Here is a 57,671-nt window from a genome sequence, read left to right as displayed (position 1 = left end):
ACTCACTGGATACTCCCATCCCGGACCATCGCCGACGCGCGGCCCCTCGGCCTCCAGCCTCGGTGCGGCCTACCCGGTACGCCCAGGGGCCGTCGGTCCGGGCCAGGGGGCCACTCGGCCCTGTCGGGCCCCAAGGGCGCTCACGACACTGATCACCTGCCGCGCTGCTCCGGCCGCTGCCGTGCACCCTGTACGACGACTTGAGCACTCCGCGGCGCCTGCCGAAAACCAGTGCACGGCGGGCCGCTGCGACGCCTGCCGAAGACCGTCTACGGCGGGCCGAGGCCATGGCCCGGTGCGAAGAATCCGGATGCGTGACGACGGGGAGATCCACATGGACGTCAACGAGGTGCTGCTGCCCGGCGTGGGGCTGCGCTACGAGTTCGTCAACCACGAGGGTGACCGGATCGGGGTCGTCGCCCAGCGCTCGGGTGATTTCGAGCTGGTGGTGTACCCCGGCGACGATCCGGACGAGGCCCGCCCGGTCCTCCGGCTCACCAACCAGGAGGCCGACACTCTCGCCGAGATCCTCGGGGCCCCGCGCATCGCCGAGCGGTTCGCCGATCTGACCCGTGAGGTGCCCGGTCTGAGCGCGGGTCAGGTCGAGGTGCGTCCCGGCAGCCCGTTCGCCGACCGGGCCCTGGGGGACACCCGGGCCCGGACCCGCACCGGTGCCTCGATCGTGGCCGTCGTCCGCGGCGAGGACGTGATCGCCTCCCCCGGACCGGGCCAGACCCTGCGGGCCGGGGACATCCTGGTGGTGATCGGCACCCGCGAGGGCATCGCCGGAGTCCAGCGCATCGTCCAGGGCTGAGCGGTGCACACTCCCATCGCCCTGCTGCTGGAACTGGGCATCATCCTGGCGGTGCTGAGCCTGCTCGGCACCCTCGCACGGCGTTTCGCCCTCTCGCCCGTACCGCTGTACCTGCTGGCCGGACTGGCCCTGGGCGACGGCGGGCTCGCTCCGGTTCCGGCCGCCCGGGACTTCGTCGACACCGGCGCCGCCATCGGTGTGATCCTGCTGCTCCTGGTTCTCGGTCTGGATTTCACCGTCCGGGAGTTCACCGTCAGCCTTCGCCGGCACCGTTCCTCCGCCGTCATCGACCTCGTCCTCAACGCCGCCCCGGGCGCCGTGGCCGGCTGGCTGCTCGGCCTGGACGCCAGCGGGATCCTGGCGCTCGCGGGCGCCACCTACGTCTCCTCCTCCGGGATCGTCGCCCGCCTGCTCGGCGACCTGCGCCGGCTGGGCAACCGGGAGACTCCCGCGGTGCTGTCCGTGCTGGTGGTGGAGGACTTCGTGATGGCCGCCTACCTGCCGCTGCTCGCCGTCTTCGCCTCCGGAGGCACCTGGTGGCAGGCGCTGCTCGCTGTCGCAGCCGCCATGACGGCCGTCACCGCGGCCATAACCGTGTCCTGGCGCTGGGGCCAGCATGTCGGCCGTATCGTGTCCCACCCCGACGCCGAGCAGGTACTGCTCCGCGTTCTCGGTATCACCCTGATCGTGGCCGCGCTGGCCGAGATCATCCACGTCTCCGCCGCCGTCGGCGCTTTCCTGATCGGACTCGCGCTGACCGGGACCGCCGCCGACCGGGCCCGGGCCGTGCTCAGCCCGCTGCGCGACCTGTTCGCCGCGGTGTTCTTCCTCGCCCTGGGCCTGACCGTCGATCCGGGCGACCTGCTGCCGATGCTGCCCGCCGCCACGGCGCTGGCAGTGGTCACGGCCGCGACCAAGGTGGCCGCCGGCTGGTATGCCGCCCGACGCGAGGGCGCGGGCCGCCGCGGCCGGCTGCGGGCCGGAACCGCGCTCATCGCCCGCGGCGAGTTCTCCGTCGTCATCATCGGGCTGGCCGCCCCTGCGCAGGGCCGCCTGGCGGCTCTGGTCACCACCTACGTGATGCTCCTCGCCGTCTGCGGCCCCGTCCTCACGCGCTTCGCACCCACCCGGCAGGCGGCCCCCCGCCCGCCCGCACCGCGGGACAGGGCAGGGGGCCGCCCACCGCACGAGGTCAGTGCCGCGGGTCCGCTCCCCGCACCACCGCGACCGGACAGTGGGCGTGATGCAGCAGGGCCTGACTGACCGAGCCGAGCAACAGCCCGGTGAAGCCGCCCCGGCCGCGGGCGCCGGTCACCACCAGCTGGGCGGACCTGCTCGCCTCGATCAGCTCCTCCCGCGTCCCGCCGTGCACCACCCGGTGCTCCACCACCACACCCGGGTACCGCTCCTGGCGTCCGGCGAGCGCCTCGGACAGCAGGCGCTCCTCCTCCCCGGCGAGGGCGCCCGGCGGGTTGGCGTAGGGCATCGACGGGTCCTGCGGCGCGGGCATCGGTGCGTTCCAGGTGGTCCAGGCGTGCAGCGCCACCAGCGGCGCCTTCCGCAACTCGGCCTCGGCGAAGGCGAAGTCCGCCGCTGGCCCACCCGCCGCCGAGCCGTCGACGCCCAGCACGATCGGGCCTTCCGCACTCGGCTGCTCCCGCACGACCAGCACCGGACACCGGCCGTGTGCCGCCAGATGGACGGCCGTCGACCCGACCAGCAGCCCGACGAACCCGCCCATGCCGCGCGACCCGACCACCACCAGCTCAGCCGCACGCGACTGCGCCTCCAGGACCGTCAGTGGCTCTCCGGTCACGACGGCCTGGCTGACCTCGACCTCCGGTGCCGCGGCGCGCGCCCGCTCGACCGCCTCGGCCACCAGGCGGTCGGCCAGGTTCCGGAGCCCGCCCTCGGGCGGGCCCGAAGGTGACGGGCCCAGGGGCACGTGCAGCGCGGGCCAGATGAACGCGTGCACCACCCGCAGCCCCGCCCCGCGCAACCTCGCCTCCCGTGCCGCGGCCTCGACCGCGGCGAGACTCGACGCAGACCCGTCCACACCTACTACCACCACACCGCTCATCCTGCCTCCCACATCCAGTGCCTACGCCATTGCTCTCACCCATCACACTCCCCCGGCCGCGCCCCCGTGCGCATGGGCCTGTTGGCGCCACGGTCAGGGCCGATCGGCGCTCCTTCGCGGCGGCGACGTACCCGTCCTCGCTCCGGCGGACGATCGTTGCGGCCCACGCCGTGGCGGCGTCGTCACCGACCGGGTCCAGGCGGCAGGAGGAAAGTCCGCCTCGTGGCTCAGGGCCGGTCGGCCCTGCCCCGTCGAGCCGGTGCGCGGGAGGCTGGAGAGGCGTCGAGGACCGGCCACCCGGGACAGTCCAACGGGACGGCAGCGGCCGGACCGGTCGCCCTCACCCGAGAGTTCCGGCCCCCGATGCCGGCCGCCGGCACCTCGCCCTGTGGGGACACGGGACGGCCCGCTGCGGCCGTACGCGGGGAAGGCGATCGTCCTCCACAGGCACCGGCAGAGACCGGTGCCCTCCACGGACACCAGCGGAGAAGGGAACTGCCGTGAAGACATCCAAGGTCGGCGAGGTGATGACCCCCGACGTCATCCAGGCGTGCCAGGAGACGCCGTTGAAGGACGTGGCACAACTGCTGGCCCGGCACAGGATCAGCGGCCTGCCGGTGGTGGACGCCGATGACAAGGTCCTCGGGATGATCTCCGCGACCGACCTGGTCCGCCGGCAGGCGTCGCAGGCCCGGCCAGCCCAGGGCATCCGCTCCTGGCTGCCGGCACTGCGCCGCAAGGCCCGAGTCGCCGCTGCCAAGGCCCGTGCCATGACCGCCGGGCAGCTGATGTCGACCCCCGCGATCACCGTGCACCCGGAGCAACGCGTCGCGGACGCCGCGCGGGTGATGGAGCGTCACCGGATCGAGCGGCTGCCCGTGGTGGACGAGGAGGACCGCCTGATCGGCATCGCCACCCGCCGTGACCTGCTGCGGGTCTTCCTGCGCACGGACGAGGAGATCCGGCAGGAGATCATCGGCGAGGTCCTGACCCATGCCATGCGCCTGCCGCCCCACACCGTCGTCGTCTCGGTCCACGACGGGACGGCCACGCTGGAGGGACGTCTCGAACGCCGTAGCGACATCCCGGTGGCCGTCCAGCTTTCCTGGCGGGTGGACGGCGTGGTGGGCGTGATGAACGGTCTCACGTTCCGCGTCGACGACACCCACCCGCCCGAGAAGCATCCCTCGCAATGGATCGCCCACCGCCGGCTTCCCGAGCGGTGACGACGCTCCTTGGGGTGCTTCAGTGGCGCAGTACGCCGTACAGGCGCAGCCAGAAGGGCGGCAGCATCTCGGTGCCACGGGCGGTGGTGACGTCGCCCAGGTCGATGATGTCGCCGGCCGGTTGCCGGTGATCACTTTGCCGGCCAGGAGCACGGCAGCGGCGGACTCCAGGGCGTCCAGGCTGCTGAGGCCCGCGGTGGTGTCATCCATACCCCCGCCACCGCCACGACGTCGACAACGCTCTGCAGGCGCTGTCGAACACCCGCCCCGGTCCGCGGTCCCGCACACCTCGCTGTCAGAACCGATCGGCCCTGACGATCCGGCCCGGTCGGGCCCCGGCCGGGACCTTCGACTCCTGGGTGACGGCTCCCGTCCGAGGAACGGTGGTGGTGGGAGCGGCACCGATCCCCCGTGGTGCCGCTCCCACCCGGAACGTGCCGGTCTTCCGGCCCACGACCTCGACGACGGAGGCACGACCCCCATGACCCGACAGGACGCCCCAACCCGCCCCGCCGCACCGGGCGGCGAGCCGTCCGAGACCGCCATCGCCGTCGACCGGCTGGTCACGAACGGGCTCAAGGCGCTCGCCGACTACCAGGACCTGACGCAGGAGCAGGTCGACCTCATCGTGAAGAAGGCGTCGGTCGCCGCCCTGGACCAGCACACCGCGCTCGCGCGGCTCGCGGTCGAGGAGACCGGCCGCGGTGTCTTCGAGGACAAGGCGGCCAAGAACATGTTCGCGTGCGAGCACGTCACGCACAGCATGGGCAAGATGAAGACCGTCGGTGTCATCGCCCGCGACGACGTCGAGGACATGGTCGAGATCGCGGAACCGGTGGGTGTGGTCTGTGCGATCACTCCGGTCACCAACCCGACCTCCACCACGATCTTCAAGGCGCTCATGGCGCTGAAGACCCGCAATCCGGTCGTGTTCGCGTTCCACCCCTCGGCCCAGCGCTGCAGCGCCGAGGCGGCCCGGATCGTGCGCGACGCGGCCGTCGCCGCGGGCGCGCCGGAGCAGTGCGTCCAGTGGATCGAGACCCCGTCCGTCGAAGCGACCGGCACGCTCATGCGCCACCCGGGGGTCTCGCTGATCCTCGCCACCGGCGGCAACGCCATGGTCAAGGCCGCGTACTCGGCCGGCAAGCCCGCCCTCGGCGTGGGCGCCGGCAACGTTCCCGCGTACGTCCACAAGAGCGCCAAGCTGCGCCGCGCCGTCAACGACCTGGTGTTGTCCAAGTCGTTCGACAACGGCATGATCTGCGCCTCCGAACAGGCCGTCATCCTGGACGACGAGATCTACGACGAGGCTCTGACGGAGTTCCGTGCGCTGCACGCCCACCTGGCGACCGCCGAGGAGAAGGCGAAGCTGGAGGCGTTCCTCTTCCCCACCGGCAAGGCCGCCCCGGGTGGTGGCTGCGAGCCCAAGGTCAACGCGGCGGCCGTGGGACGGAGCCCGGCATGGATCGCCGAACAGGCCGGTTTCAGCGTGCCCGCCGGCACCTCCGTCATCCTGGTCGAGGCCGAACGCGTGGGCCCGGACGAGCCGCTGACCCGCGAGAAGCTCTGTCCCGTCCTCGCCGTCCTGCGGGCAGGCTCCGAGCAGCAGGGTTTCGACCTGGCCGCCGGCATGGTCGCCTTCCACGGCCAGGGCCACAGCGCCGTCATCCACACCGAGGACCGCGCACTCGCCGAGGCGTACGGCAGGCGCATCGAGACCGTACGGATCATCGTCAACGCACCCTCCTCACAGGGCGCCATCGGCGGCATCTACAACAGCCTGCTGCCGTCCCTCACCCTGGGCTGCGGCTCCTGGGGCAGCACGTCGGTGTCCAACAACGTCTCCGCCGCCCAGCTCCTGAACGTCAAGCGGGTCGGCACGCGCCGCAACAACCTGCAGTGGTTCAAGGTACCGCCGAAGATCTACTTCGAGCCGCAGGCCATCCGCTACCTGACCTCCATGCCGGACGTCCACCGCGTCACGATCGTCACCGACGCCACCATGACCCGCCTCGGCTTCGTCGACCGCGTCGACCGCGTCCTCAAGCGCCGTGCCGAGCCCGTGACGCTGCAGATCATCGACAACGTCGAACCTGAACCCAGCATCGACTCCGTGCAGCACGGCGCCTGCCTCATGCGGGACTTCCGCCCGGACACGATCATCGCGCTCGGCGGCGGTTCGCCCATGGACGCGGCGAAGGTGATGTGGCTGCTGTACGAGCACCCGGACATCGACTTCGCCGACATGCGGCACAAGTTCTCCGACATCCGCAAGCGTGCCTTCCGCTTCCCCACACTGGGCGCACGCGCCCGCCTGGTCTGCGTGCCCACCACCTCCGGCACCGGCGCCGAGGTCACCCCGTTCGCCGTCATCTCCGACCCGGCCACCGGCAAGAAGTACCCCCTCGCCGACTACGCGCTCACCCCGAGCGTGGCCATCGTCGACCCCCTCCTGACCACCGCCCTGCCCCCGGCCCTCGCCGCCGACAGCGGCTTCGACGCCCTCACCCACGCCATCGAGGCGTACGTGTCCGTCTACGCCAGCGACTTCACCGACGGCCTCGCACTGCACGCGATCCGCCTGATCTTCGACAACCTCGAAGCGGCGGTCAACGACCGCAAGGAGTCGGCGGCGGCCCGGGAGAAGATGCACAACGCCGGCACCATCGCGGGCATGGCCTTCGGCAACGCCTTCCTCGGCATCGTCCACGCCATGTCCCACACCCTCGGCGCCACCTTCCGCATCGCCCACGGCCGCACCAACGCGGTCCTGCTCCCCCATGTCATCCGCTACAACGGCACCGTCCCCACGAAGCTGACCGGCTGGCCCAAGTACGAGAACTACCGCGCCCCCGAACGCTTCCAGGACATCGCCCGCGCCCTCGGCCTGCCCGCGGCCACCCCACAGGCGGGTGTGGAGGCCCTCGCCCGGGCTGTCGAGCGGCTGCGTGACGCCGTGGGCATCGAGCCGTCGTTCCAGGCGCTCGGCGTCGACGAGCGGAGCTTCCTGCTCGCGCTGCCCCAGCAGGCCCTGAACGCCTTCGAGGACCAGTGCGCGCCCGCCAACCCGCGGATGCCCATGCTCGACGACATGGCGGAGATCATGCGAGCGGGCTACTTCGGCTCGGGCGACGGATCCGGCGAGTAGCACCCATCGCCGGTCGTGCGCCCGGGCGCACGACCATGTCGGAGGCGCGTCGTGACCGCCTCGGCCTCGACGGCCCACGCGGCTGCCTTCACCACGCCCCGATGCCTGCAGAAGGGGTGGCTCGTCAGGGCCCTGGTACCGACCACCGACTGGCGGGTCAGGGCGCGATGTCGAGTACGTCCCGTGTGGGACGACGGGTTGTCGCGGGGCCCGACGGGCCATGTCCGAGGCGCAGGACCATCTGCACATGCCCGGTGCCTGTCCCCGGATCGCGCAGTGGCCGACGTAGGCCGCGCCATTCCGGGGCCTGGGCGCCGATGGAGCCGGACAGGCCGTTCAGGGGGGCCAGCAGAAGGACGCGCTCATCACCTGGCCGGCGCGCAACCAGTCCTCCGGACGGTGCCGTGCTCAGCAGGGCCGGGTGAGGACGGTGCTCGAACCCGGCTGCGGCACGGCCCGGCATCGGACGTCGGCGTCCCGAGGGTCCGGCAGCAGCCGGGGCCGCGGATGCCACCCACCGTGCACGGCAGCTACCCGCAGGGTTCATCGGCGCGGCGCCGCAGCCGAGGGGCAAGGCACGGCCATGGGGGGGGCGGTGCGCGGTACGGCGCGTCGGGGATCCGAGCGCACCGGGAGGGTTCGGCTGCCCGGAAGGCAGCGGAACCGCCACGGCTGCGCGTTGTGCAGGGACAGCGCGGCCGTCGCTTCGTGGACCAGGGCTGTCACCGTCTCCCGGGTGAGCGATGGCGTCGACACCGAGTGCTGCCCTCCGGGCTCCCCGTGGCTCCCTGAGCGCGTTCTTCGTCGCCGGCCCCGGCACCTCCAGGGTGCCACCGCCGCTCGGCCTTCGACCGGCTTCCCGGTATCTCGCCCGGCCGTGACATGCCTGCGTTCACAGGGCCCGCAGGCCGTGCTCCCGGAACTGCTCCCGCACCCGCTCCGTCAGGTCCGCGTCCGGCGTCGGTGTGTCGCGCAGGGGGAAGGGGATGCCCAGCGCGTCGTACTTGTGGGCGCCGAGCTTGTGGAACGGCAGGACGTCGACCCGGTCGACGTTGCCCAGCCCGGCGAGGAAGGCGCCGAGGCCGTCGATGGCCGCCGGGTCGTCGGTCCAGCCGGGGACGAGAACGTAGCGGATCCACACAGGCACGCCGAGCCGGTCCAGGCGGGTGGCGAAGGTGAGGGTGGGGGCGAGGTCGCCGCCGGTCAGCTTCCGGTAGGTGCGGATGTCGAAGGACTTGATGTCCAGCAAAACCAGGTCGGTGTCGGCGAGCAGTTCGTCGCTCGCGCGAGCGCCGAGGAAGCCGGAGGTGTCCAGGGCGGTGTGCAGGCCGAGTTCCTTGCAGCGGCGGAAGATCGCGGCCGTGAAGGCCGGCTGGAGCAGGGCCTCGCCACCGGTGAGGGTCACTCCCCCGCCTGCGGTGGTGATGAAGGGCCGGTACTTCTCGATCTCGGTCATCACCTCGTCGACGGTGGCCGGCTTGCCGTCGCGCATGTGCCAGGTGTCCGGGTTGGCGCAGTACAGGCAGCGCAGCGGGCAGCCGGAGAGGAAGAGCACGAACCGGGTCCCGGGACCGTCCACTCCCGTGGACAGGTCCCAGGAGTGGATCCGGCCCGTCACCGGCTCGACGGTGGTGTTCACAACGATCCGTGGAAGGTGCGGCTGATCACGTCGAGCTGCTGCTCGCGCGTCAGACGGACGAAGTTGACGGCGTATCCGGAGACCCGGATCGTCAGCTCCGGGTACTTCTCGGGGTGTTCCATGGCGTCCTCCAGTGTCGCGCGGTCCAGGACGTTGACGTTCATGTGGAAGCCGCCGGAGGCCATATAGGCGTCGAGGATGCCGGTCAGGTGCGCGGCACGCTCGGCCGGGTCGTGGCCGAGGCCCTCGGGTGTGATCGTCGTCGTGAGTGAGATGCCGTCGCGGGCCTGCTCGTAGGGCAGCTTGGCCACCGAGAGGGCCGAGGCGGCCACCCCGTGCCGGTCACGGCCGTTCATCGGGTTCGCTCCCGGCGCGAAGGGCGCTCCGGCACGCCGGCCGTCGGGGGTGTTGCCGGTGTGCTTGCCGTAGACCACGTTGGAGGTGATGGTCAGCACGGACTGGGTGTGCTCGGCGTCCCGGTACGTGGGGTGCCTGCGCACTTTCGCCATGAACGACTTCACCAGGTCGGTTGCGATGGCGTCGGCCCGGTCGTCGTTGTTGCCGTACGCCGGGTACTCGCCCTCGACCTCGTAGTCGACAGCCAGGCCGGTCGCGTCCCGGATGACCTTCACGCGCGCGTGCTTGACGGCCGAGAGACTGTCCGCCGCCACCGAGAGACCGGCGATGCCGCAGGCCATGAACCGGTGCACCGGATGGTCGTGCAGCGCCATCTCGATGCGCTCGTAGGCGTACTTGTCGTGCATGTAGTGGATGACGTTGAGCGCGTTGACGTACGTGGCCGCCAGCCAGTCGAGCATGTGGTCGTACGCCGCCCGCAGCTGCTCGTAGTCCAGGTAGTCACGAGTCAGCGCGGGCGCCTCCGGGGCGATCTGCTCGCCGGTCATCTCGTCCCGGCCGCCGTTGATCGCGTACAGCAGGGCCTTGGCCAGGTTGACGCGGGCGCCGAAGAACTGCATCTGCCTGCCGACGGCCATCGCGGAGACACAGCAGGCGATCGCCGTGTCGTCGCCGGTGTGCGGGCGCATCAGGTCGTCGGACTCGTACTGGATGGCGCTGGTGTCGATGGAGACCTGGGCGCAGAACCGCTTGAAGCCCTCGGGCAGCCCGGGCGACCACAGGACGGTGAGGTTGGGCTCAGGTGCCGGGCCCAGGTTGTAGAGGGTCTGCAGGAAGCGGAAGGACGTGCGGGTGACCAGCGGGCGGCCGTCCGTACCGATGCCGCCGATGGACTCCGTCACCCAGGTCGGGTCGCCGGAGAAGAGCGCGTCGTATTCGGGGGTGCGCAGGAACCGTACGATCCGTAGCTTGATCACGAAGTCGTCGATCAGCTCCTGGGCGCGACTCTCGTCGATCGTCTCCTCGTCCAGATCCCGCTGGAGGTAGACGTCGAGGAAGGTGGAGGTGCGGCCGAGCGACATGGCGGCGCCGTTCTGCTCCTTCACCGCGGCCAGGAAGCCCAGGTAGAGCCACTGCACGGCCTCGTGCGCGGTGGCGGCGGGGCGGGAGACGTCGCAGCCGTACGAGGCGGCCATCTGCACGAGTTCGCCCAGCGCCCGGATCTGTTCGGCCAGTTCCTGACGGTCGCGGATGACGTCCGGGCTGGAGGGCTGGGCGTCCAGCCGGGCCCGCTCGGCGCGCTTGGCCTGGATCAGCCGGTCGGTGCCGTAGAGCGCGACGCGCCGGTAGTCACCGATGATCCGACCGCGGCCGTACGCGTCCGGCAGACCGGTGATGATCCCGGCCTTGCGAGCGGCCCGCATCTCGGGGGTGTAGGCGTCGAAGACACCATCGTTGTGCGTCTTGCGATAGGTGCCGAAGACGCGGGTGACGAACGGGTCGGGCTCGTAGCCGTACGCCTTCAGGCCGTTCTCGACCATCCGCAGGCCTCCGTTGGGCATGATCGCGCGCTTGAGCGGGGCGTCGGTCTGCAGGCCGACGATCAGCTCGCGGTCGCGGTCGATGTAGCCCGGCCCGTGCGAGGTGATGGTGGACGGCAGGCCCGTGTCGACGTCGAGGATGCCCCGGCGCCGCTCCTCGGGGAACAGGGCGGCGATCTTGCCCCAGACGGCGAGCGTGCGCTCGGTCGGGCCGGCCAGGAACACGGAGTCGCCGTCGTAGGGTGTGTAGTTGGCCTGGATGAAGTCGCGTACGTCGACTCGGTCCCGCCAGTACGTGCCGGCGAAGCCGCGCCATGGCTCGGTCGCCGTCCGGGGTCCAGCTGTCACCGTTGCCGTCATCGCCGGTCTCTCCCTCATCCTGCCCGTGGAAGTTCTTCACTCTTGGTGCTCGTCTTCGATGCTCGTCGCTCGTGACACCCCCGGGGAGGGTCGCTCGGCGCACCTGGGGCGCTCCACCCGTCCCTCTCGTGCCGGGCCGTAGGTCCCTGCCGGACCGGGGCCCCGCTTGTCGTCGCCTCGCCCGGTACAAGGCCCGCCGTGCGTCGCCTCGCGGGAGCACAGGCAACCGGGGCACCCCCGCCGGCAGGAGGAGGCGCCCCGGTCCGAGGAGTGTCCGGCCCTCACAGGAGCCAGCGGTTGCGGCTGACGAAGGGCAGCCGTGCCCATGCCTTGCCCAGGCCCCAGGTGGCGCCGGCGCCCGCGGCAGCGAGGGCGATGAGGACGACGGCGTAGATGAGGTGGTAGTCGGCGAACGGGTTGGTCGACATGCTCGCCGACCCGTCGGACAGGTGCCGGGCGGGCGGCCACTCCGCGATCCACATCAGCGCCATCATCAGCGTGCCGGCGACCGCCGCGAGCCGCAGGCCGATGCCGGCGACCAGGGCGAGACCGATGCCCAGCAGGCCGAGCATGAACAGCCAGTCGGCCCAGGCGGCCCCGGCCCAGTCGTGGAAGGTGGACTCCATCGGCCCGACGGCCACACCACTGAGGAAGCCCTTGGTGGGTGAACCGCCGTCGATCCAGCCGTTGCCGGACCGGGTGGCGTAGCCGAAGCCGAAGGTCTTGTCCAGGAACGCCCACAGGAAGACGAACCCGGTCAGCAGGCGCAGACCGGCGAAGGCGTACGCCTGGGTGGCCGTCGCCGCCGCGGTCGTCACCTCACCGGACGCAGGCGCCGTCCCGCCCCGGTGCAGGGACGGGAAGCGGAATCCCAGGTGCCGGTGGGAGTGGTTGTGCACTGCCATGATGCTCATCCCTTTCGAGGACTGTGACGCGCAGGATGGGGTCGACTTCTCGTTGTGCCTTCAATGTCCCGCGTCACTCACGCCCCGTCGGAGGGGCTGCGAGGCCCCGGGTAGCGGGCCGAACGTCCCGCTGCCCGGGGCCTGTCGGTATCGGGTTCAGCCGTCCCAGGACCAGTCGGCGACCTCCGGCAGGTCGACGCCGTGGACGCGGATCCACTCGCCGTGGCGCAGCCGGGCGTCCTCCATCCGCTGGCGTACGGCCGCGGCGCGCACCGCCAGGCCGGGCACGCGGTCGATGACGTCCATGACCAGCCGGTAGCGGTCGAGGTCGTTGCCGACGACCATGTCGAACGGTGTGGTCGTCGTCCCGATCTCCTTGTAGCCGCGCACATGGAGGTTCTTGTGGCCGGTGCGGCGGTAGGCGAGGCGGTGGATGAGCCACGGGTAGCCGTGGTAGGCGAAGATCACCGGCTTGTCGGTGGTGAACAGGCCGTCGTACTCGAAGTCGCTCATGCCGTGCGGGTGTTCCTCGCCGGGCAGCAGCCGGGCGATGTCGACGACGTTCACGACGCGGACGGCGAGGTCGGGCAGGTGTCGGCGCAGCAGCTGGGCGGCGGCCAGGACCTCCTGGGTGGGCACGTCGCCCGCGCAGGCCAGTACCACGTCCGGCTCACGGCCGTTCTCCGTCCCCGCCCACTCCCAGATCCCCGCACCACGGGCGCAGTGCACCTTCGCCTGTTCCATCGACAGCCAGTCGAAGCAGGGCTGCTTGCCCGCCACGATCACGTTCACGTAGTCCTTGCTGCGCAGCGCGTGATCCGCAACCGACAGCAGCGTGTTGGCGTCCGGCGGCAGGTAGACCCGCACCGCTTCCGGGCTCTTGTTGAGGATGTGGTCGACGAAGCCGGGGTCCTGGTGGGAGAAGCCGTTGTGGTCCTGCCTCCACACGTGCGAGGTGAGCAGGTAGTTGAGGGAGGCGATGGGGGCGCGCCAGGGCAGGCGGCGGGTGACGCGCAGCCACTTGATGTGCTGGTTGACCATGGAGTCGACGATGTGGACGAAGGCCTCGTAGCAGGAGAACAGCCCGTGCCGGCCGGTCAGCAGATATCCCTCCAGCCAGCCCTGGCAGGTGTGCTCGGACAGGATCTCCATCACCCGGCCGTGCCGGTCCAGATGCTCGTCGACGGGAAGGGTCTGTGCCTGCCACGCCTTGCCGCTGGCGTCGAAGACGGCCTGGAGCCGGTTCGAGGCGGTCTCGTCCGGTCCCACGAGGCGGAAGTCACGCCGCTCGCGGGTGGCGTGCATGACGTGCTCCAGCAGATCGCCGAGGACACGGGTGGGTTCGTGCAGGGTCGCGCCGGGCTTGTCGACGGGCACGGCGTAGCGCTCCAGTGGGGGCAGCGGCAGTTCGCGCAGCAGCAGGCCACCGTTGGCGTGCGGGGTGGCGCCCAGGCGCCGGGGGCCGTCCGGGACGCAAGACAGCACCTGCTCGCGGGGGCTGCCCTGCGCGTCGAAGAGTTCTTCCGGCTTGTACGAGCGCAGCCATGTCTCCAGCTGCCGCAGATGCTGCGGGTTGTCCCGTACGGCGGCCAGCGGCACCTGGTGGGAGCGCCAAGTGCCCTCCACCGGCAGTCCGTCGACCTCCGCCGGGCCGGTCCAGCCCTTCGGTGTGCGTAGCACGATCACCGGCCAGTGCGACCGCTCGGACACGCCGTCTTCGCGCGCGCTGCGCTGCAGGAGCGCGATGCGGTCCAGCGCGTCGTCCATCGCGGCGGCCATCGCCCGGTGCACCTTCATCGGGTCGTCGCCGCTGACGTGGATCGGGCTGTGGCCGTATCCCCTCAGCAGGGCGTCAAGTTCGGTGTCGGGCAGGCGGGACAGCACCGTCGGGTTGGCGATCTTGTAACCGTTGAGGTGGAGGATCGGCAGGACGGCGCCGTCGTGGACGGGGTCGAGGAACTTGTTGGAATGCCAGGAGGCGGCCAGCGGACCGGTCTCCGCCTCGCCGTCGCCGATCACACAGGCGACGAGCAGGTCCGGGTTGTCGAGGGCGGCGCCGTAGGCGTGGGAGAGCGCGTAGCCCAGCTCGCCTCCCTCGTGGATCGAGCCGGGTGTCTCGGGGGCCACGTGGCTGGGCACACCGCCGGGGAAGGAGAACTGCCTGAACAGCCTCTCCATGCCGAGCGCGTCCCGGGTGACGTCGGGGTAGGTCTCGCTGTAGGTGCCCTCCAGCCAGGAGTTGGCGAGAACCGCGGGGCCGCCGTGGCCGGGCCCCCAGATGCACAGGGCGTCCTGGCCGCGTGCCTTGATGACGCGGTTGAGATGCGTGTGGACCAGGTTCAGCCCGGGCGAGGTGCCCCAGTGGCCGAGCAGCCGCGGTTTGACGTGCTCGGGACGCAGCGGCTCGGTCAGCAGGGGGTTCGCCATGAGGTAGATCTGACCGACGGACAGGTAGTTCGCGGCGCGCCAATGGGCATCCAGTGTCCTCAGCTCGTCCTCGGTGAGCGCAGCGAGATGGGGGTTCCCCTGGCCGGAGGCTGGGGGAGGGGCGGACGCCGGCCGTGTGTCGACGGACATCAAAGGTTCCCTTCCGGGTCTGGGCGGTCGGAGATGCAAGAGGGTCCGTGCCTCCCCACGCTCCCCCACTCCTCCGGGCACCCGACAGGGCCGACCGGGCCATCCGCGTGGCCCGGCGGCGGGCGCCAAGTGGTCGGCACCAGCACCACGGGGCAGTGGGAGTGATGCAGCAGGACATGGCCGACCGGGCCGATCTGCGGACCGATCCGCCCGGCGCGCCGGCGCATGCCGATGACCACGACGTCGGCCTCGCGGGTACCCGCCAGCAAGGCGCGGGCCGGTCCCGTGCGGACCGTACGGCCGTCGACCTCGACCCCGGGGTACTCCTCACGCAGTCGGGCGACGCTGAACCGCGGCACGGCCTCTTCCGCCCGGTCGTTTCGGGCCTGGCGCTCCTGGCCAGAGCTCGTCGCGGCTACCGGAGAGGGCAGTTCGGGGCTGGTGCGCCGGTGCGTCGACGAGTGCAGGACGCGCAGCCGAGTCCCGCGTCGTGCCGCTTCCTGGAAGGCGTAGGCGGCTGCGGCCGTATCGGCGTCGCTCCCCAGGCCGAGCAGTACCCCGCCGCCCTGGCCGCGGGGGTGATCCCCGCGGACGACCAGCAGCGGACCGTGGGCGTGAGCGGTCAGGCGCCAGCTCACCGAGCCCGCGAGCAGGCCGCTGACACCGCCGAACCCCCGGGTGCCCACGACGGTGAGCGCCGCGTCCTCGCTCTCCGAGGCCAGTGCCCGCACGGCGCCGCCCTCCACGGCCGTGGTCTCCACCGGCAGACCGGGATGACGCCCCTGAACCCGGGAGGCAGCCGACGCCAGGACCGGCCCCGCCTCGTCGCGGTCGGCCACGGCGTACACGATGCGCAACGCGGTGCCGCGGCCCGCCGCCTCCTCGGCGGCCCGGTCCAGCGCCCGTACGGCGACCAGCGAGCCGTCCACCCCGACGGCCACATGACGGATGGTCATGCTCTTTCTCCTTTCTTTCCGTTCGCGGGATACCGACCCTTGTGAGGATCGAGGACCGTGGGCGAGTTCGCCGTCGGCGACCGTGCCGTCGATCCCGCGGCTGCTCCACAGCCAGATGCTCGTCGTCCAGGGCCCCTCCGGGGCAGGGGCCGCCTGAGCCCGTCGACGCGCCGTGCGGCGCACGTGTTGTCGGACCGGCCGGTCCCGGCCCGACCGGACGGGAGGGAACAGGAGGGAGTAGAGGGGATGCTCAGGCGGCGAGGTCCACCCCGCAGGGGGGTGCGCCCGCCGACGAGTTCTCGCCCGGTGACCAGTTCGGGCTCGAGGGGGACGAATACCTCCTGCGGTGAGGGCACCCAGGAGACCGGCCCGGTGCGGGCCAGGCCTTCGATCTCGGCGGGGTCGGTCAGCACCGTGGCCGTGCCGTGACGACGACGCCCCAGCCGGCGTGGCGGACCGCGTCGACGTCGTCGGCCCCGAATGCGACCACCGCGCCGTCGATCGCGCAAACCGGCTCCGAGGCGGCGGAGGTGCGCAGCGGGACGGCGCCGTCGCCGTCCATGCCGAGGCTCACCGACAGCACGGCGGGCAGGGCCTGACGCGTGTACACGATGCGGTCGACGGGCACGTTGGCCGGCCGCCGCAGGTGCTCCCTGCCGCCCGGGTTCGTGGAAACCGTCGTCGGGGTACATCAGCCGGCCCGTCCTTCGCCTGGTACAGCGGTTCCGCGTCTCTCCGACCCGAGTCGCACGAGACCAGGGAGTGAGGGGCCATCGGCCCCGGCCATACCGGAGGGCGACCCGTGCCACACGGCGGCAGACGGGCCCGCCCGGCCCCTCCGAGGCGGGCGGGAGCCGCTCGGGCCGGTCTGCCGTTCACACCGCCGAACAGCACGGCATATCCAGCAGAACCGGACAGTAGGGCCCAGCTGCCCTACCGACGCCCCGCCCTCTGCCTTGTCTCCGACCATGTCCGGCAGCGACCGCCGGTTCCGCGCCTCACCACACGGTACGCACCGTCGGTGACACACCCATACCGCCGGCGCACCGTGGTGCGTGGCCGAGAGCGACGACACGGGCCCGGCTGGACATGGTCGCCCACCTGCTCGCCTCCGTGCCGTATCACGAGGTGCCGCCCCCGGTGCTGGAGCTTCCGGAGCGACCCCCGTCAACCGGCTACGAGCGCCCGCCGCGATCTGCGGACCTATGTCCCCGATCACGCGGCGAGCCTCTGAGACGCCGGTCAGGCGTCGTGCCCCCGGTGCGGCACGATCGCGACCGCGCAGGCGGAGTGGTGAAGCACCGCGTGGGCGGTACGGCCGAGCTGGAGCCCGAGGTGCCCCTCGCGCCGACTGGCGCCGACGACCAGGAGGTCAGCACTGTGCGAGGCGTCCACCAACGCCCGGCGGGCATGGCCCTCGACGGTGCGCCTGCGCACCTCGACGTCCGCCGGGAGGTCCTGCAGCGCCGCTTCGAGTTCCTCGATGGCCCGCTCCTCGTACTGGCGGGTGGGTTCGCCGAGCATCAGGGGATAGCCGCCGGGCTCGTGCGCGGGGCAGCGCCATGCTCGTACGGCCTCCAGAGGCACCCCGCGCCGCCGCGCCTCCTCGGCGGCGAAGCGAACCGCCGCCGACTCCTTCGCGTCCTCGCCGACGCCCACGACGACCCGCCCGTGCACCGGGGGCGTCGCCTGGTTGTCGTGGCTGCCGCGCAACACGATCACCGGGCAGTCGGCGTGGGCGGCGACGGTCAGACTGACGGAGCCGAGCAGCATCTCGGCAAGGCCGCTGCGACCGCGGGTGCCCACGACCAGCGCGGAGGCGTTCCGGGCCGCGCGGACCAGGGCGTACTCCGGCTCCTCGAACACCACGTCGGCGGTGACCCGCAGGCCTGGGTGCCGGGCGCGTGCCCGCTCGGCGGCGGCGCCCACCACGTCCTGGGGCAGGGGCAGTTCGGTCGGTTCGCCGATGTCACGGGCGAGCGCGGCACCCTCGTACCGGTCCCAAAGGCAGGCGTACACCACCCGTAGTGGCACCCCGCGCAGGGCGGCCTCGTCGGACGCCCAGTCGGCGGCGCGCAGGCTCGGCTCGGAACCGTCGACGCCCACGACCAGGGGCCCGCCGAGGGCTCGCTCGCCCGCTGCGTCCTCGTTCGCTGTGTTCTCGTTCACTGTGTTCATGTTCTCCACTCCTTCCGACGGCGCTGTCAGTCGTGCGCGACGACGGCGACGGGGGCGGCGGCGTGGTGCAGTACCGCGTGCGTGACGGGGCCGATGTGGACGCCGAACGGACTGCGGCGGACCCGGCGTCCGACGACGACCAGGGACGCCTCGCGGGAGGCGTCGATGACGTGGTTGGCAGGGCTGCCGGACGGCGACTCCTCGACGACCTCGACGTCCGGGTACTTCTGCCGCCAGGGCCGCAGCACCGCGGCGAGGGCGGCGGCTTCGTGCCGGCCGAGCGCGGCGTTGAGCTCGGCGTCGACGGGCAGGCCGTAGGCGACGTAGGGCGGGAGGTTCCAGCCGTGCACGACCCGCAGTGCGGTATCGCGGAGGGAGGCCGCCTCGAAGGCGAAGGCGATCACCGTGTCGTCGGGATGGGCGGTGTCGAGGCCGAGCACGACGGGCTGGTACGGGGTGGCGGTGGACGGAATGCCGGCGGGGTCCATCTCGTGCTCGTCGGCGGCCTGCTCCCCGGCCCGCACCAGGACGACGGGGGTGCGGGTGTGCGCGATCACGGCCCCACCCACGGACCCGACGAGGAACCCGCCGATCCCGCTCAGCCCACGCGAGCCGAGGACCAGCAGTTCGGTGTCCTTCGCCGCCTCCGGCAACGCGTCCATCGGCTTGCCGTGAACCTGCTCGGTCTCCACCCGCACGCCGGGGTGGCGCCGACGCAGACCCTCGGCCGTCTCGCGCGGAATCCGTTCGCTCCAGTGCCGCAGCTTCTCGGCGCCGAGCAGCGGGGCCTGCGCCTCGGCCATGGGCTCCGGAACGGGCTCCCAGACGTGCACCAGCCGCAGCGGCAGGCCGCGCAGCTTCGCCTCCCGGGCCGCCCACTCGGCAGCCGTGCGGCTCTCTGTCGAGCCGTCGAGGCCCACGGTGACGTTGCGGGACATGCTGTCCACCTCCTGTTTCGGGGTTGCGATGCCAGAGTGGTGGCGGGGGAGGCCGCGGGTGCAGGTACCGCAGGTCCCCCGTCCGGGGCCGACCGGCCCCATCGGCCCAAGCGGCATCCCCGCACCACACTGCGGCGCCGTTCGGCCCTGGCTTCCCGGCACCCCGTTGGGCCGATGCGTCCGAGTCAGTGGGGCCGCGGCGGCAGGACGGCGGACTACCACCCGGCGTGAGCCCCCGGTACGTACCGGCCCAATCGGAGAGGGTCCACCGACCAGGCTTGCGTGGTGGCCCGAGCTCGTCCACGGAAGCCACCTCGCGGGCCCTTCGGCACACACAGGTGACCAACGGCCCGCAGACGGCGCTCACCGGCCCAGGAAACGCTGATGCCGGTGGTTCCCGATCAGCGGGCGAGAGCAAGGAGTTGTGTGGTGGCGAAGGCTTATCTGGTGGGCAGCGGAATTGCGGCACTCGCCGCGGCCACGTTCCTGATCCGCGACGGCGGGTTCGACGGAACGGACATCCACCTCTTCGAGGAGCAGCGGAGCATCGGCGGCAGCCTGGACGCGGGCGGCACGGCTCACACCGGCTACTCCATGCGCGGCGGGCGGATGTTCGAGGCCGAGTACCGCTGCACCTACGACCTGCTGTCCGGCATCCCGACTCTCGACGACCCCTCCATGTCGGTGACCGACGAGATCCTGGCCGGACACGAGGACTTCGCCTGGGACGACACCGCACGCCTCGTCGACGGCGACGGGAAGATCGTCGACACGCACTCGATGGGCTTCTCCGAACGTGACCGCCTGGAGCTGGTCCGCTGCCTGGCCACCCCCGAGGGGCACCTGGACGGCAAGCGGATCACGGACTGCTTCGGCAAGCACTTCTTCACCACGAACTTCTGGTACCTGTGGTGCACCACGTTCGCCTTCCAGCCCTGGCACAGCGCCATCGAGTTCCGCCGTTACCTCAGGCGCTTCATCCATCTGCTGCCCGAGTTCGCGACCATGTCGGGCATCCACCGCACCCGCTACAACCAGTACGACTCCATCGTGCGACCCCTGACCGCCTGGCTGCGCGAACGCGGTGTCACCCTCCACACCGGCTGCCACGTCATCGACCTCGGGTTCGCACCGGGCCGCCGGAGTACGCGGGTCGAGACGATCCACCTGTCCCGCGGCGGCCGCGACGAGCAGATCGAGGTGGCCCCCGAGGACCTGGTCCTGGTCACCAACGGCTCCATGACCGACGCCTCCAGCCTCGGGTCACACACCTCCGCACCGTCCCCGCACCCCCACCGCTCGAACGCCTGGCTGCTCTGGCACCGACTGCACCGAGGACGCGACGACTTCGGCGACCCGGCGGTCTTCGACAAACGCGTCGACGAGTCCCGCTGGGAGTCGTTCACGGTCACCGCGAGCGATCCCGCCTTCCTCGACGCACTGGAGGAGTTCAGCGGCCGCGAGACCGGCCGAGGCGGCCTGATGACCTTCACCGACTCCAACTGGCTGCTCACCCTCGTCGCCCCGCGCCAGCCCGTCTACCGCGACCAGCCCGAAGGCGTCTTCGTCTGGTGGGGCTACGCACTTCGCCCCGGCCGCGCCGGCAACCACACACCCAAACCCATGACGATGTGCTCCGGCCGGGAGGTCCTCGAAGAGACCCTGCACCACCTCCCGTTCGACGAGGCCGTGGCGGCCCGGGTCCGGAAGACCTCCACCGTCGTGCCCTGCCTGATGCCGTACATCACCAGCCAGTTCCTCGCCCGCCGCCGCGACGACCGTCCCAAGGTCGTGCCCGACGGATCGGTCAACCTCGCCTTCATCGGCCAGTTCACCGAGGTACCGGACGACGTGGTGTTCACCGTCGAGTACTCGGTACGCACCGCCTGGACGGCCGTGGCCCAACTTCTGAAGCTCGACAAGCACCCGCCCGCTGTCTACAAGGGCCACCACGACCCCCACGTCCTGGCCGCCGCGCTGGAGACCATGCACCGCCGGTGATCAGCTGCGCTACGGCAGTGACTACGCGCGCGCCGACGCCCCGACAGCCGTCGTCATCCATCCCAGCCGGGCGGTCACGCCGAGCGAACCCTCCAGGTACGTGCTCCCAACGGCCCGTTGGGCGGCATCCGCGTCCTCGATGTCGACTTCGCCACCACGCCCGAGCGGACGACGGCCGGGATCGGCTCCCGTACGTCCGGCAACGGCTCGGGTTCGGGAAGTCCGAGGTGGGAGAAGGCAGATCACCGAACTCCTTGGCGACATTTCACGCGAAGTCCCTGGCCACAGTCGCGTTGACGCCCTGCCAACGGGCCGCTTCGGACTTCTCCAGCAGACCGGCCCTGGCGCAGGAAGGCCTCGTGACCCACCGCCCCGAGATCGTCCTGCATGACCACCAGATCCATGCCGGTCTCGCCACCAGTACCGCCTGAACCCGGCTCCAGCCGGTTGAGCCGCATCCCCGCGGACTGCCGCTGCCCGACCCGTGAGACCAGTTGCGCCCACTCCTCGCCGAACGCCATCGCCGTCTCCCCCCGTTCCGATCAACGACTCCCGGGCAACGTTGGCAACAGCACCTAACTCAAACCGAGTTGCCGGTGCGGCTCGCCTCACCGAGGTGAAACGCCGCCGGTCCCGACGGGCCTCGCGCCTTCGACGACACTCCTCGAACCGGACAGCTCCGCCAGCCCCTCACCCGCCGCAGCGGCTACGCGTCCGCCGAGGCTCTCGCCCGCCCGAGAGGCCGGTTGACGCCCCCGAAGTTTCGCACATACGATCGAGCAAGTTTCCGCAAAACGACTCACCAATTCCGGGATACGAAATCCGCAGGAGGGGTTGTGCAGGATCTCGGGGCACTGGGACCCATCGCCGCGTCCACGGACCGGTTCCTCGCCACGGTCGCCTCTCTCACCGACCCCCAGGTTGCCGGAGGCACGCTGGTACCGCCGTGGTCCCGCGGCCATGTGATCACCCATGTCGCGCGGGCCACGGACAGCCTCTGCCGGCTGCTCACCTGGGCCCGGACCGGTGTGGAGACACCGCAGTACGCGAGCACGGACGCCCGCGCCACCGAGATCGAGGCCGGGGCCCGGCGACCGGTCGCCGACCTGGTCGCCGACGTCCGCGACACCGCCGCCCGCTTCGAGGAGGCGATACGCACCCTGCCCCCGGCGGCCTGGCGCGCCGAGGTGCGGATGCGCACCGGCGAGCTGCGCACACCGGCGACCCTCATCCCCACCCGGCTGCGCGAACTGGAGATCCACCACGCCGACTTGGACGCCGGCTACCGCTTCTGCGACATACCGGCCGACGCCGCCCGCTGGATCATCGACGACATCGTCGAGGCGCTCACCCGCCGCCGGGACACCCCGCCGTTGCGCCTGGAGGCGCACGACACCGGCCTCGTGCACACGCTGGGCACCGGCGGCCCCACGGTCGGCGGACTCCAGGCCGACCTCCTCGCCTGGCTCAGCGGACGCTCCCCCGGCACGGGACTCACCGCCTCCACCGGCGAGGTTCCCGCAGCGCCGTTCTGGATCTGAACGACGCCCGGCACCGAGCGCTTCGAGATCGACAGAACGGCCACGAAACACCTCACCCCCGATCACGGAACTCTCCACCGCCCGGCCGGGAGCACCATCACCCCGGACACAGACAACCGCCGCTCCCCGGGACCGCGTCCGGACAGAAGCCGCACACGGAACCCGCGCCCCGGCGGACCGACCTCCCCGGACGACCGCCTTCAGGTCCATGCGCCATGCCGGTCACCCGTCGCCACAAGGGTCAGTCGCGGTGCAGCGGGATCGACCCGTCCTCGCCCCGGGAGTAGATCGCGCCCGCGCTCACCTCGAGCAGGCGGCAGGAGCAAGAGGGCCACTCACAACCCAACTCAGGCAAATTATTAACCCAGTTCACATATGCTGTGACGAAGCATCGGCCGTCCGCCCCTGCCGGACGGTGCACACCATCGCCACCGAAAGGTCTCGATCGATGACGTCACACGTCCAGGACCCCTCCGGCACCCGGGACTCGGCCGGGCTCGGCGGCGAACTCGCCGTGGAGCGCGCGTATGTCGCGATGTGCCGGGAGGCGATGAACCGTCAGATGGAGGACGCGGACCGCCAGGTCGTCGCCGGCCAGGACGTGTCGGGCGACGGCGCGGGCGCGGAGGCGCTCGGACGGTATCTGCGCACCCGCGCGCGACGGATGGCCGAGGAGCCCGACGGCCCTCTGTTCTTCGGCCGTCTCGACTTCGAGGACGCGGAGGCCGCGGGCGACCACCGGCGGCAGCGGTACCACATCGGCCGCAGGCGCGTCTCGGAACAGCCGGCCGCACCGCCTCTGGTGATCGACTGGCGCGCCCCGGTCGCGCGGACCTACTACCAGGCGAGCGCCCTGGAGCCGCGCGGTGTCTCGGTGCGGCGTCGGTTCGGCTGGGCGCCGTCGAGCCACGGCGCCCCGGAGGATCTCACCGGGCTGGAGGACGAGCACCTGGGCCGACGGGCCGGCGGCGACGCGGCGAGCACCATCGTCGCCGCCGAGATCGAGCGGCCCCGCCTGGGCCCGATGCGCGACATCGTCGCCACCATCCAGCCGGAGCAGGACGACCTGGTGCGAGCCGGGTTGACCGAGTCCGTCTGCGTCCAGGGGGCACCGGGGAGCGGCAAGACAGCCGTCGGGCTGCACCGGGCCGCGTATCTGCTCTACACCTTCCCCGAACGGCTGCGGCGCAGCGGTCTGCTGGTCATCGGTCCGAACCGGACCTTCCTCCGCTACATCTCGGAGGTGCTGCCCTCGCTCGGCGAGATCGACGTCGCCCAGCTCACGGTGGAGGACGTGGTCACCCGGCACCCGGTCCGACGGGGCGACGGCGAGGAGGCCCGCGCCCTGAAGCACAGCGCCAGGATGGCCACCGTTCTCGAACGGGCACTGCACGCCCGGATCAGGCACCCCGAGGAGTCCGTCGCCGTCACGGACGGGTCGTACCGCTGGCGGGTCGGCACGGGCGAACTGACCCGGGTCGTCGAGGAGGTACGGGCCATGGGGGTTCCGTACGCCGTGGGCCGCGAGCATGTGCGCACCCGCGTGGTGATGCTGATCCAGCAGCAGGCCGAGCGGCGGGCCGGCCCGAGGAGCGTCACGTGGAGCAGGAGGATCGGCCGGTCGAAACCGGTGGCGGCGCTCCTGGAGGCCGTCTGGCCGTCGGTGCGGCCGGAGGAGGTGGTGGCCACGCTGCTGAGCGACCGGGCGGTGCTGGCAGCAGCGGCGCAAGGGCTGTTCGACACGGGCGAACAGGCCGCTCTGCTCTGGTCCGAGCCCCCTCGGTCGGCGAAGACCGTCGCGTGGTCAGCCGAGGACATGCTGCTCCTGGACGAAGTGGCGGGGCTCATCGAGCGCCCGGAGGGCTACGGCCATGTGGTCGTGGACGAGGCCCAGGACCTGTCGCCGATGGAGTGCCGGGCGATCGGGCGGCGCAGCGTCTTCGGATCGATCACGGTGCTGGGCGACCTGGCCCAGGCCACCGCGCCCTGGTCGGCACGGAGCTGGCAGGAGCAACTGCGGCACCTGGGCAAGGCACAGGCCACGGTCGTCCCGTTGACCACCGGCCTCCGCGTCCCCGCTGCCGTGATGGAGCTGGCCAACCGGCTGGTGGGTGCCCTCGGCGTGGAGGTGCCGCCGGCCCGCTCGCTGCGGCGGGACGGCGAGCTGACGATCCGCGAGGTCGGCGATGTGACGGCCGGCGCCGTGTCCGCGGTGCGCGCGGCACTCGACCGCGAGGGCTCGGTCGCCGTCATCGCCGCCGATCGCGACGTGGCTGCCACGTCGGCGGCCCTGCGTGGGGCCGGCATCGAGACCGCGGCCGGGGAGGAGATCGCCACGGACGCCCGGGTGACGGTAATGCCCGCGACGTGGGTCAAGGGGCTCGAGTACGACCATGTCGTCGTCGTGGAGCCTGCCTCGATCGTCGAGTCCGAACCGCGAGGGCTGCACCGGCTGTACGTCGTGGTGACGCGGGCGGTCTCCCGGCTCGACGTGCTGCACGCCCGGCCGCTGCCGGAGCCGCTCGCCGCCTGACACCGCCAGGCGGCCGAGACCTGCGGCCCGGTTCCCCGTCCGGGTCGGTTCTCGCACCTGATCAGCCGATTGCCCTGGTAGTAGATGCGTTAGGATGCCCCGGTGAACGCCCCGACGGGCTTGCGGGAGCGCAAGAAGCAGCGAACGCGGGAGACGATCTCCGCCGCGGCGATCACGCTCTTCCTTGAGCACGGGTTCGACCAGGTCTCGGTCGCCGACGTCGCGGTCGCGGCCGAGGTCTCCAAACCCACACTGTTCAAGTACTTCCCCACCAAGGAAGACCTGGTCGTCCACCGGTTCGCCGACCACCAGACGATGAGCAGCACCGTCGTGGCCGAACGGCCCCCGGGGGTGTCCGCGATCGACGCCCTGCACCGGCACTTCCGGGACGGGCTCGCGGCCCGGGACCCCATCACGGGGCTCAACGACGACGAGGACGTTCTCGCCTTCCACCACCTCGTGTACTCCACGCCGAGCCTGGTGGCGCGCGTCAGCCGGTACCTGGCCCGGGCCGAGGAGGCGCTCGCCCGGGCCCTGGTCGACGCGCTCGACTCCGACCGCGAGATCACGGCTGCCCTGCTGGCCGGCCAGGTCATCGCCACCGAGCGCATCCTGGCGTCGGTGAACTGGCAGCGCATCGTCGCCGGCCGGTCCGCCGACGAGGTCCACCCCGAGGCGGTGGCCGACGCCGACCACGCCTACGGCCTGCTGCGCCAGGGCCTGGCCGGCGTCGCCCCGCAGAAGTGAGCCCGCCGAGCACGGCGCCGAGGCGACGGCACGGGCTCATGCGGCGCCCCCGACGGGAGGTTGAGGCAGCCGGTGAAGCCGTGAGCCCTGGCCTTCGGCACCGACGTCGTGGCCGGCCGGTGGCTTCTCCCCCTCGGCCGCCCCGGCGGGGTTCCGGTGCGGCGGATCAGTCGATGCCCTGGGCGAAGCGGAAGAACCGATGCGGGTCATAGGTCTTCTTGACGGCCCGCAGCCGGGCGTAGTTGTGGCCGTAGTACGCCTCGCGCCAGTTGGTCAGCGCCGGGTCCATGTAGTTCTGGTACGAGCGGTGGTTGGAGTACGGGGCGAGGTCACCGAAGCCGCCGTCCACCCAGGCCCGGGCACGGTCCTTGGCGGCCTGTGCGGGGTCCGGACGGTTCAGGCCGACCGCGAGGCCGACGTTGAACAGCGCGTCCCGGTGCACGAACGCCGTGGCTGTGGAGGCGACTTCGTTGATCCTCCCCCCGTACGGGAAGAAGCCCATGAACCGGAACTGACCGGGCGTCGGCTCTGCCGTGAAGGCACGGAGAGCCGCCTCGGCGGCGGTGCAGGTCCAGGGTTCGGCGAAGAACTGGTTGCGCTGCGTGGTGTGGTTGTCGCGGGACAACTGCGCCTCGGGCGAGTAGCCCACGCGGTGGCATTGAGGGACGGTCTTGTCCCCGCAACCGAAGACGCCCGTCATCGCCTGCCGGTAGGGGAGCTCGGCGGACTCGCGGCTGATGGTGGGTGCCGCGGCGGCCACCAACCGGTCGAGGACCCGGTCGCAGTCCGCCTCGGAGCCGTGGAAGGCCCCGGTGAGGACGACGTTGGGCTCGGTACCCGCGGGAGCGTCGGTGGAGAGCAGGAACATCAGCTCGGATGCAAGCTCCCTGGGAGAGGTGGCCATCCACTCCTGCCAGGCCAGGATCACCCGGGTCGCGTCCGCCCAGCGGAAGTTGAGGTTGTACGTGGTGAGGGTGGGGATGCGGACGGGCCGCACCTCGAAGTCGGTGACGACGCCGAAATTGCCGCCGCCTCCTCCGCGCAACGCCCAGAACAGATCGCGGTGCTCGTACCGTGAGGCCGTCACGACACGGCCGTCGGCGAGCACGACCCTCGCCGACTCCAGCAGGTCGCAGCCCATGCCGAACTTGCGGGAGGCGAAGCCGAGTCCGCCGCCCTGGATCCAGCCGCCGGTCGCGACGGTCGGGCAGGTGCCGCCCGCGACCTGGAGGCCGTGGGGAGCGAGCGCCTCGACGATGTCGACGCCCTGGCTGCCGGCGCCTAGGTGCACGGTGTCGCCGGTGACGCGGACGGTGTTGACCCGGGAGAGATCGATGACGAGGCCGGGCCCGGTGGAGTACCCGGCATGGCTGTGACCGCCGCTTCGGACGGCGGCGGGTATCCCGTTCTCCCCCGCGAACGTGATGCACGCGGCGACATCGTTCTCCGATGCGCAGTACGCGACGGCCTGCGGGCGGACCACGTCGAACTGGGCGAGTTGCAGCTGCTTGGCGGTGTCGTACGCGGCGTCGGACGGAAGCACCAGGGTGCCGCTCAACCTCCCCCGCAGCTCACGCCAGGGCACCGCCGCGGCGGCCTGCGCCAGCATCACCCCGCCGGTTCCAGCGGTGAGCGCGACGGCGGCCGTGGCGCCGGCACCGGCGCGGATGAGCGAGCGTCTGCTGATCACGTGGATACACACTCCGTTCTGTCCGGGCGCGGGCCCGGGGCGATTGGTGCGGGCGGGGCGGCGCCGCCCCGCGGAGGAGGGACGCCGGTGACGTAATGAAGGATCGGCGAGGGACCAGGGCGTGGTGCGAAAGGAACGGGAATCCGTCAGATCCGGTCGCCGGGGCGCCGCAGACCGCGCCGCGCGTACCCGGCCGTCGCGGCAGCTCCGAGAGGCGCCGGGTGGTCGATCGGCTGATACCGGCGGTCGAGGCGGCTCATGCGGTACACGGTCCGCTGGAACAGTTCCTCCGCGGTGAGCGCGGGGAAGCGGTGCGGGCGCTCGACCCGGCCGGGGATCGGCAGCGGCGCGAGCGTCGTCCAGGGTGCGGGATGACAGAACTGGGCGATGGACAGGCGCCCTTCGCGCTGTCCGGGGCCTGCGACGACCCGGTGCACCGCGGCCCGCGCGAGCCCGTTGGTCAGCCGGTCGAGGACAGTCCCCACGTTGACGGCGGCGTACCCCTCGGGCACGTCGACGGGAGTCCACTCGTGGTCGATGAGGACTTCGAGTCCTCCGGCGGTGGCCCTTGGCTGCGCGGTGATCAGGTCGGGGTCCCGGTACTCCGCCGCCCGCACCCGGCCCGTGGACGGCACCGGGTCCGACGGGGGGTGCCAGATGGCCCGGTTGACCACCGGACCGTCCTCGAGTATCTCGCCGAAGTAGTCCGGATGGGCGCCGAGGGCGCCCGCCACAGTACGGGCCACGTCGTGCTGGAAGCGCATCATGCGCCCGTGCAGCTCGCGCAGCGCCGAGCCGATGCCGGGTACCAGGTGGTCGGGAAAGTAGGGGGCCGGGTAGCGGGCCGGGAAGCGGACGCGCAGCGGGTGGCCGGCCGGCAGGGTGGGGCCCCAGCGGAAGAGCTCCCCGCGGTCGGCAGTGGTGCTCTTCCCGGCGATCGCCACCTGCGGTGGGGCGTAGCCGGACTGGCCGTCGCCGCCCGGCACCCGGCAGTCGGCCTTGGCCTCCGCGGGCAGGGCGAAGAAGGCACGGAGGAATCCGTGGGCCTCGTCGAGGAGGGATTCCGGCACGGCGCTTCGGACGAGGAAGCTGCCGTCGCGCAACGCGCCGCGGATGTGCTCCCGGTCGCCGTGCGGCCCCAGGGGGATCTCTGTCAGCATGACATGTCCTTGATCAATCCTTATGGGCGGGTCGGGGACGGGTCCCGGTCCGGTCGGCGCCGGCGCGGACGTCGTCGCGGAACGAGGCATCGGGCACTCGAGTCGGCGGCCCCGGTGCTCAACCCCTCGACCGGACGGCGGCGGAGGGTGACCATCCGGACGGTCACCGACGGCTCGGCGAGACTCCGGACGCCCACCGTGCCGTCGCGCGAGCAACCGGCCGGAACCGTTCGCCACGGACTGCCGCGCGGACGATCGGAGCGGAGCGACCGGCCGCGTTCTCCCGCAGGTCGACGCCTCGCACGCCACCGACCTCTCGCCATGACCGCCGGCCGTACCGACACTAAGGACACACCGGCAAGGTCGCGAGCCCTGCCTGCCGGATATGGCAACTTCACTGGCCGTTGGGGCCGGTTGACGCATGGGCGAACTCTCCGGACGGCGCCCGACGCCACCTTGCGGACGAGGGCTGCGCGCATCGCCCCTCGGGCCCGGCCGTTGCGGTGTGGCGGGCTTTCGACGAGGAGCCGGTGAGACTCCACGGCGGACACCGGGCGCGCGAGGTCCCCGCCGAAGCGGCGGGGACCTCGCGTGTGCCGCCCGGCCCGGAACGTGTCGGCCGGTTGCCCGCGCAGGCGGCGGGATCGGGAGCAGGGCACCCCACGCCACGACGTGCAGCCGGTCGCGACACTGGCAAGGCGAGACCCCGCAGATCGGAAGTCGGCCCCCCTCGGCCTCGCGGGACATCGACAGGGTCTCGTCGCCGGTGCGCGTCATCGGCGGCAGCGCACGGCGACCGGGCCGTCCGGCCCCTCACGGAGCATTCGGACCAGGTCACCGGGGGCACGCCTTCCGTGACGACCTCGTGGCCGGACACACGGCCACCGGTCACGGAGTGTGGAGCGGCAGCCCCCGAGGCGTGCCGGGGCAACAGGGCGGTGGGACCGTACGCCCGTGGGTGGGGCCACGGGACCTCGGCGCGTACCCGACGCAGGCGGCGGCGCGTGTGCCCGCAGCGGCTGCGGAACCGGAACACTCCGGGCCATGTCGCCGGCGTGCCCTCGCGCGCGGGCGGGACTCCCGGCCGCGGAGTCCGGGCCCCTCGTCGTCGCGGCGTGCCCTCGCGCGCGGACGGGACTCCCGCACCGCGCGAACGCAAGACCCGCACCTTGCGCCCGCTCGAGAGCACCGCCGCGAGCCACCGCCCAGGCGTCGATGCCGCCGATCGCGTGGACGGGGGGCACCTCACTGTCAGTCGAAGACGGGGCCCCGGGTGCGGCTTCGCTTGAGCTCGGAGAAGCCAGGGGTCCCGGCCACCAGGAGGAGGCCGTCCCACAACCGGGCAGCCGCCTCACCCCTGGGTGCGGGAGTGACCACCGGGCCGAAGAAGGCCAGCCGGCGGCCGTCCGGCCCGGGCAGGGCCACCACCGGAGTGCCCACATCCTGGCCGACCAGGTCGATGGCCTGCTGGTGGGAGGCGCGCACCGCGAGGTCGTAGGTGTCCCGGTCCGCGTGGAGGACGAGGTCCGCGGGCAGGTCGGTCGCCGCCAGCGCGGCGGCCAGGGTCGCGCGGCTCGGGCCGAGTCCCTGGCGGTGGATGCGGGCACCCAGTTCGGTGTAGAAGCGGCCGACCGCCTCACCTCCGAACTTCTCCCGGACGGCGGTGACGACCCGCACCGGCGGCCAGCCCTCGGTGAGCAGCCTCCGGTAGCGCTCCGGTAGGCCCTCCTCCTTGCCTTCGTTGAGAACGGCGAGGCTCAGCACGTGCCAGCGGATGTCGAGGTCGCGCAGGCGTGCGGCCTCCAGGAGCCAGCGGGAGGCCGTCCAGGCCCACGGGCAGACGGGGTCGAACCAGAAGTCGACGGGGGTTCTCGACGCGGGTGACATCTATTCCCCTCCGCGGTGGTCCGCTGTACGCGTCAGCAGGGCGTGGGCAGCGGTCAGGGTCTCCTGTGGCGCGGGAACGGTGCCGCTGACGTGCGGCAGCAGGTCTCCGAGGAGCGCGGCGAGCCGGCCTCCGTTGTCCTGGAGGAAGGAGCACGAACCCTCCCAGAAGGCGGCGCGTATCCGGGTCTCCGTGAGCTGCCCGTCCCCCGCGGCGGCGAGGATCAGGAGCTCGGCGATCCGGCGCTCCAGCGGGCTGGGTGCCCACCTGCCCCCGACCATGTCCTCCGCCAGCAGCGCCACTTGTCGGCGCAGGGCGTCCGGGGTGACGCCGGCCGGGGCGGCGACCGCGGCAGAGCTTCCCGCGGTCTTCGTGGTCTCCGTGGTCTCCGTCATCATGTGGTGATGTCGCTTCCTGTCGTCGTACGGCCGGACGGCCGCGGTCCTCACCGTCGGCGCGGGCGGTCAAGGAAGGACCAAGGCGTGGCGAAGTGCGGCGGCCGATCAGGGGGACGGGACGTCCACGGCGAAGTGGAGGGCGGCGATGCGCATGCGGTGGGCGTGGTAGAAGCGGTGGGCGTCGTGGTTGGCGACCCCGGAGTCGAGTTCGATGCGGACGCAGCCTGCTCGGACGGCACGTGACGTCAGCTCGCCGACCAGGAAGGCACCGGTGCCGGCACCTCGCTGGAACGGGTCGGTGACCAGGTCGTCGATGAACAGCACCCGACCCCTGCTGGTGGCCAGCACACGGTGGCTGCCCACGCCGAGACAGCGGCCGGAGGCCTCGTACGCGGCCGTGAAGACCAGACCCTGACGGTGTGCCTCGTGTGCGAAGGCATCGGCGGCCGCGTCCGTCAAGGCGGGGCGCAGGACGCGCAGCAGGGGGCGCACGTCCGAGGAGAAGCGCGGGTCTTCGGGTGCCACGTCGGACGTGTACCGCATCGGCGAGGGTGTCATGGCGGGCAGCCTACGGGCCTGAACCAGGGCTTCCGCAGCCCGAGTTGACACACCAAGCGACGGACCTGACGGACCGTCCCCGGTTGTGCGGCCGGAACCGTCCGTACAGGTGCGCCGATGCCAGACTCCGGCGCATGCGTGCCGCTTTCATCACCCAGCTCGGCTCACCGGACGTCATTCGCCACGGTGAGCTTCCCCCGCCCGTACCCGGTCCGAACGACGTCCTCGTCGACGTCGAGGTCACCGCGGTCAACCACGTGGACGGCTTCGTCCGCTCCGGAGCATGGCGCACTCCGCTCGAGTTCCCCTTCGTGATCGGTCGCGACCTGGTCGGCACCGTCGCCGCCGTGGGCCCCGGCGCCCCCGGCTTCCGCCCCGGCGACCGCGTCTGGTGCAACAGCCTGGGTCACGACGGCCGCCAAGGGGCCGCCGCCGAACAGGCCGTGGTGGCCGCTGACCGGCTCTACCACCTGCCCGAAGGGGCCGACCCGGTCGCGGCCGTGGCCCTGGCGCACCCGGCCGCCACCGCCCATCTGGCCCTGTTCGCCCACGGAAGGCTGCGGGCCGGTGAGACCGTCGCCGTGCTCGGCGCGGGCGGCAACGTCGGCAGCGCGATCGTGACGATGGCGGCCAGGGCCGGAGCCCGGGTGATCGCCGTCGCCTCCGGCCGGGACGAGGACTACGTCCGCTCGCTCGGCGCCGACGAGGTCGTCGACTACCGGCACAGCGATGTCGCGGACAGGATCCGCACAGCCGCTCCGGCAGGGGTCGACCTCCATGTCGACACCTCGGGGCGCAACGACCTCGACACCGCGGTGGACCTGCTGGCGAGCCGGGGCAGGCTGGTCCTGCTGGCAGGGCTGAGAACCCGGCCGGTACTGCCGGTGGGGCCGCTCTACCTGATGGACCGCTCGGTCCACGGCTTCGCCATCTCGCACGCCGACACCGCCCAGCTCGCCGCTGCCGCCCGGGGCATCAACGGGCTTCTCGCGTCGGGGCACTTGCGCCCCCGCGCCACGGACGTGCTGCCGCTGAGCGAGGCGGCCGAGGCGCACCGCCGGCTCGACGAGGGCAAGGTCCGGGGCAAGCTGGTGCTCGGAGTGCACCGCTGAACCAGCGAGGTGCACCGCCGAACAAGCGAAGTGGACCGCTGGGCAAGCGAAGTGCACCGCCGAACAGGCGAAGTGCACCCGGAAGAACGGCCAAGGCACCGCGAGGTCACCGCCTGTCATGCCGAGCCGAACAGCCGCAGAGCGTCCTGAATTCGACTTGACGGACCCGGAAATCCTTGATTGACGGTTCTTCGCAGCCGTCGGCAGGATTGCCGCCATGACCACCGAAGAAAGCGTCATCAACAATTCTCCGCTCTTCGAACTCGACGCCCGCATTCAGGTTTCCGCGTCTCCTGCGGAAATCTACGCCGTCGTCAGCGACCTCACCCGGAGCAAGGAGTGGAGCCCCGAGTGCATGGGCGGTGAGTGGATAAGCGGCCCACCGTCGGCCGTCGGCTCGGTCTTCCGCGGCGAGAACCTGCGCGGCGAGGACGTGGTCGGCTGGGCACCGCTGGTTCGCGGCACCTGGCACACGGAGGCCCGCGTGGTCGCCGCGGAGCCCGGCAGGACCTTCCGCTGGATGATGCTCACCCACGCCCGGGAGGACCAGGAGTCCATCTGGGGCTTCGACATCGAGGATGCCGGCGACGGCACCTCGTGGCTGATCCACCACTTCCGGATGGGCAGAGCGACCGCCGGTATCCACAAGATCGTCGAGACTCTCGACGAGGGCGCCCGCAAACGGTTCGTGTACGACTGGACAGCAAAGCTGGAGCAGGACCTCGACGACACCCTGAGCCGTATCAGGAACGTCATCGAGAAGAACTGACGCGCCTCGGGATCTCGACGCGCAGCGGCGGTTCGGGGAATCTCCGCGCCCCTCCCGCCCCTCCCCCATCAATTGACGAAATCCACAGTCATGGACGAGAGATCGGGTACATGTTTCTCCAGCGAATAGGAAGCAAGGGAATCCGCCTCGGCACGCTCTTCGAAAGAGCCGCGGCTCGGCACCCGGCGAACTTCGTGGTCCTCGACCACGACCTGGACATCGCCCCGCAGCTCGCACGCCGCTCCACGCTGACCGAACTGGCCGACCTGGTGGACGATTTCGCGTCCCGGCTGTGGGCCGCCCAGGTCCGTCCCGGCGACCACGTCGTGGTGCACAAGAGCGACAACTTCGACATCTCCCTGTTGGCCTGTGCCGTCGCGCGGACCGGCGCCATCCCGGTGCTGCTGTCCCCGAAGCTCGACGGCGCCACCGTGGCCGAGCTGCTGCGCCGGGTCGGGCAGCCGTTCCTCGTGACCGACCAGGACAAGCTCGACAACGATCTGCCGGCCGAGGTCTTCGGGCTCTCCCGCACGGTGCTGCTGGCCGGCGGAGAGCACGAGGGCGCCACCACCCTCGCCTCGCTCGCCGGGGTGGAGCGGGTGCCCGCGGTCGCGATGCCGGTCGACCACCCGACGCTGATCACGCACACCTCCGGCACCACCGGTACGCCGAAGCTGGCCGTACACACCGGTCTCAGCTTCCAGGCCCGCTACCGCCCGCAGGCCGCCGTGGTGGCCACGGCGGTGGCGAAGCGCGAACCGATCGCCGTGCACGTGTCGTTCGTGCACTCGCGGATGTTCACCGCGATGCCGATCTCGATCCTTCAGGGACACCCGCTGATCATCCTGCGGGACGACGACCCGGCGACCGTGGGCGAGCTGTTCAGCCAGGTTCCGCCCGGCTTCATCGAGGCCCACCCCAACACGTTCCTGCGCTGGGAGGTGCTCGCCGACGACCCCCGCGGTCCGCTCGCAAACGTCAAGTACTTCTCCAGCACCTTCGACGCGATCCACCCGCGCACCGTCAACCGCCTGCTGCAGGCCTCCCGCCGGAAGGGCCGCCGGTTCGCCCAGGCGTACGGCCAGAGCGAAGTCGGCCCGATCGCGGCCAGGACCTACTCCCTCAAGGACGGCGCCGACTTCAACGGCCGCTGTGTCGGGGTGCCCTTCCCCGGCATGACCGGGGTACGCGTGGTCAGCCGCGACGGCAACCCGCCCAGCAAGGAGAACCCCGGGTTCATCGAGGTCAGGAGCGACGGCAGGATCGTCACCTACCTCGGCGAACACGAGCGCTGGCAGAAGCAGGTGCACGACGGCTGGTGGCGCATGGGCGACGTCGGTTACCGCACCAGACTGGGCTGTCTGCACCTGCTCGACCGTGAGGTCGACGAGATCCCCGGAGTGCAGTCCACCCTCGAGATCGAGGACAAGCTGTTCACCCGGCTGCCCGAGCTCATCGAGGTCATCATCGTGCCCGGTGCGGACAACCGCCCGGTGCCGGTGGTGTGCACCCGCGAGAACCAGCCGCTCGACCCGATCGCCTGGAAGACCGCGGTCGTCGACCTCCCGGCGCTCGCCGAGCCCGTGCAGTGGCGTCTGGAAGACCTGCCCCAGACGGCCACCACCAAGATCAAGCGTCTTGAGCTGGCCAGGCTGCTGACGTCCGGCGCGGCATAGAACAGCCGCTTCCCCCTCTGTCTCCTCCTGCTCGCAGCCGCGGCCGGTGTCCCACGCACCGGCCGCCGCCTGGCGGTGTCCCGCAGCGGTGACCCGAAGCAGTGACTCGTAGCAGTGACTCGTAGCAGTGTGCCCCGAAACGGAGCCTTTTCATGAACGGAACCCGCCTCGAAGTCTGCATCGTCGGAGCCGGGCCACGTGGTCTGTCGGTCCTGGAGCGGCTGCTGGCCAACGAGCGCCACCGGCCGACGCACCGGACCGTCACCGTCCACGTCGTCGACCCCTCGGCCCCGGGGGCCGGCAACGTCTGGCGTCCTGAGCAGTCGCAGCATCTGCTGATGAACACCGTCGCGTCCCAGATCACCGTCTTCACCGACGACAGCGCCACCATCGAGGGACCCGTCGAGCCGGGCCCGAGCCTGTACGAGTGGGCCAAGAGCCTGGCCCTGCTCGGCGACCCGGCGGACCACGACGCCGAGGTGCTCGCCGAGGCGGAGCGCCTCGGCCCCGACGCCTACCCCACCCGCGCCTTCTACGGCCGCTATCTGCACGACTGCTTCCAGCGGGTGGTGGCGAACGCCCCCGCCCACACGGAGGTCAGGGTCCACCGCTCGCGCGCGGTCGCCATGGCCGACACCCACGGCGTGCCGGGAGGTCCGCAGGGCATACGCCTGGAGGACGGCACCCGGCTCAACGAACTGGACGCCATCGTGATGGCACAGGGCCATGTGCCTGCCAGGCTCTCGGCCCGCGAGGCGCGCACCGCGAGCCTGGCCCGGATCCACCACCTCACCTACATCACCCCCGCCAATCCGGCGGATCTGCCGCTCGACGGCATCGAACCCGGCGAGAACGTGCTGCTGCGCGGCCTCGGCCTCAACTTCTTCGACCACATGGCCCTGTTCACCCTGGGCCGGGGCGGCAGCTTCGAGCGCGTGGACGGCCGTCTGGTGTACCGGGCGTCGGGCAGGGAGCCGCGCCTGTTCGCCTTCTCGCGCCGCGGTGTGCCCTACCACGCCCGGGGCGAGAACCAGAAGGGCGCCACCGGCCGCTACTTCCCGCGGTTGCTCACACCCGAGTACATCGCCGAACTGCGTGAGCGCGCGGCGGACGGCGTCCCGGTCAACTTCACCGTCGACCTGTGGCCGCTGATCTCCCGCGAGGTGCAGAGCGTCTACTACGGAGCGCTCCTCACCGGCCGCGGGGAGGGTCGGCTCCGCGAGAGTTTCACCGAGCGGTTCCTGTCGCTGGCCCCGGACGCGGACGCCGGGGCCCTGCTCGCCGAGTACGGCCTGGGCGCGGACGACCGGTGGGACTGGAAGAAGCTCTCGCGGCCCTACGGGGAGAGACGGTTCGCGGACCGCGACGACTTCACGGACTGGCTGCTCCGGTACCTGCGGCTCGATGTCGAGCACTCCCGGGCGGGCAACGTCTCAGGACCCGTGAAGGCCGCCCTCGACGTACTGCGCGATCTGCGCAACGAGATCCGGCTCGCCGTCGACCACGGTGGGCTGGAGGGCAACTCTCACCGGGACGACCTGGAGGGCTGGTACACACCGCTCAACGCCTTCCTGTCGATCGGCCCGCCGGCCTCCCGGATCGAGGAGATGATCGCACTGATCGAGGCGGGCCTGCTCACCGTGACGGGCCCCGGCACCCAGGTCCGCATCGACACCGCCGCCCAGGTGTACGTGGCCCACTCCACCGTGGTGCCGGGCGAGGCGATCCGCGCCACCACGCTGATCGAGGCGCGGCTGCCGGAGCCCGACCTGCGCCGCACCGACGACCCGCTGCTCCGGCACCTGCTCGACACCGACCAGGCGACACCGTTCCGCATCAAGGGCGAGGCGGGCACCGAGTACGAGACCGGAGGTCTCGCCGTCACCGAACGGCCCTACCGGCTGCTCGACGGCAAGGGCCACGCCCACCCGCGGCGGTTCGCCTACGGTGTGCCCACCGAGTCGGTGCACTGGGTGACGGCGGCCGGTATCCGGCCGGGGGTGGACTCCGTCACCATCGGCGACTCGGACGCGATCGCACGGACCGTCCTGAGCCTCCCCCCGGCCGCCAGTGTCCCCAGCGCGGTCCGGCCGATGGAGACGGACAACGACCTGTTCGGGGTGATCGTGTGACCCGGCTCCCGGCACCGGGGACCGCGCACGAGACGAACGGCGCGCCCGCGGCCGGGGCGCGCTCCGCCCGCACCGCACTGCCACCGGCCGGAGCGCGCCCCGCGGCCGGCCGGCCGGCGGCACCGGAGGCGCTCGCCGACGCCGGGCTGCTCTCCCCGGTCCGGGCCGGCACCCCAGTGGAGGCGGCCGTCAGCGACACGGCGTGGCTGCAGGCCATGCTGGACGCCGAGGCCGCCCTCGCCCGGGCGCAGGCCGGGCTCGGCACGCTGCCGCAGCGGGCCGCCGACGCCATCACGGCGGCGGCCCGCGCCGACCGGCTCGATCTGCGGGCCCTGGCGCTCGCCGCCCGGGAAACAGCGAATCCGGTGGTCGGTCTGGTACAGGCCCTGACCGCGGTGGTGGCGGCCGACGACCCGGCAGCCGCCGAGTACGTGCACCGCGGCTCGACCAGCCAGGACATCCTCGACACCGGCGCGATGCTGGTCGCCGACCGGGCGCTGGGGATCATCCGTGCCGACCTGCGGTCGGCGGCCGCCGCGTTGGGCACGCTCGCCGCCGAGCACCGGGACACCCCGGCGGTGAGCCGTACGCTCGGGCTGCACGCCGTGCCCACCACCTTCGGCCTGCGGGCGGTGAGCTGGCGCCAGCTGCTGCTGGACGCGGAGCGGCGTCTGGGCCGGGTGCAGTCGGACGGACTGCCCGTCTCCCTCGGCGGGGCGGCCGGCACGCTCGCCGGCTATCTGGAGTACGCGGCGATCGGCGCAGGAGGGCTCCGACCCGAGCCCGGCGCGTATCTGGACCGTCTGGTGGACGCGTTCGCCAAGGAGACGGGTCTGACCCCTCCGGTGCTGCCCTGGCACGCGCTGCGTACGCCGATGGCCGATCTGGCGGCCGCGCTCGGCTTCACGGCCGGTGCGCTGGGCAAGATCGCCGTCGATGTGCAGTCGCTGGCCAGGACCGAGGTGGGGGAGATCGCCGAGCCCGGTGCGGCGGGGCGGGGCAGCTCGTCGGCGATGCCGCACAAGCGCAACCCGGTGCTGGCCACGCTGGTGCGCAGCGCCGCGCTCCAAGTCCCGGTTATCGCATCCGGCTTGACGCAGTGCCTGGTCTCCGAGGACGAGCGCTCCGCGGGTGCCTGGCACGCCGAGTGGCAACTGCTGCGGGAGTGTCTGCGGCTGACCGGCGGCGCTGCCCACACGGCCGTGGAGCTCACCGCGGGCCTGGAGGTGCGGCCCAGGCGAATGCGCGAGAACCTCGGCCTGACCGGCAGCCAGGTGGTGTCGGAGCGGATCGCGGCCGTACTCGCCCCGCTGATCGGCAAGGCGCCGGCCAAGCGGCTCCTGACCGACGCCACCGCGACGGCCACCCGCACCGGCCGGCCGCTGGCCGAGGTGCTCCGGGCGCTGCCCGACCTGCCGGAGGGGATCACCGGCGACGGACTCGCCGCGCTCTGCGATCCCGCCGGGTACACCGGCGCAGCCTCCGCCCTGGTGGACCGCGCCCTGCGCGCATGACGCCCTTCCGTCCCGCCCCGGTGCGTCGGCACGCGCGGGGGCGGGCTCCCCAATCGTGGAAATACGCGTGGAAGCCGCGTGGAAAGCCGAGGAGAAGATGACCACCGGACGTGTCTCCGGACGATGGATCGAGGGCTGGGATCCGGAGAACGAGGAAAAGTGGGAGCGCACCGGCAAGCGGATCGCCCGCCGCAACCTGGTGCTCTCCGTTCTCTCCGAGCACATCGGCTTCTCGGTATGGAGCATGTGGTCGGTCCTGGCGCTGTTCCTGTCGGACGAGATCGGCCTCGGTTTCGCGGCCGACGAGAAGTTCCTGCTCGTGGTCGTTCCGGTGCTGGTCGGCGCGCTGCTCCGGTTGCCGTACAGCTATGCGGTGACCCGTTTCGGCGGGCGCAACTGGACGGTGTTCTCCACGGCCGTGCTCCTGGTGCCCGCCTCGCTCACGACGTACTTCGTGCAGCGCCCGGGCACCCCGTTGTGGATCTTCCTGCTGATCGGCGCGAGCGCCGGTCTCGGCGGCGGCAACTTCGCCTCGTCGATGCGGAACATCACCGCCTTCTACCCGCAGCGGCACCAGGGCTGGGCCCTCGGCCTGAACGCGGGCGCCGGCAACCTCGGGGTCGCGGTCGTGCAGTTGCTCGGCCTGCTGGTGATCTCCACGGTCGGCGACACCCACCCGGCGTACGTCGCCGGTTTCTATCTGCCCCTGATCGTCCTGGCATCGCTGCTCGCGACCCTGCGGATGGACAACGTCGCGATGGTGCGCACCGAGCGCGGCGCTCAGCGGGAGGCGGCCCGCGACCTCCACACATGGTGGATCTCCCTGCTCTACGTGGGCACCTTCGGATCGTTCATCGGCTTCGGCTTCGCCTTCGGGCTGGTCCTGCAGTCCCAGTTCGGGTCCACACCGCTGGAGGCCGCCTCGTTCACCTTCCTCGGTCCGCTCCTGGGCTCGGTGACACGTCCGTTCGGCGGCCGCCTCGCCGACCGGTGCGGTGGCGCGAGGGTCACCCTGTGGAGCTTCGCCGGCATGGCCGCGAGCATCGTGGTACTCCTCTGGGCGACCCACGCGGCCTCGTTCCCGCTGTTCGTGGCGGGGTTCAGCGTCCTGTTCGTGATGAGCGGCATCGGCAACGGCTCGACGTACAAGATGATCCCCTCGGTGTTCGCCCGGCAGGCGGAGAACGCGGTCACCTCGGGCCGGGACGCCGCCGAGGCCTTCGCGAGGGCCCGCCGGCTCTCCGGCGCGGTGATCGGCATCGCCGGAGCGGTGGGCGCGCTCGGCGGGGTCGCCATCAACCTGGCGTTCCGGTCCGCGTACGGCTCCCTCGGCACCGGTGAACCCGCGTTCTACGCCTTCCTCGCCTTCTACGCGGTGTGCGCGGTAGTGCTCCGGACGGTGTACCTCCGGGACGGCCTGACCCGGTCGCCGGCCGTCGCGCCGCGCAAGGAGGCCCTCCGTGTCCACTGAGGAGTCCACTCCGACGGCGATGACCCACTGCCCGTACTGCGCGCTGCAGTGCGCCACACTGCTCTCCGGCGCCGACGCGCCCTCGGCGACCGTACGCCCGGACCCCGTGTTCCCCGTCAACCGGGGCGGGTTGTGCCAGAAGGGCTGGACGGCGCCCGAGGTACTGCGGGCCCCCGACCGGCTGCGCACCCCGATGGTGCGCGGCCCGGACGGCGAGCTGACGCCGACGGACTGGGACGACGCCCTCGACCTGGTGGCCGACCGCCTGCGCGAGCTGCGCGCCCGGCACGGTGCCGACGCGGTCGGCGTGTTCGGCAGCGGCGGTCTGACCAACGAAAAGGCCTACGCACTGGGCAAGTTCGCCAGGGTGGCCCTCGCCACCAGCCAGATCGACTACAACGGCCGCTTCTGCATGTCCTCGGCCGCCGCGGCCGCGAACGCGGCCTTCGGCCTTGACCGCGGACTGCCTTTTCCCGTAAGCGACCTGGGCGAGGCGGACGTCGTCCTGCTCGCCGGATCCAATCCGGCCGAGACCATGCCTCCGCTGATGCGCCATCTGGAGCGACCGCAGCTGATCGTGGTCGATCCGCGGGCCACCCGGACCGCCGAGCGCGCCGCGCTGCACCTGCGGCCCGCGCCCGGCACCGACCTCGCCCTGGCCCTGGGCCTGCTGCACCTCGCGGTCACCGAGGGACAACTCGACGAGGAATACGTCGAGGAGCGGACCGCCGGCTTCGAAGATGCCTGGCAGCAGGCGGTGGCGTGGTGGCCGGAACGGGTCGAGCGGATCACCGGGGTGCCCGCCTCGGACCAGCGCGAGGCGGTGCGGCTGCTGGCCGAGGCGCCGCGGGCGTACGTACTGACCGGGCGCGGCGCCGAGCAGCACAGCAAGGGCTCCGACACCGCCGCGGCCTTCGTCAACCTGGCGCTCGCACTCGGCCTTCCGGGCCGGATCGGCAGCGGCTACGGCACCCTCACCGGCCAGGGCAACGGCCAGGGTGGCCGCGAGCACGGCCAGAAGGCCGACCAACTGCCCGGCTACCGAATGATCAGCGACCCCGATGCCCGGGCGCATGTGGCCGGGGTCTGGGGAGTGGACGCCGCCGCACTGCCCGGGCCGGGACGCAGCGCCTTTGAACTCCTCGACGCGCTCGGCACCGCGCAAGGGCCCCGGGCGCTCCTGGTGTTCGGGTCCAATCCCGTGGTCTCCGCGCCCCGCGCCGCGCACGTCGCGGACCGGCTCTCCGCCCTCGATCTGCTGCTGGTCGCGGACTTCGTGCCCTCCGAGACCGCGGCGCTCGCCGATGTGGTGCTGCCGGTCGCGCAGTGGGCCGAGGAGGAAGGAACGATGACCAATCTGGAGGGCCGGGTGCTGCGCCGCCGCCCCCTGCTCAGACCCCCGCAGGGGGTACGGACCGACCTGGAGGTGCTGCAGGGCCTCGCCGTGCGTCTGGGCCAGCCCGCGCACCGGTTCCCCACCGCGCCCCGGGAGGTATTCGCCGAGCTGCGCCGCGCCTCGGCCGGCGGCCGGGCCGACTACTCCGGCATCAGCTACGACCGGCTGGACGCGGGCGAGGTCCTGCACTGGCCGTGCCCGGAGGGCGACGAGGCGCACCCGGGCACGCCGCGGCTCTTCCTCGACCGCTTCGCGCATCCGGACGGGCGGGCGCGGTTCGCGTCGGTGGACCACCGGCCCTCCGCCGCCGTCCCGGACGCCACGTTCCCACTGCTCGCGACGACCGGCCGGCTGCTCGCCCACTACCAGTCGGGCGCGCAGACCCGGCGCGTGCCAGCCCTGCTGGCCGCCGCGCCCGACCCCTTCGTCGAGGTGCACCCCGACACCGCTCTGCGGTACGGGCTCGCCGACGGCGAACCGGCCGTGGTGCGTTCGGCCCACGGCAGCGTCGAGGCGCGGGTGCGGCTGTCCCGGGCGCTGCGCGCCGACACGGTGTTCCTGCCCTTCCACTTTCCAGGGCAGGGCACGGCCAACCTGCTCACCGGTTCCGCGCTCGATCCCCGCAGCAGGATGCCGGAGTTCAAGGTGACCGCGGTCGCCGTCACGCCCTCGGTCGCCTCAGACGCCACCGGAGGTGAGGCACCATGAGGACCATCGTCGTCGCCGGCAACGGCCCGGCCGCCCACCGTCTCGCCCGGCAGCTGCGCCGGCGCGGCCACCGCGGTGCCCTGACCCTGGTAGGCGCGGAGCCGGCACCGGCGTACAACCGTGCGCTGCTCGGCTCGGTCCTCGACGGGGCCCTGCGGCCCCGGCAGCTGACGCTGCCGGCGCTGCCGGACGACGTACGGGTGGTGACGGGCACCCGGATCACTTCGGTCGACCGCGCGCACCGGGTGGCGCACACCGACGACGGCTGCCGCCTCCCCTACGACACCCTGGTGCTGGCCACCGGTGCCCGCCCCCGCATCCCGGAGGTGCCCGGAGTGCGCACCGCGTCCGGTGCCCTGTCCGAAGGGGTGCGCACGGTCCGCACCGCGGCCGACTGCGGTCCCCCCGTGGAAGGTCCCGTGGTGGTGCTGGGGGGCGGGGTGCTGGGCGTCGAGGCGGCCCTGGCGCTGCGCCGTGCCGGCCATGAGACGGCTCTTGTGCATCCGTCCGCACATCCCCTGGACGACCATCTCGACGCCACGGCCGGCGCCATGCTCACCGAGCGGCTGACCTCTCGTGGTGTCCTCGTCCACCTGGGGCGCAGCGCTGTCCAGTACCTCCCCGGCAAGCTGCTGCTCGACGACGGGCAGATCCTCGGGGCCTCGACCCTGCTGCTGTGCACCGGCACCACCCCCGACACGGAACTGGCCGCGTCCTGCGGGCTGACGGTCCGCGGAGGCGTCCTGGTGGACGGGCTGCTGCGGACCGACGACCCGTTCGTCCACGCGATCGGCGACTGCGTGTCCTTCCCCGGAGCGCCGCACGGCTCCCTCACACACGCCTGGGAGCAGGCGGACGCCCTGGCCCGGATCCTCACCGAGGGCCCGTCCGCCCCCTACCGCCCCGGCGGACGGTCGCTGCGTCTGCGCAGCCCCGGCACGGACGTCCTGGTTCTCGGCAGCCCCGAGGGCGCCGCGGACGGGGCAGTGCCCTTCGACGAGACGGTGTCCTTCGTCGACCGGGCGGGCTGCCGCTACGCCCGGCTGATCCTGCGCGGCGGCCGGGTCAGCCACGCGGTGCTGCTGGGCCTCTCCCCCGCCGTCGCCGCCGTGAGCCAGCTCTACGACCGGGACGATCCGCTGCCTCCCGACCGGTTGGCGCTGCTGCTCGGCAGGGACGACGGGTACGCCGGCGGCGCCGAGCCACCGGAGCACCTCGTGGTCTGCCACTGCAACAACGTCACCGGCAAGGACCTCACCGACGCGTTTCACCAGGGGGCGCACGATGTCACCGCGCTCGCCGGCGCCACCCGCGCGACCACGGGCTGCGGAAGCTGCGCCCCGGTGGTCCGCGCGCTGTGCGCGACCCTCGGCAGGCGCGCCCACGACCAGAGCCGCGCCGTTGACGAGAGCCGCGCGGACGACAAGAGACAAGGGAGCACACCTCCATGACCCGCACGCTCGTTGTCGTCGGTCACGGAATGGCCGGGCATCGACTCGCCGAGGAGATGCTGAGGGACCCCGCGCAGGAACGCTGGCGGATCGTGGTGCTCGGCGAGGAGCCGCGGCCTGCGTACGACCGGGTCGCGCTCTCGTCGCTGCTGGGCGGGCGCACCGCTGACCAGCTCGGTCTGGCGACACCGGGGTTTCTCGGTGACCCGCGGCTCGAGCTGCGACTGGGCACGCCCGTGACCGGTGCCGACCGGCGCGCGCGCACCGTCAGCTGTGCGGACGGGTCCCGGGTCGGATACGACGCGCTGGTCCTGGCCACCGGTTCGCGGCCGTTCGTGCCGCCCGTGCCAGGACACGACCTGCCCGGATGCTTCGTTTACCGGACGGTGGAGGATGTCGAGGCCATCCGCGCCGCGGCCGTCCCCGGCCGTCCCGCCGTGGTGGTCGGCGGCGGTCTGCTCGGCCTGGAGGCCGTGGGCGGCCTTCGGCGGCTCGGGATGCGGACCCATGTCGTGGAACTGGCGCCTTGGCTGATGTCCCAGCAGATCGACGCCGGCGGCGGCCGGGTCCTCGCCCGGCTGATCGGGCAACTCGGGGTACGGGTGCACTGCGGCCGGACCCTGCGCACGGTCGAACCAGGGCCGGACGGGCGGGTGCACGGGGTGGCCCTCGACGACGGCACCGCACTGGACACCCCGCTCGTGGTCTTCTCGGCGGGTGTTCGGCCCCGAGACGACCTCGCCGCCCCCCTCGGTCTCGCACGGGGCGAGCGCGGCGGCTTCCTGGTGGACGAGCACTGCCGCACCGCGGACGAGCGCATCTGGGCGATCGGCGAGTGCGCCGCAGTGGCCGGGCGCTGCGTCGGCCTGGCCGCACCCGGCTACCGGATGGCCGAGAGCGTCGCACGCCGGCTGCTCCACGGCGCGGGCCCCGCCCTCACCGGCGCCGACACCTCGGCCAGGCTGAAACTCCTGGGAGTGGACGTCGCCGGGTTCGGTGACGCCCATGCCCGTTCCGAGGGGGCGCTGGAGTTCATCCGGGACGACCACGGCGCGGGCAGCTACGCCAAGGTGGTCCTCGCAGCGGACGGCCGAACCCTGCTCGGCGGTGTCCTCGCGGGAGACGCGCGCGCCTACCCGGCGCTACGGGCCCTGCTCGGCCGGGAACTTCCGATGGCACCGGAGCGGTTGCTCACCGAGGCGCATCGCTGACTCAGGACACGCCGAACGGCACGACCGGTATGGGGAGCCTGCCGGGCGCCCTGGGGGGAAGGGGCGCCCGGCAGGCTGTCGGGTCCACGCGTCCGGGGGGACGGACAGGGAGGGCGGACCCGCGTTCTCGAGGCGGGTCAGCCGTCGTAGGGGCGGCGCGCCTTGGCCTCCTTGGTGGCCGTCGCCCACCAGCTGAGCTTGTCCCACAGCACCTTCGCCGCCGCCTCGGCGTCGGTCGGGTCGATCAGCGCGCCGTTCTCGTCGAACTGTCCCCACGGGCCGTGGAAGCTGACGGCGTCGCGCACCGGGACCGCGTGCAGCTCGGTGAAGATGTGCTTGAGCTGCTGGACCGCGCGCAGACCGCCGGCCAGGCCGCCGTAGCCGACGAAGCCGACCGGCTTCGCGTGCCACTCCATCTGTGTCCAGTCCGCGGCCACCTTCAGCGATGCCGGGAAGCTGTGGTTGTACTCCGGGGTCACGATGACGAATCCGTCGGCCTCGGCGAGCCGCGCTGAGAACGCGCGGTGCATCTCGGCGACCTCGGGGGTCGGCTCGTCGGTGAGGGCGGTCGGCAGCGGGAAGTCCGCCAGGTCGATCAGGTCGGTCTCGACGTCATCGCGCTGGGCGGCGGTACTGATGAACCAGTTGGCGATCGTCGGGCCGAAGCGCCCTTTTCGGACGCTCGCCAGGATTACGGCCACACGGATACGCTCGCTCGACATTCCAGTCCCCATTCACGGCTCCACAGCGGATCATTTGCTTGACCAACAGTCAAACAAACCCGCTTGCAGGTTTTCAATCGTCATCGAAGACTTCGATGAGCCGGCAGGTGGGGACCTGCGGACCACGCGGCGCAGGCCCGCCGGAGGCCGGACACGCTCTCGCGGTGCGACGCGTGTCCGGCGTCCGGCGGGCAACCGGTGCCTTCGCCGATGCCCTCCGCCGCTAGCGGGACACCTGCGGCTCCTGCACGGCGTCCCGCTCCGCCCTGATGGACTCGGCCAGCAGGCGGACCAGTTCGAGCCGCTTGATCTTCGCGGTCGCGGTGCGCGGCAGCTCGGCGAGGGTGCGCTGGAGCGGCTCGGCCAGCGGCGGCTGGTCGGCGACGGCCGCGGCCCAGCGGGCCGGGTCGAGGGGCCTGTCGTCACGGGTGCAGACGACCGGAACGGCCTCCTGGTCCGGCCCGGGCACGATGACCAGCTCGGTCAGTTCCTCCAGCCTGTGCAGCACCGCGTCCTCGACCTCGAGCGTGGAGTCGATGCCGGGGATGACGTCGACCTCGCGGTCCAGCAGGTGCAGACAGCCCCACTTGGTGCGGTACCCGACGTCGCCGCCGCGCCACCACTCGCCGATGACCTGCTTGTCGAAGCGCTCCTGCTCGCCGAAGTACGTCAGCGCACGGCCTGCCGTGGAGACGTCGATGTAGCCGGGCGACTCCTTGGTCGGCGGCTTCCCGTCCCGGCTCACCAGCCGGTACTTGGTCATGCCGGGTGTCGGATAGCCCTGGCAGCGGCCGTCGGCCTTCAGGGCGTTTCGGCGGCGGTACGTACGGGCCGCCAGCGGACCGCACTCGCTCTGTCCGTACACCTGCAGGAAGACGGGGTGGTCCCGGTCGGTCGCGTGCAGGAACTTGTGCATGGTGCTGGGGTGGATCGCGTCGAAGGTGCTGTTGAAGTACTTGACGTTGGAGATGGGCCGGCGGGGGTCGTCGAGCATCGCCTCCCACTCCAGGAACGAGTTGGGGTGGGTCTCCAGAACGCCTGGCCGGTGCTTGACGAGGACGTCGGCCACATGTGCCGGAGAGGCGTCGTTCATGAACACCATGGGCATACCGCGCAACTGCAGTACAGCCAGACCGAGATACATGCGCGAGTGCACGTAGGACACGTGCATGGCGACGGTCTCGCGCTTGCGGATCAACCGGACGACCTTGTTCTGCCAGTTGCCGCGGGCACCGAGCGAACGCGCCGAGTGGACCACCAGCTTCGGGATGCCGGTGGTGCCGGAGGTGTGCGTCATCAGTGCCGGCTGGTCCGGGGCGAGCAACACCGGTTGCCGCTCCGGCGCCCCGGCGAAGTCGGCGAGCGGGACGGCGCCGGGGTACGACCCCACCGCCGTGAGGACCCGCGTCGTCAGCTCCGCGAGTGGCGAGTCGGCCAGCTCACCGGACAGCTTGGCCTCGTCGGTGAGGAGCGTGGAGCCCTGGAGCCGCTGCAAGAGCTTGTCGATGGTGGGGCCGTCCAGATGGGGCGAGAGCATCACCGGCACCGCGCCGATCCGGGCGACGGCGCAGGCGAGGACGGTGATGTCGAAGTTGGAGGTCTTGTAGATGGCGACATGCTCGCTGGGCCGCACCCCTGCGGCCCAGAGCCGGTTGGCGGTCTCCGCGACATGGCCGGCGAACTCCCTGACGGTCAGCTTGCGGCCGGCCTCGGGGAATGCCTCCATGTCGTGGTCAAGAGTGATCGGGGTGTTGCCGTGCTTCACGGCGGCACGGTCGGACATCACCCCGAGGTACAGGAACTTCTTGCTCTGCGGAACCTTGAACATCAGGATTTCTTCCCCATCTTGAAGTCGACTCGCGAACTCAGGCATCGCTCCCTATTAAATTGCCACGCGGCGCAGGCACGAAGAAGTCGTGACCCGGTAATGCGTCAGCTCGGTCCGAACGGCCGAAAGGCACACAGCGGGAAGGCCGGACCGCCGTGCTGCGGTCCGGCCTTCCGGGAATTGCGCGAGGGGGTTCCTTCACGCCTTTCGCAGGCCCGTTCGCAGGGCCTCGGCCACCTCGAGGGTCCGCACGGTCTGGTAGCCGACGGCGGCGAGGTTGTCGTCCGTGACGTTCTGCGCCAGGTGACCGGGAATGGCCTGCAGTCCGGAGGTGGCGCTCACCCCGTACGGATTGCCGTTGCTCGGCGTCAGCAGGATGTCGTCGGTCACGCCGGGCGGCACGATGATGGCGCCCCAGTGGTAGAAGACGTTGCTGAGGGACAGGACGGTGGACTCCTGGCCGCCGTGCGGGGTACCCGTCGACGTGAACACGGACATCGCCTTGTTCATCAGGCCGCGCCGGGCGTGCAGCTCGAAGGTCTGGTCGATGAAGTGCTTGAGCGGTCCCGCGAGCAGGCCGTACCGGCCCGGGGTGCCCCAGACGACCGCGTCGGCCCAGTCCAGGTCGTCGATCGTGGCCACCTCGACGTCCCGGCTCGCGCTGACGTGCTCGGTGTTCGCCTGGGACCATTCTTGGTAGTTGGGCGCGAGCGGCTCATCGGTGATCTCGGCGACCCGGCGAAGGCGCACCTCGGCGCCGGCCTTGTCGGCCGCCTCCGCCGCCGCGACGGCCATCTTGTGAATATTGCCGGTGGCCGAGTAGTAAACGATGGCGACCTTGGTCATGAGCGTGCTGCTCCTTTGCTGGGGTGCTCGCGCCGAAGCCGGCTGCGAACTCAACACCTTCTGGCTACTGTATCGACGACATATCCTGTCGTGGATAGCGGCACCCGGCAGGAGAATGCGAGTAATCCGTCAAGTCAGCCGTGCTCGACGCCGGGCGGGTTGTCGATGACGTAGCGCCACAGCCCGTCGGAGCCACGCCGCGCCACATCGGTGGCCGTCCCCTCGATGTGCACCCGCTCACCGTCCGGATTGGTGCCGTCGATGACGAAGTCGCCTATCACCAGGGCGATGTCGTCGTAGACGTAGGTGTGCCGGACCGAGATGTCTATGGGGACGCCGAGGCTCAGAAAGCTGCTGGTGGCCTGGCGGCGTCCGTCGCCGGTCACGACGACGCCGGGGGTGAGCACGCGTACCGCCTCGGGCTCGAAGAGCCGGTCGATCGCGTCAAGATCCTTGGCGTTGAAGGCTTCCACGAAGACTTCAGGTAGTCGTGCCGGATCGCTGACAGCCATTCTCGCTCCTGTGTGAAGAGATCGGTCGGAGGACGGCAGAGCGCCCTTCCGTCCCCGTCGCTGCGCGGGGCGGGGCCGGAGTCAGGCTTCGCGGTACGTGCGGTTGCTCCGTCGTGCGGTGGGTGGGTGGTGCGATTGCCCCGTCATGCGGTGGATCGGTGGAGCCGCACGTCGGTCAAGCGGGGTGTCAGTCGAGTTGGACGCCGGTGCTGCCCTCCGGCAGTACCGGCGGTGTGGGCAACCGGTCGAGACGGAAGCCGAAGTACTTCTCGTACGCGGCCAGGACGGCGGCGCCGTCCGCCAGCACCTGCCGCGTGCGCTCGCCGCGCTCGGTGCGGGTCAGCACGTTGCCCTTGAGCGTGACGCGGCCCTCGAGCGTGGGCAGCGAGCAGAACAGGTCCTGGCGGAACGGGGAACCCGGGAAGGTCCGGAACCACCACAGGGTGGGGCCGAAGTCCTCGATCCGGCACGGCCTGGGGTCCACCAGGTACAGCGGCGTTCCGTCCAGGGCGAGCTGAAGTCCTCCGGCGGTCTCGGTCAGCTCATAGCTGCCGTGCGGATCCTGCTGCGGCCCGGCGAGGCCGATCCGCAGCGGCCGCCGGCTGTTGCGGCGGAACCCGGCGTCCACGAGCCAGGAGGAGCCGTCGGGCAGGTCGACGCGGAGCACCAGATGCCCCTGGCGCGAGCCGAGGCCGTCGGGCCGGTGGACCTGCGCGGGCAGGATGCGCACGGTGTACCCCAGGGCTTCGAGGAGGAGTCCGAGTGCCGGATTGATCTCGTAGCAGCCACCGCCACGGCGCCGGTGCACGATCTTGTCCAGGACCCGCTCGTCCATGACGATGTCCGTGTCCTGGTCGAAGTGGTAGTCCAGGTTCTCGAACGGCACCGAGAGAACGTGGCGTTCCTGCAGCCGCCGCAGTGCCGCCGAATCGGCCCGCTCGGGGCGCTCGGCCCCGATGCGTTCCAGATAGGCGTCCACCAAGCTCTCGCCGATCACGACGCACTCACCTTCCTTCCCACTCGCCTTCCCGCTTGCCTTCCCACTTCCCGTCCCACTTCGCGTCGGTCCTTCCGAGTCCGGCCTCAGCCGGCGGAGGGGACGGGGACCGGGACGGACACGGTGGCGGACGTGTTGAGCGCCGCGGCGACCTCGATCGTGCGGCGGGTCTGGTAGGCGATGGCGCCGATGTTCTCCTCATGGACGAACCCGGGGCGGTTGCCCGCGACGGTGCCGGCGCCGTAGGGGTTGCCGTTGTTCTTCTCGTAGAGGACGGCATCGGTGGAGCCGGTTGCCACGATGACCGATCCCCAGTGGCAGATCGCGTTGTGCAGCGCGAGGATCGTGGTCACCTGACCGCCGTGCTCGGCGGAGCCGGAGGCGAAGGCGGAGACGGCCTTGTTGAGCAGCTTCCCGGGGATGGAGAGCGCCGAGGTGGTGTTGATGAACTGCATCAGCTGCGGTGCGGCCAGGCCGAAGTGCACCGGCGAGCCGAGCAGGATGGCGTCCGCCCACTCCAGGTCGTCCAGGCTTGCCTCGGGTATGTCCGCGGTGGCCGCGGCGTGTTCCTTCGAACCGGCCCGGCCGGTGGCGGCGAACTCCGCGACCCGGCGCAGGCGGACCTCGGCGCCTTCCTTGGCGGCCGCCTCGGCGGCGGCCTCGGCGAGCCGGTGGGTCGAGCCGGTCGAGGAGTAGTAGATGACGGCGACATTGGTCATGGTCAAGGGCTCCCTGAGCATACGGAGGGTGCGGACGATGAGGACGCAACGAATGGTGTTGCGGCGGGCCGGACCGTCGCAACGACGTGCCCGGCAGTACGTCAAGTCCTGCGGGCGGCCCGCACGGCGAGGCCGACCCCGAAGGCGGCGACTGCGAGAGCCACCGCCAGGGCCAGCGCGAGCTGCCCGAACCCGTCCAGGAGTCCCGGGAGTTGGGCGCCCGCACCGGCCCCCACGTTCAGCGTGAAGCCGTACAGGGCGATGGCGGTGGTCTGCGCGGCCCCGGCCTGGCTGCCGACGGCCTGGATGAGGGCAGGTCCGAGCGTGGAGAAGCCCAGCATGAAGACGAACAGGGCGCCACCCAGCAGCACCGCGTCGCCCCCGCCGTAGCCGACGGCGAGCATCGCGGCGCCGGTGACGGCGAGCGCGCCGAACGCACGGTGCGGGGCCCTGAAGCGACCGAGCGCGGGCGCGAGCAGGACTGCGATGACCAGCGCCGGCAGGGCGCTGGCACGCAGCGCGAGCATCGCGGCCCCGCTGTCCGCCACCTCCGGCGGCCCGTAGAGCTCCACGCCGGTGTAGAGCGCGGTGAGGGCGCCCGCACCGACGAGGATGACCAGGTAAAGCGGCACGACGCGGCCCGACAGCGCGCCTCGGGTGGCGCCGCGGCCGGCGGCGGGCCGCGCGACGGCGGGCACGAACGGCGGGTCGGGGAGCAGCACCCGCCAGGTGACGGCGGCACCCGCCAGCAGCAGCGGCACAGTCACCCAGAACACCGAGGTCCAGCCGAGCAGCGACTCCAGGAGCTGCGCCTCGACCTGGCCGAGTACCACGGTGGCGCCCATGCAGGCGGAGACCACGGTCAGGGCGAGCGGCACGCTCTCCTTCGCGACGCGGGCGTGGACGTACGCGTACGCCATCGGGATGAAGGAGCCGGCGAACAGCCCCTGGAGGGCGCGAAGGGCGACGCCGGTACTCAGGTCCGAGACGAGCGGCACCAGGGCCGTGACGACGGCCATCGCGAGGACGTTGGCGACCATCACGGTGCGCCGCCCCCAGCGGTTGGAGAGCGGCCCGCTGACGAGCGAGCCCACGGCGTGGGCGAGGGCGAAGGCGGTGGTGGACAGGGCGGCCGACGCGGTCGGGACCTGCCACGCGTCCGCGATCTGCGGCATCAGCGGGATGGTCACATACATCTGCCCGACCACGAGCACGCCCATCAGGGACACCGTCGCCACGGTCGCGGCGAGCGGTGCCGTCTTCGAAGTCGCCTCGAGGACCTTTGAGTTCGGCATACAACGATCCTCTTGGCGGGCGGGGCGGGGCGACAACCCGGGACACCGTCATCCGTCAGGTCGCCGCACCCGCCCGGGGTGTTCCCGGAACCGCAGAACCCCCGCACCACGGGGGACATGGGTGCGGGGGCTGCATCCGGGCGCGGGCCGAGGACCGGCGACGAGCGCTCCGGACGGCGGGTCAGACCTGGACGGTCTGCGGCTCGTCGGCGGCCGGGGTGGCCTTCGGAGCCGAGTTGGCGGTCTTCCTCTCCGGCTTGGAGAGGCCGAGGGAGACCAGGGCGGTCAGGCCGATACCCGCCGCGGCGAGGAAGACCGCGGTGCGCAGGCCGTCGGTGGTGGCGGTGGTGAGCGCCCCGCCGCTCAGACCCTCCAGGCCCGAGTTGGCGACGGCCACCAGGACGGCGAGGCCGACGGCGCCACCGATCTGCTGGGTGGTGGAGGCGGTGCCGGAGGCGATGCCCTGCTCCATCGGGTCGACGCCGACGGTGGCGGCACCGAACATCAGGGTGTAGCCGGCGCCCTGGCCGATGCCCATCACGATCATGCCGGGGACGAGTGCCGGGTAGGAGGTGTCGGTGGCGAGGGTCAGACCCACGATCACCGTGCCGACCAGGCCGACGACCAGGCTGGCGATCATGATCGCGCGGATGCCGTACCTGGTGGCCAGACGGCCCGCGGTCTGGGCGCCGACGGCGATGGCGACCATCGGGACCAGGAAGGCGAGGCCGGTCTCCAAGGCACTGTAACCCTGCACGCCCTGGAAGTAGACGGTGAGGAAGTAGAGCAGGGTCCCGAACGTGGCCATGTAGAGGAAGGTCACGGCGCTGCCGGTGCTCAGATTGCGGTTGCGGAGCAGGCGCATCGGCATCAGCGGGTCACTGCTGCGCTGCTCGATGACGAAGAACGAGACCAGCAGAACCGCACCGACGGCCAGGGCGCCCAGGACGGTCGAGGAAGCCCAGCCCGACTCGGGGCCCTGGACCAGGGCGAAGACGACGGCGGTGGTACCGATCGTGGCGGTGAGCGCGCCGGCCAGGTCGAAGCGCCGACGAACCTCGCCGAGGACGTCCGGCGCGATCAGCGGAACGGCGAACAGGATCGCGACGAGGGCCAGCGGGACGTTCACGAAGAACACCGACTCCCAGCCGAAGGCCTCGGTGAGCACGCCGCCGAGCAGCGAGCCCACGATCATGCCGGAGCCACCGGCGGTCCCCCAGACGGCGAAGGCGCGGTTGCGCTCCTTCCCCTCGGCGAACTTGGTGGAGACCAGCGTCAGCGTGGCCGGGAAGAGGAAGGCGCCGCCGATGCCCTGCACCGCTCGGGCGGCGATGAGCATTTCGGGCGAGGTCGCGAGGCCTCCGACGAGCGAGGAGACGCCGTACAGGGACAGGCCGAGGATGAACATCCGGCGCGGGCCCCACAGGTCGCACGCACGTCCGCCGAGGAGCAGGAATCCACCGAAGGCGACCGCGTATGCACTGATCACCCACTGCAGGTTCTGGGCGGAGAACCCGAGATCGGAGCCGATCTCCGGCAGGGCGACGTACACGATGTTGTAGTCGATGGAGATGATGAGCTGGGCGAATGCCAGCAGCGCCAGGAGGAGACCCGGCCGGCGACGCGGCGCCTCGGTGACGGCTCCTGTGGCCGAAGACGGCATGACTGTGCCTTTCCATGCGGGATGGGAAACGGGGGGCGGCCCCTTGAGCGGGCCCGCGGTCGTTCCGGACGTGGTCAGTTCCGGTCGAACCAGTGGCGTACGTAGTCGGAGGCGGCGGGGTTGGCCCGCCGAACCTCGGCCGCGAGGTCGGCCACGGTCCTGGCGGCGAGCTGCCGCCGCCAGGCCAGGTCCGCCAGGGAGAAGGCCCTGGCGACCGTGCACCGGGTGCGGTGCTCTGCCGGCACGGCGAGTTCACCGGCCGGACCCCGGTGGCGGATGCCGGTGCACAGGAACGCCTGCGCGGAGCCGTCGATGGCCGCTGCCACGTCCATCAGGGAGATCTGGTCCGGCCCGCGGCCGAGACGGAAACCGCCTCGCGGGCCGGATTGGGACGAGACGATGCCAGCTCGTCCCAGAGCGTTCAGCTGCTTGTTCAGATAGGCGGTGGGCAACTCGTAGAACGCGGCGAGCCGGGCTGCCGTGACCGCCTTGTCAGGTGCGACCCAGGAGAGGTTGATACAGCAGTGCGCTGCCCACTCGACGCCCTCTCTCAGCTTCATGTCGTCGACGTTATGCGTCCGGGATGTCCACCAGAAGCGCCGCCCGAATTAAGTGTCAGGTTCGTTTCTCCGGCGGTTCCGAGGCGCTGCAGCGGGTCGCCCGTGGCGGGCCGCGGACCCGTCAGAACGGTCCTCAGCTCCGTCTCCAGAAGCCCCAGATCGGCCGCGTGACCATGCGCGGCGACATGCCCGTCGGGTCGCACCAGGTAGTACCCGGGCCCACCGCAGCCGGTCGCTGCGCGCAGTTCGCGGCGCCTCAGGACGACGGTGCGTACCCGCGCGCCGTACCGGTGGACGACGTGTCCGGCCTCGGTCAGCCAGGCCGCGTCGGACGGCACCAGCACCAGGGTCCAGGCGTGCGGGTCGGCCGCCGGTCCCGAGATGCCGTGGGCGACCGCGTACCGCCTCGGGAAGACCGCGCCCGGCTTGAGGCCGCCGGGGACTCTGTCGCGCAGCTTGCAGCGGGTGAGCCCGGAGGGCCGCTGGCTCTCGCGCACCGGCGGATATGCGAGTCTGCGTCCGGCCATCACCGGCGTGTAGAACCGGGTGACCGCGCCGGTGCGCTCGAAGAGGCCGAACGCCGCATCTCTGGCCCAGACCTTGGCGCGGCTGTCGGCCACCCACGCCCGGGTCTGCAGGTCGGTGTCGCGGACGATCTGCCGGGTGGCCTCGGAGCGCTCGGCCCCGTAGGTGTCCAGCAGCGTGGCGGGGGACTCGCCGCGGATGACCGCGGCCAGTTTCCAGCCCAGGTTCTGGGCGTCCTGGAGGCCGTTGTTCATGCCCTGGCCACCGGCCGGGCTGTGCACATGCGCGGCGTCGCCCACCAGGAAGACCCGGCCGGCCTGGAAACGGGACGCGTGCCGGGCATGCACCCGGAACACCGCCTGCCAGACCGCCTCGCTCAGACGCACCCCGCGGGGTCCGCGCTCGTCGACGAGTTCCTGCATCATGCCGAGGGTGACCTCGCCCCTGCCCTGAGGCATGACGGACAGGAAGCGGTGGATCCCGTCCGGCATCGGCACGATGACCAGGGCGCCGCTGGGTGCCTGGTAGAACAGGCACTCGTCCCGCGGGAGTTCGCCCTCGATTCGGGCGTCGATCAGAGCGAACGCCATTTCGTACGTGCTGCCCTCGAAGCCGATGCCGAGCTGCCCGCGGACCGCGCTGCCGGCGCCGTCCGCTCCGACGACGAACGGCGCGGGGATGCGCTGCACGACGCCCTCTGCGTCCTCCACGACCGCGGTGACACCGTCACTGGCCTCGATGTCACCGGAGAAGTCCACACCATCCAGGGCGAGCAGCCGCACGGACCGCTCGACCTTGCCGCCCAGCTCGTGCAGCCGCCGGGTGAGCAGCCGTTCGGTGTCGTGCTGGGGCAGCACCCGACAGGCGGTGTCCTCGGTCAGCGCGAACGAGGCGAGCGGCTTGCGCTCGGAGAAGTAGCTCAGCCGGTTGATCTGTACGGACTCCTGGTGCACGCCGTCCCCCAGGCCCGCGTCCCGCAGGATGTCCAGGGCGCGCGGCCAGACGGACAGTGCCTTCGGGGTGGTCGCCGGCTCCGGGTTGCGATCGATGACGCGCACCCGGATGCCGCGGCGGAGTAGTTCGACGGCGGTCAGCAGGCCGGAGGGGCCCGCGCCGACGACAAGGACGTCGAAGTCGTCCGGCGCGCCGGATTCGTTGTCGCTCATCTCACTCATTCCGTCCGCACGCCGGCGGTGACGCCGAGGCCGGGCTCCTTGGGCAGCCGGTCCAGGCCGATGCCGAAGTACTTCTTGTACGCCGCGAACACCTCGGCGTCGTCGGTGAGGGTCTGCTTGCTGCGCTCCTCCCCCGCGACCCGGCTCATCTGGGTGTTGCCCTTGAGGGTGACCAGGCCGTCGGGGGTACGAATGGAGCAGAACAGCCCCTGGAGGAAGGGCGACTCGGGAGAGGTGCGGTACCACCACAGGGTGGGGGCGAAGTCCGCGACGCGCACCGGGCGCTCGTCGACCTGGTAGAGGGGCTTGCCACCGAGGTGGATGTCGACGGTGCCGTTGCCGGCGTCGGACAGCTGGTACGTGCCGTGGGGGTCCTGCTGCGGCTCGCGGGAGCCGAGGCGCAGCGGCTGCCTGCTGTTGCGGCCGAAGCCGACGTCGACGAGCCAGGCCTCGTCGTCCAGCCACACGCGCAGCGCCAGGTGGCCGAGGAACGGGCCGAGGCCGTCGGGGCGGTGCACCCGGCCCGGCAGTATCTCGACCTGGTATCCGAGCGCCGTCAGCAAGTGAGAGAAGGCGGGGTTCAGTTCGTAGCAGCCACCGCCGCGGTTCTTCCGGACGATCTTCTCCAGGACCCGCTCGTCCATGAAGATCTCTTCGTCCAGATGGTAGTCGAGGTTCTCGAACGGCACCGACAGGATGTGGCGGTCCATCAGGTGCCGCAGTCCTTCGAGGTCCGCCTCGGCCGGCCGGGTCGCGCCGATACGGCGCAGGTATTCCTCCATGATGTCGTCCAACATCGCTGTCTCCTTGTGTGTAGGGGGGTTGGGGTGGGGTGTGGGTGCGGGATCGGTGCGTGAGCCGCGGGATCAGTGGACGCGGGCGTGCAGTGGGCCCTGCCACGTGAGCAGTGACAGGCCCATCGCCATCCCGCCGCCGAACGCGGCGAGCAGGACGAGGTCGCCGTCGGCGAGCTCACCGGAACGCGCGGCCAGGTCGAGGGTGACGGGGACCGAAGCCGCTCCGGTGTTGCCGAACTCCTCGTAGCTGACGCGCGTACGTCCTTCCGGAATGCCGAGTGCGGCCGACATGTCGTCGAGCATCCGCCCGTTGGCCTGGTGCGGCACGAAGTGGGCCAGGTCCTCGACGCGGTGGCCGGCGTCCGCGACGAACGCGGAGATGGCCGGGACGACGTTGGTGTTCACGAAGTCGCGGACGCCGCGGCCGTTCATGGTGAAGTACTGAAGCCCCGCGGCGAGGGTCTCCGCGGTGGCCGGGAACCGGCTGCCGCCGCCGGCCACCTCGATCAGGTCGCGGTCGGCCGCGAAGCCGGCCAGCCGCCCGGCGAAGAGGCCGCGTCCCTGGCGTGCGGGACCCATGACCACGGCGCCGGCGCCGTCGCCGAAGAGGACGGCGGTGCGCCGGTCCTCGGGGTTGAGGATGCGTGAGTAGATGTCCGCTCCGATGACCAGCGCGTACCGGGAATCGGCACCCTTGAGCATCTGCTCGGCGGTGTTGAGGGCGAAGAGGAAACCGCTGCAGACGGCGTTGACGTCGAACGCGGCGGTGCCGGCGGTCGCGCCGAGTCCGTCGGCGACCACACAGGCGGTGGGCGGCTGCGGGTAGTCCGGTGTCGAAGTGGCGACGATGACGAGTGCGAGCTCGGAAGCCCGGACCCCGGCGGCCTCGAGCGCCGCCCGGCCGGCCACCACGGCCAGGTCGGAGGTGGCCTCGTCGGGCTTGGCCCGGCGGCGGTTGCGGATGCCCGTCTTGCCGCGGATCCAGGAGTCGGTGACCCCGGCCCTAGCCCCCACCTCTGTGTTGTTCACGACGTGGGACGGAAGGCAGGATCCTGTGCCCAGGATCGCTGTGCCGGAAGACGGCCGGCCGGACCGTGCAGTGCCCGTAGTGATCATTGTGTGACCCTTCCTTGAGAGTTCGGGTCTCCCCGCGCAGCAGATGTTTCCCGGGTCGGAACACACGGGCAAAGCACGGCCGGCGAACCCGTCAGGTAGTCGGGGAGTACGTCAGATAGGAGTTCCTCGCCTCCTGCGGAACGGCGAGCGGATCCGGGGTCAGCAGACCCGAGACGACGCCGGCGATGATCGGGACTCCGTTCTGGGTGAGGACCGACTCGGGGTGGAACTGCATGGACGCGAA

At 71.7% G+C, this 57,671-nt stretch carries 43 protein-coding genes and 3 pseudogenes (1 of these 46 only partly in view); 19 read left to right on the top strand and 27 right to left on the bottom strand.

Going from position 1 to position 57,671, the window contains the following annotated elements; all coding sequences use genetic code 11:
• Positions 1 to 310: 310 nt before the first annotated feature.
• Positions 311 to 814 carry a cation:proton antiporter regulatory subunit gene (locus QMZ92_RS02820; protein WP_283295620.1) on the top strand — a complete coding sequence of 168 codons (504 nt, stop codon included), beginning with the start codon at positions 311 to 313 and terminating at the stop codon, positions 812 to 814.
• A gap of 3 nt (positions 815 to 817) precedes the next feature.
• On the top strand, positions 818 to 2,077 hold the full coding sequence (locus QMZ92_RS02815; RefSeq protein WP_283295619.1) for a cation:proton antiporter: 1,260 nt from the start codon (positions 818 to 820) through the stop codon (positions 2,075 to 2,077).
• Here the strand turns inward: QMZ92_RS02815 and QMZ92_RS02810 are convergent.
• Complete coding sequence (locus QMZ92_RS02810; RefSeq protein ID WP_283295618.1) at positions 2,007 to 2,894, bottom strand: universal stress protein; 888 nt, start codon at positions 2,892 to 2,894, stop codon at positions 2,007 to 2,009. The genes QMZ92_RS02815 and QMZ92_RS02810 overlap by 71 nt on opposite strands.
• Before the next feature lie 500 nt (positions 2,895 to 3,394).
• On the opposite strand from QMZ92_RS02810, the gene QMZ92_RS02805 reads away from it, so the two are divergent.
• Together QMZ92_RS02805 and adhE are read left to right on the top strand one after the other, a co-directional pair.
• Positions 3,395 to 4,120, top strand: a complete 726-nt coding sequence (locus tag QMZ92_RS02805) for a CBS domain-containing protein (protein ID WP_283295617.1) — start codon at positions 3,395 to 3,397, stop codon at positions 4,118 to 4,120.
• A 481-nt stretch (positions 4,121 to 4,601) separates the two neighbouring features.
• Positions 4,602 to 7,268 (top strand): bifunctional acetaldehyde-CoA/alcohol dehydrogenase, encoded by a 2,667-nt coding sequence (adhE, locus tag QMZ92_RS02800; RefSeq protein WP_283295616.1) that lies wholly within the window; start codon positions 4,602 to 4,604, stop codon positions 7,266 to 7,268.
• A gap of 892 nt (positions 7,269 to 8,160) precedes the next feature.
• On the opposite strand, the gene pflA is transcribed toward adhE, so the two are convergent.
• The 6 genes and pseudogenes from pflA to QMZ92_RS02765 all read right to left on the bottom strand — a co-directional run.
• Positions 8,161 to 8,907 (bottom strand): pyruvate formate-lyase-activating protein, encoded by a 747-nt coding sequence (gene pflA / locus QMZ92_RS02790; protein WP_283295615.1) that lies wholly within the window; start codon positions 8,905 to 8,907, stop codon positions 8,161 to 8,163.
• Positions 8,904 to 11,165 carry a formate C-acetyltransferase gene (pflB, locus tag QMZ92_RS02785; RefSeq protein WP_283295614.1) on the bottom strand — a complete coding sequence of 754 codons (2,262 nt, stop codon included), beginning with the start codon at positions 11,163 to 11,165 and terminating at the stop codon, positions 8,904 to 8,906. Before pflB ends, pflA begins: the two co-directional genes overlap by 4 nt.
• A gap of 281 nt (positions 11,166 to 11,446) precedes the next feature.
• A complete protein-coding gene (locus tag QMZ92_RS02780) occupies positions 11,447 to 12,070 on the bottom strand; it encodes a DoxX family membrane protein (protein ID WP_283295613.1) in 624 nt (207 codons plus the stop codon).
• Between the two features lie 156 nt (positions 12,071 to 12,226).
• The gene (locus QMZ92_RS02775; RefSeq protein WP_283295612.1) at positions 12,227 to 14,647 is read right to left on the bottom strand and encodes a phosphoketolase family protein; all 2,421 of its coding nucleotides are present in this window, start codon (positions 14,645 to 14,647) and stop codon (positions 12,227 to 12,229) included.
• Positions 14,648 to 14,778: 131 nt separating this feature from the next.
• Positions 14,779 to 15,603: pseudogene (locus QMZ92_RS02770) on the bottom strand (universal stress protein); the annotation flags it as partial.
• A 278-nt stretch (positions 15,604 to 15,881) separates the two neighbouring features.
• Positions 15,882 to 16,295, bottom strand: a pseudogene (locus QMZ92_RS02765) (pyridoxamine 5'-phosphate oxidase family protein); the annotation flags it as partial.
• Between the two features lie 333 nt (positions 16,296 to 16,628).
• On the opposite strand from QMZ92_RS02765, the pseudogene QMZ92_RS02760 reads away from it, so the two are divergent.
• Positions 16,629 to 16,837: pseudogene (locus QMZ92_RS02760) on the top strand (polyphosphate kinase 2); the annotation flags it as partial.
• A gap of 8 nt (positions 16,838 to 16,845) precedes the next feature.
• Here QMZ92_RS02760 and QMZ92_RS02755 read toward each other — a convergent pair.
• Together QMZ92_RS02755 and QMZ92_RS02750 are read right to left on the bottom strand one after the other, a co-directional pair.
• Positions 16,846 to 17,781: a universal stress protein gene (locus QMZ92_RS02755; RefSeq protein WP_283295611.1), complete on the bottom strand. Its 936-nt coding sequence runs from the start codon at positions 17,779 to 17,781 to the stop codon at positions 16,846 to 16,848.
• A gap of 26 nt (positions 17,782 to 17,807) precedes the next feature.
• Entirely contained in the window at positions 17,808 to 18,719 is a 912-nt protein-coding gene (locus tag QMZ92_RS02750; protein ID WP_283295610.1) for a universal stress protein, read from the bottom strand.
• 429 nt (positions 18,720 to 19,148) lie between these two features.
• Here QMZ92_RS02750 and QMZ92_RS02745 point away from each other — a divergent pair, with 429 nt between their 5' ends.
• From QMZ92_RS02745 to QMZ92_RS02725, 5 genes are all read left to right on the top strand, one after another.
• Positions 19,149 to 20,720, top strand: coding sequence for an oleate hydratase (locus QMZ92_RS02745; RefSeq protein ID WP_283295609.1), 1,572 nt, complete (start codon positions 19,149 to 19,151; stop codon positions 20,718 to 20,720).
• A 254-nt stretch (positions 20,721 to 20,974) separates the two neighbouring features.
• Positions 20,975 to 21,151, top strand: coding sequence for a hypothetical protein (locus tag QMZ92_RS02740; RefSeq protein WP_283295608.1), 177 nt, complete (start codon positions 20,975 to 20,977; stop codon positions 21,149 to 21,151).
• Between the two features lie 405 nt (positions 21,152 to 21,556).
• Positions 21,557 to 22,261, top strand: coding sequence for a maleylpyruvate isomerase family mycothiol-dependent enzyme (locus QMZ92_RS02735; RefSeq protein WP_283295607.1), 705 nt, complete (start codon positions 21,557 to 21,559; stop codon positions 22,259 to 22,261).
• 448 nt (positions 22,262 to 22,709) lie between these two features.
• On the top strand, positions 22,710 to 24,794 hold the full coding sequence (locus tag QMZ92_RS02730) for a HelD family protein (RefSeq protein ID WP_502961979.1): 2,085 nt from the start codon (positions 22,710 to 22,712) through the stop codon (positions 24,792 to 24,794).
• A gap of 102 nt (positions 24,795 to 24,896) precedes the next feature.
• Positions 24,897 to 25,541: a TetR family transcriptional regulator gene (locus QMZ92_RS02725; protein WP_283295606.1), complete on the top strand. Its 645-nt coding sequence runs from the start codon at positions 24,897 to 24,899 to the stop codon at positions 25,539 to 25,541.
• A 166-nt stretch (positions 25,542 to 25,707) separates the two neighbouring features.
• On the opposite strand, the gene QMZ92_RS02720 is transcribed toward QMZ92_RS02725, so the two are convergent.
• The 5 genes from QMZ92_RS02720 to QMZ92_RS02700 form a co-directional block, all read right to left on the bottom strand.
• A complete protein-coding gene (locus QMZ92_RS02720) occupies positions 25,708 to 27,231 on the bottom strand; it encodes an FAD-binding oxidoreductase (RefSeq protein WP_283295605.1) in 1,524 nt (507 codons plus the stop codon).
• A gap of 146 nt (positions 27,232 to 27,377) precedes the next feature.
• Entirely contained in the window at positions 27,378 to 28,391 is a 1,014-nt protein-coding gene (locus QMZ92_RS02715; RefSeq protein WP_283295604.1) for a 2OG-Fe(II) oxygenase family protein, read from the bottom strand.
• Between the two features lie 1,251 nt (positions 28,392 to 29,642).
• Positions 29,643 to 30,278 (bottom strand): mycothiol-dependent nitroreductase Rv2466c family protein, encoded by a 636-nt coding sequence (locus tag QMZ92_RS02710; protein WP_283295603.1) that lies wholly within the window; start codon positions 30,276 to 30,278, stop codon positions 29,643 to 29,645.
• Positions 30,279 to 30,671: a hypothetical protein gene (locus QMZ92_RS02705; RefSeq protein WP_283295602.1), complete on the bottom strand. Its 393-nt coding sequence runs from the start codon at positions 30,669 to 30,671 to the stop codon at positions 30,279 to 30,281.
• 108 nt (positions 30,672 to 30,779) lie between these two features.
• Positions 30,780 to 31,232 (bottom strand): GNAT family N-acetyltransferase, encoded by a 453-nt coding sequence (locus QMZ92_RS02700; RefSeq protein WP_283295600.1) that lies wholly within the window; start codon positions 31,230 to 31,232, stop codon positions 30,780 to 30,782.
• A gap of 134 nt (positions 31,233 to 31,366) precedes the next feature.
• On the opposite strand from QMZ92_RS02700, the gene QMZ92_RS02695 reads away from it, so the two are divergent.
• From QMZ92_RS02695 to QMZ92_RS02655, 9 genes are all read left to right on the top strand, one after another.
• A complete protein-coding gene (locus tag QMZ92_RS02695) occupies positions 31,367 to 32,344 on the top strand; it encodes an NADPH:quinone reductase (protein ID WP_283295599.1) in 978 nt (325 codons plus the stop codon).
• Between the two features lie 217 nt (positions 32,345 to 32,561).
• The gene (locus QMZ92_RS02690) at positions 32,562 to 33,113 is read left to right on the top strand and encodes an SRPBCC family protein (RefSeq protein WP_283295598.1); all 552 of its coding nucleotides are present in this window, start codon (positions 32,562 to 32,564) and stop codon (positions 33,111 to 33,113) included.
• Positions 33,114 to 33,223: 110 nt separating this feature from the next.
• The gene (locus QMZ92_RS02685; protein ID WP_283295597.1) at positions 33,224 to 34,789 is read left to right on the top strand and encodes a class I adenylate-forming enzyme family protein; all 1,566 of its coding nucleotides are present in this window, start codon (positions 33,224 to 33,226) and stop codon (positions 34,787 to 34,789) included.
• Positions 34,790 to 34,941: 152 nt separating this feature from the next.
• Positions 34,942 to 36,921 (top strand): FAD/NAD(P)-binding protein, encoded by a 1,980-nt coding sequence (locus QMZ92_RS02680; RefSeq protein ID WP_283295596.1) that lies wholly within the window; start codon positions 34,942 to 34,944, stop codon positions 36,919 to 36,921.
• 77 nt (positions 36,922 to 36,998) lie between these two features.
• On the top strand, positions 36,999 to 38,435 hold the full coding sequence (locus QMZ92_RS02675; protein WP_283295709.1) for a nitrosuccinate lyase: 1,437 nt from the start codon (positions 36,999 to 37,001) through the stop codon (positions 38,433 to 38,435).
• 97 nt (positions 38,436 to 38,532) lie between these two features.
• Positions 38,533 to 39,906 (top strand): nitrate/nitrite transporter, encoded by a 1,374-nt coding sequence (locus tag QMZ92_RS02670; protein WP_283295595.1) that lies wholly within the window; start codon positions 38,533 to 38,535, stop codon positions 39,904 to 39,906.
• A 19-nt stretch (positions 39,907 to 39,925) separates the two neighbouring features.
• Positions 39,926 to 42,010: a molybdopterin oxidoreductase family protein gene (locus tag QMZ92_RS02665; RefSeq protein WP_283295708.1), complete on the top strand. Its 2,085-nt coding sequence runs from the start codon at positions 39,926 to 39,928 to the stop codon at positions 42,008 to 42,010.
• Positions 42,007 to 43,461, top strand: coding sequence for an FAD-dependent oxidoreductase (locus QMZ92_RS02660; protein WP_283295594.1), 1,455 nt, complete (start codon positions 42,007 to 42,009; stop codon positions 43,459 to 43,461). The genes QMZ92_RS02665 and QMZ92_RS02660 overlap by 4 nt, the downstream gene beginning before the upstream one ends.
• On the top strand, positions 43,458 to 44,672 hold the full coding sequence (locus QMZ92_RS02655) for an NAD(P)/FAD-dependent oxidoreductase (RefSeq protein WP_283295593.1): 1,215 nt from the start codon (positions 43,458 to 43,460) through the stop codon (positions 44,670 to 44,672). Before QMZ92_RS02660 ends, QMZ92_RS02655 begins: the two co-directional genes overlap by 4 nt.
• A gap of 137 nt (positions 44,673 to 44,809) precedes the next feature.
• Here QMZ92_RS02655 and QMZ92_RS02650 read toward each other — a convergent pair whose 3' ends face one another.
• From QMZ92_RS02650 to QMZ92_RS02590, 13 genes are all read right to left on the bottom strand, one after another.
• Positions 44,810 to 45,394: an NADPH-dependent FMN reductase gene (locus QMZ92_RS02650; protein ID WP_138051864.1), complete on the bottom strand. Its 585-nt coding sequence runs from the start codon at positions 45,392 to 45,394 to the stop codon at positions 44,810 to 44,812.
• Between the two features lie 223 nt (positions 45,395 to 45,617).
• Complete coding sequence (locus QMZ92_RS02645; protein WP_283295592.1) at positions 45,618 to 47,222, bottom strand: class I adenylate-forming enzyme family protein; 1,605 nt, start codon at positions 47,220 to 47,222, stop codon at positions 45,618 to 45,620.
• Between the two features lie 198 nt (positions 47,223 to 47,420).
• Positions 47,421 to 48,068, bottom strand: a complete 648-nt coding sequence (locus tag QMZ92_RS02640; RefSeq protein WP_283295591.1) for an NAD(P)H-dependent oxidoreductase — start codon at positions 48,066 to 48,068, stop codon at positions 47,421 to 47,423.
• 134 nt (positions 48,069 to 48,202) lie between these two features.
• Positions 48,203 to 48,580: a YybH family protein gene (locus QMZ92_RS02635; RefSeq protein ID WP_283295590.1), complete on the bottom strand. Its 378-nt coding sequence runs from the start codon at positions 48,578 to 48,580 to the stop codon at positions 48,203 to 48,205.
• A 187-nt stretch (positions 48,581 to 48,767) separates the two neighbouring features.
• Positions 48,768 to 49,577 carry an arylamine N-acetyltransferase family protein gene (locus tag QMZ92_RS02630; protein WP_283295589.1) on the bottom strand — a complete coding sequence of 270 codons (810 nt, stop codon included), beginning with the start codon at positions 49,575 to 49,577 and terminating at the stop codon, positions 48,768 to 48,770.
• An 86-nt stretch (positions 49,578 to 49,663) separates the two neighbouring features.
• On the bottom strand, positions 49,664 to 50,296 hold the full coding sequence (locus tag QMZ92_RS02625) for an NAD(P)H-dependent oxidoreductase (protein WP_283295588.1): 633 nt from the start codon (positions 50,294 to 50,296) through the stop codon (positions 49,664 to 49,666).
• 101 nt (positions 50,297 to 50,397) lie between these two features.
• Positions 50,398 to 51,591: an MFS transporter gene (locus tag QMZ92_RS02620; RefSeq protein ID WP_283295587.1), complete on the bottom strand. Its 1,194-nt coding sequence runs from the start codon at positions 51,589 to 51,591 to the stop codon at positions 50,398 to 50,400.
• A gap of 181 nt (positions 51,592 to 51,772) precedes the next feature.
• Complete coding sequence (locus QMZ92_RS02615) at positions 51,773 to 53,254, bottom strand: MFS transporter (protein ID WP_283295586.1); 1,482 nt, start codon at positions 53,252 to 53,254, stop codon at positions 51,773 to 51,775.
• Positions 53,255 to 53,328: 74 nt separating this feature from the next.
• A complete protein-coding gene (locus QMZ92_RS02610; protein ID WP_283295585.1) occupies positions 53,329 to 53,814 on the bottom strand; it encodes an RrF2 family transcriptional regulator in 486 nt (161 codons plus the stop codon).
• Positions 53,811 to 55,505, bottom strand: a complete 1,695-nt coding sequence (locus QMZ92_RS02605) for an FAD-dependent oxidoreductase (RefSeq protein ID WP_283295584.1) — start codon at positions 55,503 to 55,505, stop codon at positions 53,811 to 53,813. The genes QMZ92_RS02610 and QMZ92_RS02605 overlap by 4 nt, the downstream gene beginning before the upstream one ends.
• 5 nt (positions 55,506 to 55,510) lie before the next feature.
• Complete coding sequence (locus QMZ92_RS02600; RefSeq protein ID WP_283295583.1) at positions 55,511 to 56,311, bottom strand: arylamine N-acetyltransferase family protein; 801 nt, start codon at positions 56,309 to 56,311, stop codon at positions 55,511 to 55,513.
• A gap of 69 nt (positions 56,312 to 56,380) precedes the next feature.
• Positions 56,381 to 57,340, bottom strand: a complete 960-nt coding sequence (locus tag QMZ92_RS02595; RefSeq protein ID WP_502961978.1) for a 3-oxoacyl-ACP synthase III family protein — start codon at positions 57,338 to 57,340, stop codon at positions 56,381 to 56,383.
• A 178-nt stretch (positions 57,341 to 57,518) separates the two neighbouring features.
• Positions 57,519 to 57,671, bottom strand: partial view of an anthranilate synthase family protein gene (locus QMZ92_RS02590; RefSeq protein WP_283295581.1) — the 3' portion only. Its footprint extends 1,806 nt past the window's final position; 153 of the gene's 1,959 nt are visible here — the last part of the coding sequence; its start codon lies beyond the right edge, outside the window; its stop codon occupies positions 57,519 to 57,521.

The organism is Streptomyces sp. HNM0645, from assembly GCF_030056615.1.
In the GTDB taxonomy this organism is placed as follows: Bacteria; Actinomycetota; Actinomycetes; order Streptomycetales; family Streptomycetaceae; genus Streptomyces; species Streptomyces marianii.
The sequence above is the reverse complement of the archived record's forward strand: the minus strand, read 5'-3'. Positions and strand labels throughout refer to the sequence as shown.

What these genes read in the sequence shown, in the direction of transcription:
- QMZ92_RS02820 (WP_283295620.1), top strand. Translation starts at nt 311, where the DNA reads ATGCGTGACGACGGGGAGATCCACATGGACGTCAACGAGGTGCTGCTG.
- QMZ92_RS02810 (WP_283295618.1), bottom strand. Translation starts at nt 2,894, where the DNA reads ATGAGCGGTGTGGTGGTAGTAGGTGTGGACGGGTCTGCGTCGAGTCTC.
- adhE (WP_283295616.1), top strand. Translation starts at nt 4,602, where the DNA reads ATGACCCGACAGGACGCCCCAACCCGCCCCGCCGCACCGGGCGGCGAG.
- pflB (WP_283295614.1), bottom strand. Translation starts at nt 11,165, where the DNA reads ATGACGGCAACGGTGACAGCTGGACCCCGGACGGCGACCGAGCCATGG.
- QMZ92_RS02780 (WP_283295613.1), bottom strand. Translation starts at nt 12,070, where the DNA reads ATGGCAGTGCACAACCACTCCCACCGGCACCTGGGATTCCGCTTCCCG.
- QMZ92_RS02775 (WP_283295612.1), bottom strand. Translation starts at nt 14,647, where the DNA reads ATGTCCGTCGACACACGGCCGGCGTCCGCCCCTCCCCCAGCCTCCGGC.
- QMZ92_RS02755 (WP_283295611.1), bottom strand. Translation starts at nt 17,781, where the DNA reads ATGAACACAGTGAACGAGAACACAGCGAACGAGGACGCAGCGGGCGAG.
- QMZ92_RS02750 (WP_283295610.1), bottom strand. Translation starts at nt 18,719, where the DNA reads ATGTCCCGCAACGTCACCGTGGGCCTCGACGGCTCGACAGAGAGCCGC.
- QMZ92_RS02730 (WP_502961979.1), top strand. Translation starts at nt 22,710, where the DNA reads ATGACGTCACACGTCCAGGACCCCTCCGGCACCCGGGACTCGGCCGGG.
- QMZ92_RS02715 (WP_283295604.1), bottom strand. Translation starts at nt 28,391, where the DNA reads ATGCTGACAGAGATCCCCCTGGGGCCGCACGGCGACCGGGAGCACATC.
- QMZ92_RS02710 (WP_283295603.1), bottom strand. Translation starts at nt 30,278, where the DNA reads ATGTCACCCGCGTCGAGAACCCCCGTCGACTTCTGGTTCGACCCCGTC.
- QMZ92_RS02705 (WP_283295602.1), bottom strand. Translation starts at nt 30,671, where the DNA reads ATGACGGAGACCACGGAGACCACGAAGACCGCGGGAAGCTCTGCCGCG.
- QMZ92_RS02700 (WP_283295600.1), bottom strand. Translation starts at nt 31,232, where the DNA reads ATGACACCCTCGCCGATGCGGTACACGTCCGACGTGGCACCCGAAGAC.
- QMZ92_RS02695 (WP_283295599.1), top strand. Translation starts at nt 31,367, where the DNA reads ATGCGTGCCGCTTTCATCACCCAGCTCGGCTCACCGGACGTCATTCGC.
- QMZ92_RS02690 (WP_283295598.1), top strand. Translation starts at nt 32,562, where the DNA reads ATGACCACCGAAGAAAGCGTCATCAACAATTCTCCGCTCTTCGAACTC.
- QMZ92_RS02685 (WP_283295597.1), top strand. Translation starts at nt 33,224, where the DNA reads ATGTTTCTCCAGCGAATAGGAAGCAAGGGAATCCGCCTCGGCACGCTC.
- QMZ92_RS02680 (WP_283295596.1), top strand. Translation starts at nt 34,942, where the DNA reads ATGAACGGAACCCGCCTCGAAGTCTGCATCGTCGGAGCCGGGCCACGT.
- QMZ92_RS02670 (WP_283295595.1), top strand. Translation starts at nt 38,533, where the DNA reads ATGACCACCGGACGTGTCTCCGGACGATGGATCGAGGGCTGGGATCCG.
- QMZ92_RS02665 (WP_283295708.1), top strand. Translation starts at nt 39,926, where the DNA reads ATGACCCACTGCCCGTACTGCGCGCTGCAGTGCGCCACACTGCTCTCC.
- QMZ92_RS02660 (WP_283295594.1), top strand. Translation starts at nt 42,007, where the DNA reads ATGAGGACCATCGTCGTCGCCGGCAACGGCCCGGCCGCCCACCGTCTC.
- QMZ92_RS02655 (WP_283295593.1), top strand. Translation starts at nt 43,458, where the DNA reads ATGACCCGCACGCTCGTTGTCGTCGGTCACGGAATGGCCGGGCATCGA.
- QMZ92_RS02650 (WP_138051864.1), bottom strand. Translation starts at nt 45,394, where the DNA reads ATGTCGAGCGAGCGTATCCGTGTGGCCGTAATCCTGGCGAGCGTCCGA.
- QMZ92_RS02645 (WP_283295592.1), bottom strand. Translation starts at nt 47,222, where the DNA reads ATGTTCAAGGTTCCGCAGAGCAAGAAGTTCCTGTACCTCGGGGTGATG.
- QMZ92_RS02640 (WP_283295591.1), bottom strand. Translation starts at nt 48,068, where the DNA reads ATGACCAAGGTCGCCATCGTTTACTACTCGGCCACCGGCAATATTCAC.
- QMZ92_RS02635 (WP_283295590.1), bottom strand. Translation starts at nt 48,580, where the DNA reads ATGGCTGTCAGCGATCCGGCACGACTACCTGAAGTCTTCGTGGAAGCC.
- QMZ92_RS02625 (WP_283295588.1), bottom strand. Translation starts at nt 50,296, where the DNA reads ATGACCAATGTCGCCGTCATCTACTACTCCTCGACCGGCTCGACCCAC.
- QMZ92_RS02620 (WP_283295587.1), bottom strand. Translation starts at nt 51,591, where the DNA reads ATGCCGAACTCAAAGGTCCTCGAGGCGACTTCGAAGACGGCACCGCTC.
- QMZ92_RS02615 (WP_283295586.1), bottom strand. Translation starts at nt 53,254, where the DNA reads ATGCCGTCTTCGGCCACAGGAGCCGTCACCGAGGCGCCGCGTCGCCGG.
- QMZ92_RS02610 (WP_283295585.1), bottom strand. Translation starts at nt 53,814, where the DNA reads ATGAAGCTGAGAGAGGGCGTCGAGTGGGCAGCGCACTGCTGTATCAAC.
- QMZ92_RS02605 (WP_283295584.1), bottom strand. Translation starts at nt 55,505, where the DNA reads ATGAGCGACAACGAATCCGGCGCGCCGGACGACTTCGACGTCCTTGTC.
- QMZ92_RS02600 (WP_283295583.1), bottom strand. Translation starts at nt 56,311, where the DNA reads ATGTTGGACGACATCATGGAGGAATACCTGCGCCGTATCGGCGCGACC.